Here is a 57,671-nt window from a genome sequence, read left to right on the forward strand (position 1 = left end):
ATCCCAGTATTCATTGTTCTTTTCAAGTGTGATAGAACCGCCGTGTTTCCATTTAGAAAGAACGAATGGTCCATTAGATACGTAGTTTTCACCAGCATTTGTGTACCAGTTTTTATTCTTTTCAGCCACTTTTTTGTTGACTGGCATATACGTATAGAATGCAGTTAGTTCAGTAAAGAACGGTGTTGGGTTCTCTAGCTCAACTACAAGCGTTTTGTCGTCTTTTGCTTTAATGCCAACATCAGAAACTTTTGCTTCCCCTTTGTTAGCAGCTTCAGCACCTTTAATATAATAAAGCTGGTAAGCATATTGAGATTCATTTTTAGGATCTAATGCCCATTTCCAAGCATATTCGAAGTCTTGTGCTGTGACAGGGTCACCATTAGACCATTTTGCATCACGAAGTGTGAATGTGTAAGTTTTACCATCATCACTTGTTTTGATATCAGAAGCCATTGCGTTTTCTGGCTTACCTTCAGCGTTAATTCTTGTTAATCCCTCAAAAGTCTGACGGATGACACTTCCTGAAGTTGAATCATTTGCCAATCCCGGATGTAGAGAAAAAGGCTCAGTGGAGATATTCACATTTAATGTTGTTTTAGCCTCTCCAGAACTGCTCGTGCTGTCGCCTGATTTGTTTCCGCTGAAACCACAAGCGCTTAATACAAGTGTGAAAATAAGCATTAAAGTAACAACAGACCAACGCTTTTTCAACTGTATTCCCCCTTATAATATGTTTTTAGTTCAAAGGTCTCGATAGAAGATGAGATTCAGATTTAAGAAATAGCGTAAAAAAGTCCCTGAATAGCTTACTTTCTATTTCTTTTGTTTTTTCTGAATTTTCACTATGTAAAGAGCCTAGCACAAACGTGTGAACAAATTCATTATAATGAATAGAATAATTTATTGCAATATCAATTTCACATATTTTTAAAAAACGTAAATGGGGATAAAGATTGATTTTTATAAACTAAAGTCTCAATCACTTCAACAAATTAAAGCGTAAATTGATTAAAATAATTTGACAAATTCAGCAGGAATAATGTTTTATACATATAATTAATCATCCTTTTTTAAAAAATTCTGACAGATAGTTACTATTTTATCTAAAATTTTAAGTGTCAAACGACATGATGAGAAGGTCACAAATAGGCTTCGTGACTTTTTCATGGTCATCCTTTATAATAGATAGACATACTGTTGCGATGAAAAAGAAGAGTACATATATTCACCATTTACAGAGAGTCTGCGGTCGGTGCAAGCAGATAATGGCATGTATGGAATGGGCTTTGGAGCAGCTAACCGAACACTTGACAGAGTCAGTAGGCTTAGACGGAGCAGTCTCCGATATCAACGTCTTGAGTGATTTCGTATTGAAATAACAAGGGTGGTACCACGGTTCATTCGTCCCTTTTCTGTTGAAAAGTGATGGGTGGGCCTTTTTATATTGAAGAAAAGAGGTTTTAGTATGACAAAAAAGACGATTTTCTCAGGCATTCAGCCTAGCGGTTCTGTGACATTGGGGAACTACATTGGAGCGATGAAGCAATTTGTCGATCTTCAGCATGATTACAACGGCTACTTTTGTGTGGTTGATCAGCATGCCATTACGGTGAGTCAGGATCGTTTAGCCCTTCGACAAAATATTAGAAGCTTAGCCGCTCTTTATTTGGCAGTGGGACTTGATCCTGAGAAGGCAACATTGTTTATCCAATCAGAGGTACCTGCCCACGCCCAGGCAGGATGGATGCTGCAATGTGTCGCTTATATTGGAGAATTAGAAAGAATGACTCAATTTAAGGACAAATCTGCTGGTAAGGAAGCAGTCGTTTCAGGACTATTAACGTATCCGCCATTAATGGCTGGCGATATTTTGTTATACGGTACGGACTTAGTTCCTGTAGGAGAAGATCAAAAGCAGCATCTTGAATTAACGAGAACGCTTGCTGAACGCTTTAACCGAAAGTATAACGACATCTTTACTGTACCTGAAGTCAAAATTCCAAAAGAAGGCGCTCGGATTATGTCTTTAACAGACCCAACGAAAAAGATGAGCAAATCTGATCCGAACCAAAAATCTTTCATTACCTTATTAGATGAGCCAAAACAGCTTGAAAAGAAAATCAAAAGTGCTGTGACTGATTCAGAAGGCATCGTCAAATATGACAAAGAAAACAAACCTGGAATAGCCAACTTGCTGACGATTTATTCTGTATTAGGGAACGTATCGATTGCAGAGCTTGAACAAAAATACGAAGGCAAAGGTTATGGTGAATTTAAGGGAGATCTTGCGAACGTGGTCGTGGATGCGTTAAAACCGATTCAAGATCGCTATTATGAACTCATTGAGTCAGATGAGCTTGATCGCATTTTAGATGAGGGTGCTGAAAAGGCAAACCGTGCGGCAAACAAAATGCTGAAAAAAATGGAGAATGCAATGGGTCTTGGTCGGAAACGCAAATAAAACAAGCTTGCAGCATATTCAGCTGCAAGCTTTTTCTAATTCACTTTTGATTCGTTTTCCATTTCCCAAAGTTTTTCAAAAAATGGCTGTCCTTTAATCATTTTTTCACAAAAGGCTAAATGGTTTTCTGACCATCCATCAATGGTTTCGTTATAAAGCATGTTCCAAATTTCCTCGAAAGACATTCGTTTGATCTGGTTGTACATGCGCGGATTCCATTCTGTATACCAATAGGCAATTTCTGCTCGGTTTTGAAGCCCCTTTAGTTGATCTAGCGCCATAAACATCAGCTGCTTCAGCTGTCTTTCTTTTCTCGTTAATCCGCTGATATGCTGCGGTGGTAATGATAGGATGTGATATTCTTTCGTCGATTCAAGGCTGTCCGGCGTGAATTCATACTCCTCTGCCTTCACATCTTTCACCATTTCATAGACCAATTGCTCCTGTCTTGGAATCAATCGGCTCTTTCTCACAGGAATGGAATAACCAATCGTATCCACAGCGATGATTCTTATCCCGTCCGTGACCACAAAGCAATACTCTAATTTACGGCGTTCATGATTTTTTCGAATATATGATTTCTCAAATACAGACTCTAGCAGCGTCTTTGGCAGCTCTGATAGATCATTCTCTATGTAATCAAACAAAGGACTCTGCACCTTGAGTAAAGGTACTTGATCTAACAGCTCCACGCTGTCCTCCTTGCGCCACTCATGAAAATGGCACACATTATAGCCATTCTCTTCCCCTTCAAACCAATTCACCCATACGTCATGAAGAAATAACATAACCAATCCCTCACTTTTTAAAAACTGTTGTCCACAGTATGGGCAAGGGATAGAGAAATTATTCCAACTTTATTAAAACTTCGCCCTGACGGAAGGACGGCTATATTTCCTGGGAAAAGGAGAACGTCTCGCAGAGTCCTTTCACGATCTTCTATAAGCAGAACCTTATTTTAGCTTTTTAGGATCAAGGGCATCTCTCAGTCCATCACCTAAGAAGTTAAAGCATAAAACGGTAAGTAAAATCAGTAAACCTGGGAACAGTGGATACCACCATGCTTGCACCATGATGGAGAAATTTTGTGCATCTTGAAGCATGTTTCCCCAGCTCGCCGTTGGAGGCTGGATGCCGAACCCTAGATAGCTAAGTGTCGACTCAGCTAAAATCACAGAACCGACTTTCAATGTAGCAGACACAATGATAGGGCCGATACAGTTCGGTAAAATATGCGAAAAGATGATGACATGGTTTTTCGTTCCGATCGTTCTTGCTGCGAGTACGAATTCTCTTGTGCGAAGTGACAAGAATTCACTGCGGATCAGCCTGGCGGTTGTTGTCCAGCCAGTCAGCGCAAAGATTAAAATCAATTTATCAATACCCGGTTTAAAAATTGTCACTAGCGTGATCAAGAGAAAAATATCTGGAATAGACAATACGACATCCACCATTCTCATGAGCACAGAATCAACAAAGCCTTTAAAGTATCCCGCTACCGCCCCAATGACGGTACCAATGGTGATGGCTCCGACTACTGAGACAAAGCCAACTAATAGAGACACCCTCGCTCCGTATAGCACCCTTGAAAAAATATCTCGACCAAACTTGTCGGTTCCCATAAAATGCTCTGCACTTGGAGGCTGTAGCCGTTTCAATAAGTCTTGCTGTTCCGGTGCGTAAGGTGCGATCACCGGGGCGAAAATAGCGGAAAAGATAATGATCAATAATATAGCGGAGCCGGCAACCGCCAATTTATTTTTGAAAAATTTCTCGCAAAATAAACGAAGCATCGTCTCTGGTTTTGGCGGAAGGCCTTCTTTTAATTTGAGATCAACTGGAGGTGTTCCCATATTAGGTTGTGCCAATTGTGCTTCAGCTCCCTTCTAATATTCAATACGCGGATCAACGATCGCATAGAGAATATCCGCTATTAAGTTTCCAACGACCACGAGCACAGCAGAGATAACAGTCATCGCCATAATGACGGGATAATCTCTTGAAAAAGCAGAATCGATAAACAGTTTCCCAAGCCCCGGCCATGTGAAGATTTGTTCCACCACGACTGCGCCGCCAATAAAGGATGGAATCATGAGTCCAAAGATCGTAATAACAGGCATCAGACCGTTTCTCAATCCATGTTTGAAGATGACTTTGTTCTCTCTAAAACCTTTCGCTCGCGCCGTGCGAATGTAATCCTGCCGCATCACATCGAGCATACTTGACCTTGTATAACGTGTAAGGCCGGCCATATCAGCCGTTGCTAAAACAAAGGCCGGTAAAATAATATGATGAAGCCGGTCAAATAGATTAAAATCTGCATTTAAGGTAGAGACACCCCCGGTTGGAAACCATCCTAAATTCACTGATAACACCATAATCAGGATCAAACCAAACCAGAAATTCGGAATAGCCAGTCCGATAAATGATGTAACCGTAATACCATAGTCAAGTTTTGTATACGGACGTTTTGCTGAAAGAACACCAAATGGGATGGCAATGATCAGGGCAACTAATGTAGAAAAGATCATGAGGATGAGGGTATTTGGCAGCCGGGCAAAAATCAAATCCGACACGGGCGTTCCTTTTTTTACAATGGATGTGCCAAAGTCACCTTGAAGCATATTGCCGAGCCATTTCATATATTGCACATATTCAGGATCGTTCAAGCCGTACTTATCAATAAAGGCTTCCCTGTCTGCGGCACTAATGGTCGGGTCCATCATGAGTGACATCGGATCGCCTGGTGCTGCTTTCATAATCGCAAAGGACAAAATCGTAATACCAAACAAAATTGGGATGGAAAGAAGTGTCCTTCTAATGATATATGTAACCATGTGCACAACTCCTTTTTCATCGGATGGCCATACTATGATGAAAAAAGGGGAGACCCCTCCCCTTCTTCACTAGCAGACTACTGTTCAATCCACCATTTTTCGATTTTGTAATATTCATCTTTCGGGTGGTAAGAGTAGCCTTGTAGATTAGATGGCATCGCGCGATGTGAGTTGGCATAATAAAGGAACGTATACGGCTGGTCTTCTGCAATCAGCTCATAAATTTTTTCATACGCCTTTGAATACTCTTTACGATCACTCAAGTTTTTGGCATCAACTAGCAGTTTATCGACTTCTTCATTTTTATACCAAATGTTATTTAAGCCTTTTTCAGACTGACTTGAATGGAAAATGCTGTATTGATCAGGGAATGTCGCTAAGCTCCAGCCGAGTAATAACGCATCATAATCCCATTTTGGCGGGGTTGTTTGTTCGATTAATGCACTAAATTCTACAATTTGCGGTTTTGCTTCAATGCCAATTTCTTTGAGCTGCTGCTGGACAACGACAGCAATATCTTCACGGACTTTGTTTCCTTGGTTCGTCTTCAAGACGAAGGAGAACTTCTTACCGTCCTTATCAAGATAACCATCTCCATCTGTATCCTCCCAGCCTTCTTCTTTCAGCATCTTTTTCGCTTTTTCTTGATCAAATTCAAATACTGGGACATTTTCATTTTTAGGGTAGTTCCATGACAGCGGGCTTTCTGGGATGTTGGCTACTTTCCCGTCTCCATTTAACACTTGATCGACAATCGTTTGACGATCAATGGCATGGGTAAGAGCTTGACGGACTTTTTTACTTTTGAACAGTTCGTTTTTCTGATTCCAGCCAATATATGAATAATTTAGCCCTAGATCAGATTCGATTTTGATGTTACTAACTTTTTCGGCTGTTTGCAGTTCTGCTCCAGGCACTGCAAAGAAATCAATATCACCTGCGGATAGCTGAGCCATGGCTGCATTTTGATCAGGAATCGTTTTAATGGTGACTGTATCAAGGTATGGCCGTCCATCCCAATAGTCATCAAATGCTTCAAGTTTGACATAGTCTCCTTCTTTCCACTCGGCAAATTTAAATGGGCCAGAGCCGATTGGATTTTTTCGGTTAAATTCATTTTCTCCAAGATCCTTTATAGGGACATCACCTAAAATATGCTTTGGTAAAATGCCATAGCTTCCTAGCGTGACATTATAAAAATATGGATCTTTTTTATTCAGCTTAAATTCGACCGAATAGTCCCCTGTTTTTTTGACAGACTCTAATACTTCAAAGCCTGATCCACGCTCACCATTGTAATCCTTATTGATCGGAATGCTGTATGTAAACACAACATCATCAGCAGTCAGTTCTTCTCCATCATGAAACTTCACGCCTTTTCTAATGGTCACATCAAACTGTTTGCCGTCATCGGATTCTTTAATATCTTCTGCCAACGCCAGCTGTGGGTTAAGCTTTCCATCTGTTTGCAGTAAAAAGCTATAGATTCTCTCTTCAATATCAGAACTTGCAACGTCTGTTGAGTAAAGTGAGTTAAATAATGTAGGCTCCGCAATCGAACCAATGACAAGATCGCCACCTTGTACAGGTTTACCTGTGGATTTCTTTTCACTGTCTCCAGACGTTTTATTTCCACCAGAACAAGCAGCAAGGATCAATGTAAAGATCAGCAGCAAACTGACCAAAATGGACTTTCTCTTTCTATCTTTCATAGACAATTCCCCCTATCTTTTTTAAAAAATGATGACAGAAGCCCGTTTCATCCCCCCTCTCAAAGATGAGATCATACAAGCGTGATCAAGCGTCGTAGAGGTGGCAGGCCACAAAGTGGTTCGTTTTTAATTCTTGAAATTCTGGTACTTTTTCTTTACAGACTTCTTTCGCATGCGGGCATCTTGTATGAAACACACAGCCTTTTGGCGGATTTGCAGGGCTTGGTAAATCCCCTTGCAGCATAATCCGTTCCCTTTTCACCTGACCTTTTTTACGGGTGACTGGAACGGAAGATAAAAGCGCCTGTGTATACGGATGAAGCGGATCATCGTACAGGCTGTGCTTATCCGCAAGTTCCATCATTTTGCCAAGATACATGACGCCCACTCGATCACTAATGTGGCGGACCACACTGAGATCGTGAGAGATAAAGAGATAGGTGAGGTCAAACTCTTCTTGAAGCTCTTCCATCAAATTGATGACCTGCGCCTGAATGGAGACGTCAAGCGCTGAAACAGGCTCATCTGCTATGATCATTTCAGGATTCATGGCAAGTGCACGAGCGATACCGATCCGCTGCCTTTGTCCGCCGGAGAATTCGTGCGGGTATCGATTCGCAAAACTTGGGTGAAGGCCGACTTTGGATAAAAGCTGTTCTACTTTTTCATTTCTTTCTTTTAAGGAATATAAGTGATGTGTTTTGTAGGGTTCTTTGATGATACTTCGAAGTGTTTTTCTAGGGTTGAGTGATGCAAAGGGATCTTGAAAAACCATTTGGATGTTTTTCCTTGTTGATTGTCTTAGTTTTGATTCAGATACATGAGAAATATCTTGCCCTTTAAATAGAATTTGTCCTTCTGTTGGTTCATATAAACGAATCATCGTCCGTCCTAATGTGGATTTACCGCATCCAGACTCTCCAACGATGCCTAACGTTTCGCCTTTATAAATGTTTAAGTCGATGCCGTCAACCGCTTTGACTGCTCCTACTTTCTTTTGCAGCACGCCAGCTTTAATCGGAAAGTGTTTTCGTATATTTTTTAATTCCAGGATGGTTTCTTTCTCAGATCGATCTGTCATGTATGGTTGATTTTCAACAAGTGTCATGTTTGGCTTGCCTCCTCATATAAGAAACACCTGACGCTTCTACCATTTTCAAAGGTTGTCAGTTTGGGCAATTCACCTATGCATCGTTCCATGGCTTTCGGGCATCTAGGCGCAAAACGGCATCCTGCGGGAAGCTGATCTGGCGCAGGGACATTTCCTTTTATCGCCGTTAATGGCTGAATGTCTCCGTCAATGATCGGAATGGATTCAAGCAGTCCTTCTGTGTATGGGTGAAGCGGCTGATCAAACAACTCTTCAACGGTTCCATTTTCAACAACCTGTCCGCAGTACATGACAATGACACGGTCTGCTACTTCCGACACAACACCTAAATCGTGCGTAATGAGAAGTATAGATGTACCAAAGGTCGAACATAAATCTTTCATTAAGGTCAGCACCTGGGCTTGTATGGTCACATCGAGAGCAGTAGTCGGCTCATCCGCAATGAGGAGCTTCGGATCACAGCTTAGCGCAATGGCGATCATGACTCGTTGACGCATACCGCCGGATAAACGGTGCGGGTAATCTTTGATGATTTGTTCTGGCCTGGAAAAGCCTACAAGCTTTAGCAAATCAATCGCTTTTTTGGTCGCTTCTTTTTTTGAAAGTTTTTTGTGGTAAATGAGGATTTCTGTTATTTGTTCCCCGATGGTTAAGACGGGATTAAGTGAGGTCATGGGTTCCTGAAAGATCATGGATACATCATTACCGCGAATATTGCATAATTCCTTTTCACTATATGTAACAAGGTCTTTTCCATCAAGCTTAATGGAACCATCCATAATCTTCCCACCAGTCCCATTAATCAGACCCATGATGGATAAAGACGTAATACTTTTACCAGACCCAGACTCACCGACTAATGCGACTGTTTCCCCTTTTTTGATACTAAAATCAACGCCATCAACAGCAGGTATTGGTTCCTTTTTTCGAAAAAAATAGGTTTTTAAGTTTTGCACTTCAAGCAGTGTGCTCATGCATTCGCCCCTTTCTCCATAGATTAAATGAACCGAATAGAAAAATTCTGTCTTTTTAGAATAAAAAGAATTATCAAAATTTATATTTGTATATTATTACATCAGCATGACGAAATCAAGAAGTATTTAGTAAAATTGTAATATGTCACTTTTTTTGTGAATGTTTGTCTTTATGATTCTATCGCCTTTAAAAACGTTTCCGCTGGCTCCGCAATCATAGACTCCTCGCTGATTCGGTGCTCATCGAAATACTTTTTCACGATATAAAATCCAGTGGCATAGCCAAGCATTTTGGGGTAGTTCCCTTTTCCATAAAGGAGATTCTGTATCAGCCTTTCGTCGTCCTGCACTTTCTGATAAAGGTGACTGGATACCCATTTCTTGTACATGCGCTGCAGCTGCGATTCGTCATATAAAGTCGTCCACTTTGCTGTATAGCTTTCTCCATATCTATGATACACAGCATATTCAGCGAGCCCCTCCATCATGATTGTATCAAGGAATGTAAAATCTTTTTCTTCTTTCGTGAGAAAATGCAACCTACATACATGGTGATATTCATGCGTCAGCAACGTACCGATTCGCTCCTTTGGTGTATGCGGGGATAAAAAAAGAAAGATTTTGTCATCAAATGCCATGCCGGATTGAAAGTAAAATTGTTCTCTGATCTCTTTGCTGCTCTCATTAACAGGCAAAATAAAGACGGGGACATCAGGACCTCCCCACTTTTTTTGCAGCGCTTTGTATTCTTTCATCACAAGCTTGAAATACCCTTTTTCTTTGAGCTTGTCGATCATTTCCTGGCAGGCGTTCCATGATCGCACCATTCCGTGATGTTGTAAATGGGCGAGAATAGATGATCCTTCTTTTTTCTCCGCTCCTTTAAAATAAGGGACAAAACGTGCCGCCAGCTCCTGAAATGATGATGATTGTTGGATGAGATATTGTGTATTGATCAGACCCATACCGCTGAACACCTCCATTTTCATCATATGCAAAAAGGCGGCGATCTGTTTATAGATCGCCGCCTTCTTAAGACATATTACGCTTCGTATTTTTTGAAGATAATTGTCGCATTGTGCCCGCCAAAACCAAGTGAGTTGCTCAACGCAACTTGTACTTCTTTTGAACGTGCTTCATTTGCTACATAATCAAGATCACATTCTTCATCTGGTGTTTCAAGGTTAATCGTTGGCGGAATGACACTGTCTTTAATCGCCAGAACAGAGAAAATCGCTTCTACTCCGCCTGCTGCGCCAAGTAAATGACCTGTCATTGATTTTGTCGAACTGATCGCAAGCTGATTCGCATGCTCTCCGAACACTTCTTTAATCGCCATTGTTTCAAACTTATCATTATACGGTGTGCTTGTTCCGTGGGCATTGATATAATCAATTTCTTCCACTGTTAAACCTGCATCACGAATGGCTTCTTTCATTGCACGTACGCCGCCTTCTCCGTTTGGAGCAGGTGCTGTGATATGGTATGCATCTCCAGTTGAGCCGTAGCCAACGATTTCTGCATAAATGGTCGCACCACGTTTTAACGCATGCTCTAATTCTTCAAGAACAACAATTCCCGCTCCCTCACCCATGACAAATCCGTCACGGTTTTTATCAAATGGACGACTTGCTGTATCTGGATCAGGATTTGTCGAAAGGGCTTTGTTTGCACAGAAGCCAGCAAACGACATTTTCGTTAACGGTGCTTCTGTTCCACCTGTAATCATCGCATCTGCATCTCCGCGCTGAATGACTTTAAAGGCATCACCAATGGAGTTTGTTCCTGTTGCACATGCTGTTACTGTACAAGAGTTAACCCCTTTTGCGCCAAGAGCAATTGAAATTTGGCCTGTTGCCATATCTGGAATCATCATTGGAACAAAGAACGGGCTTACGCGTCTTGCTCCTTTATTCGAATACACTTCGAATTGCTCTTCGAATGTTTCAAGTCCGCCAATACCAGATCCAACCCATACCCCAACACGAGGTGCGTTTTCATCTGTAATTTCAAGGCGTGAATCATCTAAAGCCTTTTGAGCAGCAACGACTGCATATTGTGTGAAGCGTGCCATCTTTCTCGCTTCTTTTTTCTCCATGTAATCTTCGATGTTAAAATCTTTTAGTTCTGCTGCTACTTTTGCTGTATATTCACTTGAATCAACACGTGTGATCGGGCCAACACCTGATACACCTGCTACAGCATTTTTCCATGTTGTCTCTACATCGTTGCCAAGAGGTGTCAAAGCACCTAATCCTGTAACAACTACTCGTTTCTTATCCATTAATTTGTGCACCCCACTCTTTTATCGGCCCCATCGCATAGCGATTGCGCCCCACGTTAATCCGCCACCAAAACCAACCATTACAATCACATCGCCGTCATGAATTTTTCCGGCTTCGATTTCTTCACATAGTGAAATTGGAATGGATGCTGCTGATGTGTTTCCATATTTATGGACTGTTTTCGACATTTTTTCAACTGGCAGCTCTAAGCGTTCGCGTGCTGCTTCCATAATGCGAATGTTTGCTTGATGCGGAATCAAGAAGTCTACGTCTTCTTTTGATAGTCCAGCTTTTTCTATCACGTTTACGCTTGACTCGCCCATTTGTCTCACAGCAAATTTAAATACTTCTCTTCCATTCATGATTGTATGATCTTTTTCATCTAAGTACAAGTGCTTCCCGCCTCTTCCATCGGCTCCAAGCTCAAATGATAGAATTCCCTTGCCTTCGCTGACTGTTCCTAGTACAGCAGCACCTGCTCCATCTCCAAACAAAACAGCTGTGTTGCGGTCATCCCAGTCGGTAATGCGAGAAAGCTTTTCTACACCAACGACAAGCACATGTTTGTAAGTGCCAGATTCGATAAATTGTTTTCCAGTAACAAGCCCATACATAAAGCCAGCGCAGGCAGCGCTAATATCCATTGCACATGCTTTATGTGCACCGAGCTGCTCTTGAATCATACAAGCGACTGTCGGAAATGCTTGATCTGGCGTAACTGTCGCTACAAGAATCATATCAATATCTTCTGCAGCCACATCTGCGTCAGCTAATGCTTTTTTTGCAGCAGCAAGCGCCATATGAGATGTATTGACATCATCAGATGCAATTCTTCTTTCTTCTATACCTGTTCTAGTACGAATCCACTCGTCAGAAGTTTCAACCATTTTTTCTAAATCACGATTTGTTAATACTTTTTCAGGTATATAGCGGCCAAGGCCAATAATTCCAGCATTCATTGAATAAGACTCCTTTTACTCATACGAGCATGTGATATTGTGATCTTATATTAGTATCTGGTACTAATTTTACCTTATTTTTTTCTCCTTGGCAATACAAACGTCTAACCTTTCCTCTCACTTTTTTCATAGATTAATGATATACCAATAGTAGAAAGGAACATGTGATATGGCGCAAAAGGATATTTTCTCAGCAATGATGTTTGGTCAGCCGCTTGAAAAGGAGAAAAGCAAGACAGAAAAAAAGGAGGAGCGTGCAGAGACTTCTTCAAGTGATGACTCCATTGACTACATGCATGTCATGAATCAAATTGGAAACATTATGAACTCCATCGATGAGCTGAAGCCTGTGTTTAAAGATGTCGGCCCTATGATCAGTGCCTTTAAGAAAAAATTATCATAAAAAAAAGCCACTATTCTGTGGCTTTTTCTGATGCTGCATCTGCTTTTCCAAGCTCATATGCCTCTTGCATGACAGATGTAAACAAAGAGAGAAGCGGCTGAAGTGCTTGTGGATCAAGCTGAATCCCTGCTTTATCTAATTCTTCTTTTGCTTGTGGAAAATACTTCATCGCAATTTGTAAAAACTCCATCGATTTTTCGTGCTGCATGTTCAACGTCCTCACTTTTCATTTGGCAGTTTGCCTGTTTTTTTGTAATTCGCAATATCCTTCTCAATGTCTTTCACAAAAGCGCGGTCTATGGTTGAGCTAAATTTCCCCATTTCGATCACTCCTTCTTTAAAGTCAAAGGAGTACTCACCTTGTTCGTTTAGCTTGCCTTCATTAAACTTCTTCGCAATGATACTGTACGCTTTATCGACATGCTGTACTGTGCTAGTTAGCACCGTATGGCTTCCAAGGTTGGATTGATCAGTGACATATCCGATCGCAGATAAATTGTCGTTTTTGATTTGTTCAATGACAGGGATATTATAACCATCACCTGCTGGATACACAACATCTACACCTTGTTTTTTCAATTTTTGATAGAGGTTCACCGCTTTGTCAGCATCATCCCAGTTTTCGACAAATTCCGCTAGGACTTGCACATGTTCGTCCTGATATTTTGCACCTTTGATAAAACCGTCTACTTCACTTTGCCAATCATATGTAGCCAGAATACCAATCTTTTTTGTTTTGGACATATGTGCTGCTGTCATGCCTCCGAAAAAGCCCATTGCTTCTCCTTTAAACGTGACGTTTGTGACATTATCAGCTTGAGGCTTGCCTCCATTGACCGTGATAAATTGTGTTTTCGGATAATCTTCACTGATCAAGTTGAAAATTTCGCTGTATTCATTGCCATGGCCAATAATCAAATTGACTCCTTTTTTATGAAATTCTTCAATGGCATCAACGATTTTCTCCTTGTCGACCATCCCTTCCTTATAATAAACATCTACACCAAATGTTGATTGGATATTTAATAAGCCTTTATAACCTTTCGTTCCCCAAACTTGATCATTAATCGTATCGGGGACGAGTAAACCCACCTTCTCAATATGTCCTTTTAACGGCGCCTGCGAGCAGGCAGATAGCATAAGAAGAAGGAACGAAAAGATCATGACAAGCCGCTGGTACTTCATGCCATGTTCAACTCCCTTTGCAACACGCAGGCATGAACCTGTATGTTAAATATAGGTTTATTTTATACTGAAAAAAGATAAGATGGAAGATCATTCTTGCTTTTTGTCGAAAAATGTTGAGTTTTGTCTTTTCCATTCTGCTATGATTTCTTCTGCTTGTTTGTCATCTGTTTGTCTTTCTACCTTTAATTGATGGATCATTTCCTGCCTTTGATCGGTGCGTGCCCACTTTAAAAGCTCCTTTGCGACATCTTCTACAAAAAATGTGTGATCATCCTTTATTCGTCTCTCTTCATGGAGTGTCCACGGACCAAACATGCGTGGAAGGATAACAACCGGAACGCTTTGTTCATGCGAATGGCTTTCGGGTTCTTCGTAAAACAAGTGGTATATGCCATGCTTCGCTTCGAAGTCTGTCTCTCTGTTCATTGAATCATCTGATTGAAAAAAGATCAGGTCATATGCCTCTTTCCTATCTTGACCATCAATAACGCGGACAAGATCATTGCGGCCGAGCCACATCATCCGCTCTTCTAATAACATTTTTTGCTCCTCTGACTGCTCCTTAGGATATGTGATATCCACTTGTATGCCCTCTTTCATCATATATTCACAAAGTGTCAGGCCAAAAAATTCATCTGCACCTATGATCAGTCCTGTTTCCATGTTCATGTCCCCTTTTTTAGCATATCGAATAAAAAGAAGAGCCCTTTCCATGAAGGGCTGTTATCATCCTATTCATTACAATTCTCTTTCATGCGATTTATAAAACTTGTGAATGGACTGAAAGATTCTTCTTGGATGATCAAACATATGCAAGGTAAGGTCCATCTGACAATGGTCTGGATTCATCATATGTTGATCAATAAAAGGCTTTGCATGTAGTTCATAGGCATACGGTGCGCCGTTTAGTCTCTGCCATATATGAATCGGTACATGAGCTGAATGAACGGGGCAAGAAGGAAGTGGATACGTTTCTGCTTCCTTTGCAGAGCACCCATAGCTCTGTGCGAGTTCTTTCATGAACTGTTTGTAGAAGAATTTGTGTTCCTTTTCTCTTTCTCTTTGTGCTTGCAGGTGTAAACATGGATTCATCATGGCTATAGACCTTAGCACTTCTGGCATTTCTTCGGCAAGACTCATGGCGACAAGTGCGCCCATTCCCTCTGCCAGCACATGAATTTGCCGGTTTAATATTTCTTGTTTTAATGTGTGATGAACAAGCTGTTTCGCACTAAAAACAGCATCTTCACATCCCCAGTGATTCCCATGAAGATGACTATTAAACAATGTATATCCTTCATCCTTTAAAGCAGTTAATAGCTGGTTTCTTCCGTAATGCTGAAGCCAGAATGATGTATTTTCCTGCACAAAGTGATTTTGGTCACCGAGGATTAGAATGCCAAAGCCATTTGGTTTTTGAGGAAGGTGAATGACGTTCCACTGGGAACCAAGCTGGAAAAAACGTTCGCTTACACCCATATGGCCAGCCTCCTTTCAGTGATTCTGCTTTCTATGATATGAACAACAACTCTTGTAGGAATAAGGAAATCCCCTAAAGACAGAAGAATTCTTTTTATTTTTATAGTAGAAGGTCTCAAAATGGTCACATAAAGGCGGAAAACAGTCTTTTCTCTGAACTCGTATCTATGGTATGATAGTCAATAGATTGTTACATAAAGGACGGTGGAATAATGCATTACATTATCACCCTCATTTGGACTTTTCTGCTGACACATATGGCTGGTTACATCGTTTCATCTATGAATGGAGCTGCTTATGATTTTACGTTAACTTCCATTCTTGCCATAGTGTTTACGGTTATTTTATTCATCTTTGCTGAAGTAAGTCCAATGAAAGAAACAGAAAGTTCAACAGAACATTCTTAATATTGCTGGAAAAGAGCTAATGATTTGAGATTAGCTCTTTTTCTTTTTTTCAGAATGATGACTAGAAGTTGAGAGCGCACGCTAAAACCCCCTGCCGTCAATTACAGGGGGTTTTTGAGTTACACCTCAACCGTTTCGGACTTCTGTTTGTCTGCTGACAAATGGCTTTTCGCAAGCCCTGTGAACAGGAAGATCGCGATGCCCGATAAAATTTCAAGCACACCACCCCCCGCAATGACAGGTCCTGCTCCAAAGCGTTCTGCCAGGACGCCCGATATGACGGCTGCAAGCGGGAGAAAGACATTTGATGACGCATTGATCACGGCATATACTTGCGGCTGATCTTCTTGGTCAACAGACGTTTGAATAATGACCATCTCTGGGACATTGATCGCACTGACGGCTGCACCAAAAATAAAGGAAGCTAGAAGAACGACTGGAAGCCATGTACTCATTCCAGTGATAAAGAATGCAGCACCTTCAATCATGCCTGCGACAATAAAGAACAAGCCGAATCTTTTGATTTTCACCTTCGCCAGTGCAAAGCCCATCATAAACGCACCGACTGCAGCGACACCTCTTAAAATGGAATACACCATTGAATCACTTTGCAGTGCTTCTGCTACATATACAGCGGATAATGCCTGCCACGGAGCTGCGGCGACATTCATTAAAATACAATAAAGGGTTAGTGCAAATAAAATATGATGATTTTTAACGACTAGAAAGCCTCTTTTTAAGTTATACAGATATGTATTCTTTGCTTGCTTAATGTCTGCTGCTTTTTCTGCATCTGACTTTTGGAGTTTAACGCCAATAATGAACAAGCCCGATATGATAAATAAAGCAGTGGTGATCAGGAGCGTATCTGCAGGGCCAATTAATTTGACCAAAAGACCAGCGACCATCACCGCAGCAAGTGCGACAATTTCAAAAGATGATTGCAGGATCGCATTTGCTTTTTGAATGAGATGCTTTGGAACAATCTGCGGCAGGATGGCCACAGAAGCCGGGTTATATGCTGCACCTGTTGCCGATTGAATAACCATTAATGAGATCAATAACCATAGAGGCAATATGTGCGAAAAATGCAGTAGTGGAATAATGAGTACAATGGTTGCTCGAATGACATCTGAAGCAAACATCCATTTAGATAAATGATGTCTTTTCATAAGAGGTCCTAGTATTGGGGCCAACAATGATGAAGGAAGAACTGTCACTGCTAGAAGAAGTCCGGTACCGAGCGCTCCATCCCCTCTTAAAATCAATAACCAAAGAACGGATGTAAAAGCAAAACTTTCTCCTGTATTTTTTATGAGTCTTGATATGAACAATGAGGTGAAGCGTTTATTCCAAACACTTTCACTGAGATTCATCTTTTCCATCACACAAATCCTTTCAACCTTATACTATTTTTACATATTTTACCTTAATCTTTCTTTTTTTCATACTATTTATTTGAAAATTGGAACTTAATTGTTTTTTATTATAAAGAAAAAAGAGGCATGACACATGCCTCTAAAGACTTATTCATATGGACTCTTAGTCAATTGCTTACGGCTTTCTTTGGTACGTCCAAACGCGATTATGGTTCGAGTTATCCGGAAAGACGTCTCCTGCTTTAAGCTTTATCTTTAAAGGATCTTTCACCATACTACCGGTCTCACCGATTTCGATATATACACCATTATTAGGTGCCTTATTACCAGATTTAAACTGATGCTGTTGACCCATTTCCATCCTCCTTTCTCGATTGATGTTATTATGTCCCGTCCATTGCCTCTCCAATCCAATATGTAAAAAGTCCCTGCTCAGTCGAGACAGGGACACTTGTGATTTATTTAGGTTGTTGATACATGAGCTCTTTGATTAACGCTTTTTGCACATGCAGGCGATTTTCTGCTTGCTGGAATACTTTAGAGTGTGGTCCATCAATGATATCAGCCGTCACTTCTTCTCCGCGGTGTGCCGGCAGACAATGAAGGAAGATATAATCTGCTGCTGCATGTTGCATGAGTTCCTCATTGACTTGATATTCTTTAAATTCAGCTAGACGTTTCTCTGTTTCAGCTTCCTGTCCCATGCTTGTAAATACGTCTGAATAAATGACATCTGCATCCTGAACAGCAGCTACTGGATCTGTTGTGACGATGACTTCTGCGCCTGATTGTTTTGCAAAAGCCCGAGCAGTGTCTGTCACCTCTTGAAGAGGTTCATAGCCTTTTGGTGATGCAACGGCAATGTCACAGCCTAACTGCGCGCAGCCGACCATTAAGGAATGAGCCACATTATTCCCATCACCGATGTACGCCACTTTCACACCTTTTAGTGTGCCTTTTGCTTCTTTAATCGTCAGTAAATCAGCCAGTGCCTGACATGGATGAGAGTAGTCCGTTAGTCCGTTGATCACTGGAATAGAGGCGTATTTTGCAAGTTCTTCTACCTTCTCATGTTCAAAGGTTCGAATCATAATGCCATCTACATACCCAGACAGCACCTGCGCTGTATCACCAATCGTTTCTCCTCTGCCAATTTGCAGATCATTTGAGCTGAGGAAGAGCGCATGTCCGCCTAGCTGCGTCATGCCCGCTTCAAACGAGACACGGGTTCTAGTTGAAGATTTTTCAAAGATCATCGCTAATGTTTTTCCTTTGAATAAATCTTGATATGGATGTTGTTTCATTTCTTCTGCTTTTTCAATTAAGTACGCAATGTCATTGATCGAAAAGTCTTTTAACGATAAAAAGTCTTTTCCGTATAATGCCGGTTGCACGTCGACTTGGCTCATGCCGTCACTTCCTTTTTATATAATTCGTGGAGAGATACTGGTGATACATCTCCATCTTTTCCTTGCAGGAATGCTTGCGCCGTTTCATATTCGGTTAGAACTTGAACACCATGTGTGAGTGCTTTTACACGCTGTTCTTTTGCCTCTTCATCATCACCTAAATGAATGTGAAGCGATTTATCGTCTTGTTGCAGCCACGATTCAAAGCTGCCAGTCCAGACGTCAAAGCCTGCTCGTTTTGCTTCATCTACGAATAATTCACTGCCTTGTATAAAGAGGCTTCCTTTCTGTTTCCAGATCGGTGCAAACACTTTTTTCAACGCGCTTTCGACGTTCTTTCCTACACACATACCTTCACCCGTCGCCTTCATTTCAGGTGTGAGCTTTAAATCAATATCTTGAATGGCATGTGAAGAGAAGACTGGGAATTTAACAGCTGTGCCCCCCTTATTCTTCGTTACAGGTTTCAATTCTTCAAGCGTTGCACCAGCTAACAGCTGAGTCGCCATTGGGATCATGTCAACACCCATGACTTTACTTACAACTGGAACAGTCCGGCTTGCCCGAGGATTCACCTCTAGTACGAGCACCTGGTTCCCTTTAATCACAAATTGAATATTCATAATGCCTTTAAAAGCTAATTTCTTTGCGATTTGTTCAGAAGCGTTATACACCTGTTGTTTGATGTCTTCACTAATAGAGACACTTGGTAAGATGGCAAAGCTGTCACCTGAGTGTACGCCCGCTTTTTCAATATGCTCAACAATTGTTGGAATGAATGTCGTTTGTCCGTCTGAAATGAGATCCACTTCCACTTCTTTTCCAGTGACATACTCATCAATTAAGATCGGATAAGGTAAATGATCTGGCTGATCAAGTAGTTCTGCCAATTGAGCTTCTGTATGAACAACGATCATGCCCATTCCACCAATGACATATGATGGACGAATAAGAACAGGGTACCCGATGCTTGCAGCATGCTCCAGTGCTTCTTCTTTTGAATGTGCTGTATCTCCTTTTGCATGAGGAAGGTTCAGTTCATCAAGAAGCTGATAGAATAAATCGCGATCTTCTAATGCATCTAGTGTGTCAAAGGACGTGCCTAACAAGGTAACGCCGGCTTTTTCTAATCCTTCCGCCACATTGATTGCTGTCTGCCCGCCAAATTGAACGATGACAAAATCAATTTGCTCCGCTTCAACTACGTTTAAAATATGTTCTAACGTGATCGGCTCAAAGTATAAACGATCTGCAATCTCATAATCGGTACTAACCGTTTCTGGATTATTGTTCATCATGATGGTTTCAAATCCAAGCTTTTGTAAAGTAAGAACGCCGTGAACGGCACTATAATCAAACTCGACCCCTTGCCCAATTCGAATCGGACCAGAGCCAATGATGAGTGCACGCTTCTTTGTTTTCTCTTGATGCTCTCCATCACTTTTGCCAAAGTACGTAGAATAGAAGTAATTCGTTTTTGCATCGAATTCAGCCGCACATGTATCGACAATTTTAAATGAAGCGGCAATGCCATACTCTTGGCGAAGCTGTCTGATATCTTGTTCACTGCGATCGGTCAGAGAAGCGATTGTTTCATCAAGGAAACCTTTTTCTTTCACCTTTCTTAAGGTGTCTTTGGATAGCGTCCCCTGATGATTCTTCAATTCTTGTTCGAGTGTGATCATATTCTTGAAGACATGTAAGAAAAACAGATCAATCTTCGTCGTTTCATGAATCGTTTCAACGGTTTCTTGTCTGGAAAGCAGCTCCATGACAGCGAAGAAACGGCGATCGTCCGGTGTTTTGATTAATTCAAACAACTGTTCAGTCGAATGTTCTTTCAGTTCAGGTAAGTGGAAGCCCTTTGTTTTGATTTCAAGTGATGCGACGGCTTTTTGAATGGCAGATTCTAAATTACGGTCAATCGCCATGACTTCACCAGTCGCCTTCATTTTTGTGCCTAATTTCCGGTCTGCCTGTTTAAATTTATCGAACGGCCAGCGCGGGAATTTCACCACGACATAATCGAGTGCCGGCTCAAAGCTAGCATACGTTGTTCCTGTAAGCGGATTTTTCAATTCATCTAGTGTATAACCGACCGCAAGTTTTGCCGCCATTTTGGCAATCGGATAGCCTGTTGCTTTCGATGCGAGAGCAGAAGACCGGCTGACCCGAGGATTGACCTCAATAACAAAATATTCTTTGCTAAGTGGATCGAGAGCGAACTGGATATTGCAGCCGCCAACGACATCAAGCGCTGAAATAATTTTTAAGCTTGCTGAGCGGAGCATTTGATAATCCTGATCCGTTAATGTCTGTGACGGTGCAACGACAATCGAGTCACCTGTATGCACACCAACTGGATCGATATTTTCCATGTTACATACAGTGATACACGTATTTTGACGATCTCTCATGACCTCATACTCGACTTCTTTAAAGCCAGCAATGCTTTTTTCAACTAAGCACTGATGAATCGGACTCGCTAGAAGAGCACCTTCAATCAGCGGTTTAAAAGCCTCTTCAGTTAAAGCGATGCCTCCCCCTTTACCACCAAGTGTGTAGGCTGGTCGAAGAATGACAGGAAAGCCCACTTCTTTTGCAAATTGAAGGGCGTCTTTCGCATTATCTACAATTTCACTTTCTGGTACAGGTTCATTCAAATGCTTCATGAGAGCACGGAATTTCTCACGATCTTCACCGTTTTCAATTGTTTCAACTGACGTTCCGAGCAGTTTTACCCCATGCTTTTTCAGCACACCGGCTTTTTCCAGCTCGACAGCAAGGTTTAAAGCCGTCTGTCCGCCAAGATTGGCTAAAAGACCATCTGGTTTCTCTTTTTCAATGATTCTTGTCACTGAATCAACTGAAAGCGGTTCAAAATAAATTTCATCAGCAAATGACTCGTCTGTCATAATGGTTGCTGGGTTGTTATTCACTAAGATGACGTTGTAGCCTTCTTCTTTTAAGGCCATACAACCTTGGGTTCCTGAGTAATCAAATTCTGCTGCCTGACCAATGATGATTGGACCAGACCCGATGACTAGAATGGTTTGTATGCTTTGATCTTTAGGCATGTGCGACTTCTCTCCTTGCTTGTTTCACTTTCTCAATAAAATCATCGAATACCCATTCACTTTCTGCAGGGCCTGGATGTGCTTCTGGATGAAATTGAACGGACATAATCAGCTTCTCTTTATGAATGAATCCTTCAACAGATCCGTCATTCACGTGGAGGAATTTGACGTCCACTTCTTTGTCATTCATGCTTTTTTCATTGACCACATAGCTATGATTTTGGCTTGTCATAAAGACACGTTTTGATTCTGTATCTTGTACAGGATGATTCGCCCCGCGGTGGCCAAAAGGAAGCTTATACGTATCCCCGCCAAGCGCAAGAGCAATTAATTGATGACCTAAGCAAATGCCTAGTGTCGGGAAGGTCATCATGATGTCATGAATGGTTTTTAAATATGGCTTCATTGTTTTTGGATCTCCAGGTCCATTTGACAAAAGGATCGCATCTGGCTTGATATCAAATACCTTTTCCATTTGTTTGTACGGAATCACTGTGACTTTACAGCCGCGCGCTTCGAGTGAGTCCGCAATTGATTTTTTAAAGCCAAAATCAATGAGCGCTACATGATCCTCGCCGCTGCCTTGTGTGTATACTTCATCTTCTGTGACCTGCTCAATCACATTGTCTTGCTTCATTGCAGGTGGCGTTTCATTTTCGTCTAAACTAAGCACTGCATTCATCGTTCCATTGGCTCGAATGTTCTGCACGACTGCGCGAGTATCTGTATGTGTAAGAAGCGGAATGTTCCACTTCTGTAAATAATCTTTTAAGCTTACGGCTGCAAGGTGATGAGAAAAATGGTCAGCTGCCTCATAGACAACGACCGCTTTTACTTGTGGTTTTTTGCTCTCAAAGTCTTCATGATTGATGCCGTAATTTCCGATGAGCGGATATGTGAAGACAATGATTTGTCCTTTATAAGAAGGATCTGTGAGCACCTCTTGATAACCTGTCATCCCTGTAAAAAAGACCACTTCACCTGTCATGCCAGCTTCTCCTGTCAGATCTCCTTCAAAAGAGGCTCCATCTTCTAAATTTAAATAACCTTTCATGCTTGTGTCACCCCACATTGAATAATTAATAATATAAATGCATGTTTATGCGTTCTGGTGTAAAAAAATTTAGACCGTTACTGCTTCATTTGCTAACACTTGAATGATTGCTTCAATGGCTTGATCCAATTCAACTTTTTTGACATTCAGCGGAGGTAATAAACGAATGACATTCGGACCAGCTGGGAGCACCAGCAAACCTTGCTCTCGAAGGGCTGTGATGTAATCACCTACTGGCTGATGACACTCAATTCCTGCCATTAATCCTTTGCCACGTACTTCTTTCACGATGTTCAGCTGCTTGACTTCTTGCAGTCTCTTTAAAAGGTACGCACCCTTTTCTTTCACTTCTGAAAGAAAGTCTTCTTTGAATATTACATCAAGAGTTGCGTTCACAGCTGACATAGCGAGCATATTCCCACCAAATGTTGTGCCATGAGAGCCTGGAGAAAATGCATCCCCTAAAGTTTTTTTCCCTATCACTGCACCGACTGGAAATCCATTTCCTAAACCTTTTGCGGCTGAAATAATATCAGGATCAAGTCCCGATTGCTCATAGGCAAATGCTGTCCCTGTTCGCCCAATACCCGTTTGGATTTCATCTACAATCAGCAGTGCTTGATGTTTTTTGCAAAACGTTTGAACGGCTTCTAGAAATTCAGCTGTAGCTGGATTCACTCCACCTTCACCTTGCACCACTTCCAGCATGACCGCTGCGACATCATCGATTTCACACGCTGTGATCGCTTCAGGGTCATTAAACGGTACATAATGAAAGCCTTCCAGCATCGGTCCAAAACCAGTTTTGATTTTATCTTGACCTGTGGCAGCCATACCAGCATACGTGCGCCCATGGAAAGAGTGCAAAAACGTCACAATATTTGTTTTACCTGTTGCTTTTCGGGCCAATTTGATAGCCCCTTCATTCGCTTCAGCCCCGCTGTTGCAGAAAAATACGAGATCTCCTGAACTGTTGGCTGCCAGCTTTTCCGCTGCTTTTTCTTGCAGTCCATTTTCAAATAAATTTGATACGTGCCAGACCTCGTCAAGCTGCTTCTTGATGGCTTGATTGACCTTTGGATGATTGTGACCTAAATTCGTGACCGCAATGCCTTGTATAAAGTCTAAATATTTTTTCCCAGTTGTATCAACTGCCCAAGAACCTACTGCCTCTTTAATTTCAACATTCCACCGTCCGTACGTTTGAAAGAGATGACTCACAGGACCGCCTCCTTTTGTTTTACAATTCGAGTTCCTTTAAAGGTATCTCCTGTAAAAATACTGCCTTTTCCATTCACAATCATGACTTCATCCACATCTCCTGATAAAGCACTTAGCGCAGATTGCACTTTTGGAATCATTCCCCCGGAAATAATACCTTCATCGATGAGCTTGAGAGCTTCTTGTTTGGTGACAACGTCTAACAGCTCACCATTTTTTAAAATTCCTTCCACATCTGTGACAAACATGAGCTTATCAGCTTTCATAGCTCCTGCGACTGCTGATGCTGCAAGATCAGCATTTACATTTAACGTTTGGCATTCTTCGGTCATAGATAGCGGCGCAATGACGGGAATGAATTGTTTCTCCATTAGTGCTTCTGCCATCTCTGGATTGACTTCTTTGATTTTGCCAACGTACCCATATACATCTTGATCGAGAAAATCGGCGACAAGCATCTGTCCATCTTTACCAGATACACCGACAGATGATATATCATGCTTTGCCAACTCTGAAACAAAGTATTTATTCACCGTTCCTGAAAGAACCATTTCGGCTACCTCTAACACCGGCTTTGTTGTTTTGCGCTGTCCATCTACAAATTCCGTTTTCACTTCTAATTTTTGCAGCATGCTCGTGATTTCAGGACCCCCGCCATGTACGATAGCCAGTTTAAATCCAGCAGCTTGAAGTGAGCGGACATTTTCATAAAAGGTATCGGAAAGTTCTCGAATGACACTGCCTCCACACTTGAACACGATCGTTTTATCCATGTCTATCTCCTTCATTATGTGCGATAGCTCGCGTTAATTTTCACATAATCATAGGTAAGGTCACAGCCCCATGCTGCCGCTTCACCATTTCCTTCATTCATTTGAATGAAAATCGTAATCTCATCCTGCTCTAGATACGCTTTTGCTTCCTCTTCTGAGAAAGACTGAGGTTCATTATGTTTAAACAGACATTGCCCGCCTAAGTAAACTTCAACCTCTTCTGGCGTGACAGAAGCTGCGCTATGACCGATTGCTCCGATAATCCGTCCCCAGTTGGCGTCCGTACCGTATACGGCTGTTTTCACAAGACTTGAACCTACGATTTTTTTTGCAATAATACCCGCTTCTAAGTTGTTTTTTGCACCAACAACTTTCGCTTCGATTAATTTGGTTGCGCCTTCTCCGTCTCTTGCAATCTCTTTTGCTAGATCTTCACAGGCTAGTTTTAATCCTTCTTTAAACAATGGCCATTCTGGATGTTCTTCATTCAGTGCCTGGTTTTCTGCCATTCCATTTGCCATCACAAGCACCATATCGTTAGTTGATGTTTCTCCATCGACGGTAATTTGATTAAACGTCACATCTGTAATGTCACGAAGAGCATTTTGCAAAGCTTCTTGTTCGACATTTGCATCGGTTGTGACAAACCCGAGCATTGTTGCCATGTTCGGATGAATCATACCAGAGCCTTTTGCTGCACCTGAAATGAGAATCTCTTTCCCGTCTATCGTCAAGGAGTATGTCGTATTTTTAATGACTGTATCTGTTGTTAAAATCGCTTCTTCAAAGTGGCCATTTCCTGCTTTTGCTTCTTTTAGCTGAGCGATGCCTGTTTTGATTTTATCCATATCCAGACACTCTCCAATGACACCAGTAGAAGAAACAGCAATGTAATCAGGCTCTGTCCCTAACATGTCTGCACAGGCTGCCTGCATGTCGTATGCATCTTTTAATCCCTGCTCACCTGTACATGCGTTGGCGATCGCACTATTGACAATGACACCTTTTAGTTTGCCCGTCTTTTTCAAGCTTTTTTGTGTGACTTGAAGAGGCGCAGCTTGAAAGTGACTTTGAGTGTATACCGCTGCACTCGCTGCTGGTACTTCACTGATGATCAAGCCAAGGTCTTTTTTTGAATAGCGTAATCCTATATGAATCCCCTTTGCTTCAAAACCTTTTGGTGATGATACGTCCCCGTCTATTTTGACAATACTTTTTTCATTCAATTCGATCATGTTTGTTGTCTCCCCTGTTCTTATGGATAGAGAGGTGTCATTGTGAGGCCCGCCTCTTCATGTAAGCCTTTGATGATGTTGAAGTTTTGAACCGCTTGGCCGGCTGCACCTTTCATGAGATTATCTATGACAGATACAATCGTCAGTCTCCCTGTTCGCTCATCTAAATGAAAACCAATGTCACAGAAGTTACTGCCGTATACTTCTTTTGTTTGCGGATATATCCCATGATCTCTCACTCTTACAAAATAGGAATCTTCATAAAAGTCCTTCATCCGTTTCATTAATTCTTCTTTTGTGACATCTGATTTCAATTGTGTATACATCGTCGCCATAATCCCTCTTGTCATCGGGACAAGGTGTGTTGAAAATGTGATGTTCGCCGTTTGTGGGTTCCATTCTCTAAGTACTTGTTCTATTTCAGGTGTGTGCTGATGTTCATTCACCTTATAAATTTTAAAGTTATCGTTCAGCTCTGAAAAATGTGTGCCAAGTGAGGCTGATCGTCCTGCACCGGACACCCCGGTTTTTGCATCTATTATGATCATAGATTCATCGATTAAATTCTGTTTCATCAGCGGTGCTAATCCTAGAAGAACTGCAGTAGGAAAGCAGCCTGGGTTTGCAATGACTTCCGCTTGCTTAATGGTTTCACGATTCAATTCAGATAATCCGTATACAGCTTGTTGAACCGATGCTTCATCCGCTGCCCTTCGTTTATACCACGCTTCATAAACAGTTCCATCTTGAATGCGCAAGTCACCTGATAAATCAATAATTGGCACCCCTTGATTCATGAGCTTCGGTGTGAGTTCACTTGAAACGCCTGCTGGTGTCGCTAAAAACACAGCATCTGTTTCTTGCACAATGGCCGCCGGATCAATGGCTTTTAATGTTTGGTCAGTAATCGTTGTCAGATGCGGATAAGATTGACTGTATAATTGCCCATCACCACTTGATGAATACAATATACATTCCTCCACATGTGGATGCTGCTTAAAGATACGAACTAATTCCGCACCACCGTACCCTGTAGCACCTATAATACCTATTTTCAACGTCAATACACCCTCTTGATCTTTGTGAAATTATTTAACATTATAACATGTATAAAAATTAATTCAATTGTATATTTAATATTTGTTTTCATTTTTTTTCATAAAAAAATCCACATATCTTCGTGAGACATGCGGATTTTATCTATTGTTCTTCATATTGAGGACCAGAAGCGCACTGCATAAATATAATAGGGAACTTGCATAAAAAATCAAATGAATGGTGAAGAAATCAGCAAACAGGCCGCCAAGCATAATGGCGATGGATGAAAAAAGCGCTGTCCAAAAATGATAGTGCCCAACTTCTTTCATTCGCTTTTTCTCATTTGTGAGTTCGGTGACGAGCAGTTTCTCTCCGTGTTTCTGAACACCCCCAAGCGCACCAAGCGCAAGCTGAATCATATAGACTTGCTCTACTTCTGTGATATGTGGAAAAAGGAGAAGAAGAAAGGCCATACCAAACGAATGAATGATTAAAAAGAGGCGTCTGTCCGTCGTTTCAGGAAGTTTTCCTAATAATAAATGAATGAACGCACCGCTCAAACCAAACAGACCATAGGCAAGACCAAATTGAGAATAGCTCGACCCAACATTTTTAATAAAAAGAATATAAAAAGGGAAAATGAGACTACTGGCGAAAAACAGTAGACTTTGTGAATAGACGAACCATTTCATTGCTTTAGCATTCATTGTGTATTGTACCTTTCATAAAAGTAGTTGATAAATCTGCCATCTGGATCTGCTTGCTTTTTCTTTTGAAAGAATAGATCGGTTTTTGGATACGCTTGTTTCATTTGTGCTTTCGTTTGATAAGGCATGTATGGTAAGTAATAGCTTCCATGGTGCCGCAAGGTGATATCTGTCATTTGCCGGATGACCCGCTCCGCTTCTGCCTTCTCTTCTTTCTCAAAACCATAATTCACTAACAAAACAAGTGCAAACATATCTTCTTTCGCATATGAGAGATCCGCTTTTTCATTTTTTTGTACGTAGCGGATCGTGATGTTCATTAAATTCAATTCTTCCTGTTGTAAAAAGCCTCTCATGTCATCGATATAAGCACGAAAACGATCAACTGGGACAAAGTATTCTTGAAGCACATCGGTGTCTGACTCATTTTCATATTCTAAAAAAGCAGAATCGGACCGCATCACGTTATTTCTTGTGATCGACTGGTCATTTTGACTTTGAAAATACTTCTTTTGCAAGTTCCATAGCAAATCTTTCCCCATATCAAATCTTCTCGAAAGGCCGAGCATAAATTTTAAAGGGATGACGAGCTGGTCTTCTTTGAGCTCGCGGTATGGATCGATCTGTTGATCAGAAGTAAGCGAATAATTCGTCACATACATCTCTTTCAAAAAATTTGTTTTCGCTGTAGAGATTCTTGCGAGATGCATGCGCACTTCTTTATTGTTCTTTACATGCTTTTGAAAATAATCAGTGTATTCATCGAAATGTAGAGAGGTTGTCTCCATTTTATATAATTCATCCTTTGTTAAGGAAAGCTCAACATCTAAAATGACACCGAATAAGCCGTATCCTCCAATCACGGCAGTAAATAAATCATCGCTAGGCTTTACTGTGATGATTTCTCCATCTGCTTTTAACAGTGTGAAAGAGCGCACAGTGTCAATGAGTGAGCCGTAGCGAATGTCCCGTCCATGTGCATTTGCACTTAACGAGCCACCAATTGTAAAGATGTTTTGAGATTGCATCACCTTTACTGCAAGACCATATGGGTTCACATATTTTTGAATATCATCCCATGTGGCGCCGCTTTGGACCCGAATGGTCTTCTTTTTTTCATTAAATGATACGATTCGACGAAATTTTGTCATGTCTAGTACAATGCCATTTTCATAATACGTGTGGCCGCCCATACTATGCTGCTTTCCGGCGATTGAAATGGGCAGATTTTTCTCTTTTGCTTCTTCTAATACTTTTTTTAAAGATTCTATTTCTTTTCCTTGCACGACTTTTTTTATTTTGACCGGCATGAGGTGACTCACATCTGTAAACGCATCAAGTCCTTGTCTTTTGTGTGCTTGACCTTCACGTATAGAGACTGATGCAAAAAAGGCAGCGCCATATCCCATCAAAAGAACGATCCATATCCACTTTCGTTTCATTATAGGTACTCCGTTCTATAAAATTACATCCATTATATCAAGCCATACTCCTCCTCTACCTTAATTTTTCATAAAAAAACCTGGTACGAGTTCAACTCATACCAGGCATTTTCCGTATTTACTTATTGAATACCAAGCGCAATTTTAGCGTATCTTGACATTTTGTCACGTGTCCAAGGTGGATTCCATACGATGTGAACTTCTGTTTCTTTCACTTCAGGCAAGTCACTTAATGCTTTTTTCACTTCATCCACGATAACTGGTGCTAGGGGACACCCCATTGATGTTAAAGTCATCGTGATATCCGCTTTTCCATTCTCATCAAGATCGACATCATAGACAAGTCCAAGGTTGACGATGTCTACGTTTAACTCAGGGTCAATCACCTGTTCTAGGGCGCCTAAAATATTTTCTTTCAATGCTTCATCCATGATATCCACTCCTTTTTCAACTAGTATAACGTACTTTTCCTTTTGGCTAAACGTTTGTGCTTTTCAGGTGTGTCACAAACCAGTCAATGGTTTCAAACATCGCTTGTCTTGAGACCTTATGGCCAGCCTGTCCATCTGTGATAAAACGAATCAGGTGAGGATCTTCTTTATATTGGGTTTCTGCTAACTCGTCATAAAGAGCTTTTGCATGTCTGTAAGGGACAACCGGATCGTTTTCTGCATGCCAGAATAACAATGGCCTTTTGTTTAATCGATCTGTTTGCAGCGTTAGATCATAAGGACGCAGCGCGTCTAATTGCTGATGAACCTCTTCATCTGTAATCTCTTTCATCAACCCTTTGTGCCGCATGTCCATAATTTGTGCTTGTAGGAATGTCGTATATTTCGGACTGCCCATCAAGCTGACTGCCGCTTTAATCCAATCATGTTTTGCAAGTGCTCCGAAGGTCGTGATGCCTCCCATGGAAGTACCTGCAACACCTATTAGATCGGCTTCAATCAATTGTTTTTCTTGAAAATATGTTTTTAAGATATCGATTTCACGTATTTCGTTCAGGACGATTTCCCAAAACTTTGATGCCAGTTCCTCTAAGCTGAGGTTTTCTGATCTTACACCATGATAAGCACAGTCAGGCAAAATGACTCTCATGCCTTTTTCCGCCAAATGAAAGGCGAAGTGTAAGTTGTGCTCGCGTGCACTTGTAAATCCATGAATAAAAAATACAAGCGGCATCGGTTTATCTTTATTTTCAGCTTTTACGATATGTAAAAATGGAATATCGTGCGTCTTTTGCTCATCAATGGTGATCACAGCCTATGAATCCTCCTTTATCATTCCCGTCTTTGTTTATTTTAACATGTAGACAACGAAGATGTGATAAAGATACACTATAGGTGGAGGCACCCGCACCAGCTGCCTCCTATTACTTACAGATCAAAGGAGATTTTATGGAGACTAAACCTTATCTAATCGCACTTGACCTGGATGGCACGTTATTAAAAGACGATAAAACGATTTCTGCACACACACTTGATGTCATTCAAAAAGTGAAAGACAGCGGGCATCATGTCTGTATTTCAACTGGCCGGCCATTTCGTTCCAGCTCTCCTTATTATCAGCAATTGCAGCTCGATTCACCGATTGTGAACTTTAATGGAGCGTTTGTCCATCATCCTCTTGATGAAAAATGGGGCAGATTTCACACATCACTTGATCTTCAAGTCGTGAAACAGCTTGTGGATATTAGTGAGGAATATAAAGTACACAATGTGTTAGCTGAAGTGCTAGACGATTTGTATTTCCATTATCATGATGAAAAGCTCATTGATATATTTAATATGAATGCAAACAAAGTGACCGTTGGAGACCTTCGGAACAATCTTGGAGAGAATGTCACAAGCGTCTTAATTCACGCAAAAGAAGAAGACGTCGGAGCGATTCGGAGCTATTTGACAGATGTTCATGCAGAAGTGATTGACCACAGACGCTGGGCTGCTCCGTGGCACGTCATTGAAATCATTAAAACAGGTATGAACAAAGCCGTTGGACTGCAAAAGATCAGTGATTATTACGGTGTGCCTCAGGAGCGGATTGTGGCATTCGGAGATGAAGACAATGATTTAGAGATGCTTGAATTTGCTGGATGCGGGGTTGCAATGGGCAACGGGATTGATGCAGTGAAACGCGTCTCTAATGAAGTGACAGATACGAATGAACAAGATGGGATTGCAAAATTCCTAACGAATTACTTCTCGCTTTAATTTTTCCATTCATACATAGCAGGTCGAAGCGGGCATACTACCGTTAGACAGGTTGTCCTGTCAGCTTGTGTAAAGGGGCGGATTCCGAATGGGTAAAAGAAGCAAATCGAAACGCTTTATACAACAAGGTAAAGATTCAGTCAGTCTACATGACGCACGTTTTCCGTATCGTTCCACACTTGAAGAAGCTGCGGAGGACAGGGGAAATATGAAGACTGATGCTTCTGGAGGTTCATTGTGAGAAACGAACTTTTTGATCAAGCCAAATCATTTACTGAAGAAGCCCTTACTTCTTCATTTCCATCTGGTTTAGAGCGTCAACAAGCAGTTCAGCGAGCTAAAAACGCCGTATCATCTGCATTTGCTAATTCGACAGATGCAGAAAGAAACCAGCTGCATACGTTCCAAGACCTGCTTGATGATCTTTAACGAAAAAAGCTGTCCGCTTTGCGGACAGCTTTTCTTATGCTTATTTCACTTGGAACGTTTTTTTCTCAGTGATTTGCTTTAGCCCTTCTGCTTTTCCTTTAAATGTGACGACCGCTTCATACGTTCCCGGCTCCACACCGTTTGACCACGTATCTTGGAAGTCATATGTTTCATCTGCTTTTAGCACAAAGGATTGGATGGCTTGTGTGAACATACGGTCTTTCGAGTAACGGTATTTTTCATTTCCATCTTCATCGTAAACACTCAATTCGAATTTCTGGCTTGTGTTAAACGTGAATTCAATATCTCGATCTGATTCATTTTTTAGTGACATATTAAATTGAACCGAAGAACCTTTTTGGACGGGGTCTACTGTGAGTACAACGGTTTTTTCTCCCATTTGACCGGATACCTCCTTGTCTGGTTCATCCTTTTTTTGTTGCCCACAAGCTGTTAAAACCAATAGAACGAGAAAAAGCACTAACCCTTTTTTCATCTTCTACCCACCTTTTAATCTCGTCTGAAAAATCCAAGAATATTGGTTGTTTGAACAATATTTGTAAAGGCTTTTGGATCGACTTCCTTTATAATTTGTTCAAGTTCATACAGCTCATACCTTGTAATGACAATGACCATCATTTCTTTTTGTTCATTGGTAAATGCCCCTTTGGCCGGAACAGTCGTAATCCCTCTGACCATTTTTCCATAAATGGCTTCTTTGATTTCATCTGCTTTCTTTGTCACAATCATGGCGGTCAGCTTTTCATGTCTCGTATGGATGGCATCAATTACCCTAGTCGTCACATATAATGTGACAAGGGTATATAAAGCTTTCTCCCAACCTTGTAACAATCCTGCTGTAAAAATGATAATTCCGTTTAAAATGAAGAAATACGTGCCAACTGGTTTGTCTTTCCATTTCGCTAAAATCATCGCAATAATGTCAAGGCCGCCTGTAGATGCCCCATATTTCAGTGTAATCCCAATGCCAAGTGCAGAAATGACTCCGCCAAATACAGCATTTAATAAAATATCTTCAGAAACACTTGTCTCTGGTAAAATGCCGAGGAAAATCGTTGTCAGTGCCACACTAATAATGCTATACAAAGTAAAGGAACGACCAACCTTCATCCAGCCTAAAATGCCGACCGGAATGTTTAAAATAAATAATAGGATCCCTGTTGATAAATAAAACGGTGCATATTGATCGATTAAACTAGATAACAGCTGGGCAACCCCTGTAAAACCACTTGCATATACGTCAGCAGGGATTAAAAATAAATTCAGTCCAATCGCATTGAGTAAGGCACCAATGACGACGACGATGAATTTTTTTGCTTCTCCAATGAACATGTTGTCATTCCTCCACTTACCATTCTCTCTATGGTTTTCCCTAAAATTTAGAATTTGAACACGAAAAGATGATTTTCTATGATATAGTTAGGCTAAAAAGATGTAAAATATGGTTGATTTTTTTAGAAAGAAGGGATTTTGATGACCGTTCATATCATAGCAGACAGTGCTGCTGATCTGCCTCTTTCTTATTATGATGAACAAAACATGACACTCATTCCGCTGCGTGTGTTACTCGGCGAGCAGGAATTTGAGGATTTGATTACCATTGAACCAAAACAAGTATTTGATGCGATGAGACAAGGTGCAAGTCCAAAAACATCACAAGCTTCACCGAACCGGATAAAGGAAGCCTTTGTTTCTGCAGCACAAACCCATACATCGGCTATTTATGTTGCCTTTTCATCAGAGCTTTCAGGTACATACCAAACCGCTGTGATGATGGCAAACGAAGTGAAGGAAGAATACCCTGATTTCGATTTACGAATCATTGATTCTAAATGTGCTTCACTTGGTTATGGACTAGCTGTCAAACACGCTCAATCACTTGCCATTGACGGAAATACAATACAAGAAATTGAAACGTCTGTAAAGCATTTTTGTGAATCTTTACAACATATTTTTACTGTAGATGATTTATCGTATTTAGCAAGAGGCGGAAGAATCAGTAAAGCGTCCGCATTTGTTGGCGGATTGTTAAGTATTAAACCCATTTTACACGTTGAGGATGGAAAACTGATACCCCTTGAAAAAATTCGTGGCCGTAAAAAATTGTTGAAACGCATTATCGAGCTAATGAAAGAACGCGGATCTGACTGGTCCAGCCAAACTGTTGGCATTAGTCATGGAGATGACCCTGCACTTGCAGAAGAAATGAGACAATTAATTGAAGCCGAATTTCATCCAAAAGAAATCGACATCCAGGTCATCGGCGCTGCTGTCGGGTCCCACTCAGGCCCTAGCACACTTGCCATCTTCTTTACAGGCAGCCCATCATAAAAAGCACCCTTCCCTGAAACATCACGGGAAGGGTGCTTTTCTTATGATAGCTTAAATCGGTGAACGGTTTCGTTTAACCTTGCTGTCATACTCATCAGTTCTTCTACTTGTTTGTTCATTTGATGGAAAGATTGCAGCTGTTCGTTTGCCGAGGCAGAAATTTCTTCGCTGCCCGCTGCCGTTTCTTCTACAACGGCACTAATATTTTCAATCGAGTGCAGCACTTGTCCGCCAAGCTCTGTTGATTGAATAATTTGGTCATTTAAGACCGCCATTTCTTGCTTAATATGTTGTGCTTTTGTTTCTATATCTTCAAAGGAGTGTGAGGTTTTGTCCATTGCATCTTGTTGCTGAAGTGATAGCTTGACCCCTTCTTGTACAGTTTGGCTAATGGATTGAATGCCTTTTTCAATATGACTCACCATGTCAAAAATTTGTCTTGTTGCACGAGACGATTCATCTGCCAGCTTACGAATTTCATCCGCTACGACGGCAAACCCTTTGCCAGCTTCTCCTGCTCTTGCCGCTTCAATCGCCGCATTGAGTGAGAGGAGGTTTGTCTGGTCCGCAATATCAGAAACCGTTTTGGCCATTGCGGAGATTCCGCTTGCGTACTGAGTGAATTCTCCTGCTGACTCTTCAATTTGTCTCGTCGCACGTGTATTTTTTTCAATGGCTGCTTTTGTTTCTGTTAACGTGTGCTTTCCGCTTTCCACCGCTCCAATGGCATCCTCTGTACTACGGATGACTGTATGTGATCTTTCGGAATTCTTACGGCCATGTGAATCCATTTTCTCAATCAAACTAACGCCATGCTGAAGGTCTTCTGAAATCGCTTGTGAACCATTCGCCATTTCGTCTGTCGATACAGACACTTGATTGGCCGATTCCATAAGCTTTTTGTTTTCATCATCTAACTGAACTGAGAATGATTCTACTTGGCTTGAGACATGGCTGATTTCTTGAATCAAGCTAATTAGCTGATCCGTCATTTGATTGAACGACTCATTTAAGCCACCGATTTCATCTTTCCGCTTGATGTTCATCCGCTCCACAGCGAGGTTTCCTTCGGCAATCTGTTTTGCCCGGTAAGAAAGGGATTTGATTGGTGTCACAATGGATCTCGTTAAACCAATATTTAAAAAGACGGCGATGACAATCAGCGTGAGGGCTGCGACAGATGCGCTTGTGATGATCCTTTGCACATTGTCTGCCGCCTCCTCTAAATGGTATTCATACGCTTCTTGTGCTCTTTTATTCATCGTATGCACGTCGTTTAAAACACCGTCAATTCTGGCAGCTACTCGTCTGGCATCAGAGGCATTTTTTTCACCAATGGCATTGTTTGCTTCTTGCGTCCATGTGTCAAACTTTGAATTTAACCGTGTTAGAGCTTCTTTGTTCATATTTCCTGCGTTTTTGTTTAACGTTTGCAGCTGTTTTTTCGCTGTCGATATATCGCTTTGAACGACCTCTAGCTGTTCATCTGAAAGGGTCATGGAATAATTGGTCATGGCTTGTTCGACACTTTCAAAGCTGGCCTTCGTTTTTTGTACGTTCAGTAATGTTTGAACTTCTGTTTCGCTTGATGACTGAATCTTTGTCATGCTCACAATAATAAAGGCAATTACGCCAACCGCTAAAAGAAGTGAAATGAGTGAGTTGAGCAAAATTTTGATGCGTAAGCTCATGATGCTGCCCCCTCTTCTTTCAGAAGTGTCTGCTTCAGTCCATTTAATTTTTTGGTCAATTTCTCAGCATCTTTGAGCACCCGGATTCTTGCCATATCGATTCCGTCATTACTTAAGTCATAAACGATATGCCCGCTTTTGATTTTGCTGCTTTTGACGAGCTGTTCGCTGAATTGATAAACGACTTCATCTACTTTTTTGACCATAGACGAAATAACGGCTTTTTCAGCTGTATAATACTGATCGCTGTCCACGCCGATTGCGTATTTGCCTTGCGTTTGCGCTTCTTTTAATACACCAACACCCGTATAACCGGCTGCGGCATATAAAACATCTGCTTTCTTTTTGATCATGTCTTTCGCTATTTTACTGCCTTTGCCTGCATCACTAAATGTGCCAGCATACGTGGATACGACCTTGATTTTCGGATTCACAGATTTTGCGCCTTTTTGATAGCCTTGTTCAAATCGGTGGATCACCTCTGCATCGACTCCGCCAACAAAACCAATAACATCACTTTTTGTTGTCATGGCAGCAAGTGCTCCCGCTAGATAGCTGCCCTGCTCTTCTTTAAAAGTCACTGATGTGACATTTTTCAATTCAGACACAGCATCAATGAGTAAAAATTGCTTTTTCGGATATTTTTTCGCTACCTTTTCTAAGTCTTCTTGCATACTGAAACCTACACCGATGATCAGGTCATTTCCATCTTTCACAAGCTCGGTCAGCCCTTTTTCATATGTATCGGTTTCTGCAATTTCTCTATAATCGAATTCAATGCCAAGCTCATCACGTGCTTTTTCTAATCCTTTAAATGATGAATCGTTAAATGATTGATCACCAAGACCATCATCCGTCAGCATGACACCAATATGCTTCGCATTTGATACCGGGGGTCCTCCCTGCTGATTGCTGCATGAGGCGAGTACCATGATCATCGCTGCCATCAGAAGTAATGAAATCTTCACTTTCATCCAAAAACACACTCCTTTTATCATCCTTACCCCTTATTTATCGGATTTGAGAGGCATTGTTTCAATGATAAAGTGAAGGATTTTCAGCTTTTTTCATGACTTTTTTCACTGAAAAAAACCATTATTTATGATAAAAATAAAAAAAGTGAGCAAATGCTCACTTTTTCTCGTATGTCCATCCTTCTTTTTGGTAAACAAGATCATTTTTCATCAGATGACCTAATGCTCGTTTGAAGGCTGCTTTGCTCATTTGAAATCTTTCCCGGATATCTTCTGGATCACTTTTATCCCCGTAAGGCATTGCACCGTTTCTCGTTCTCATGTAAGTTAAAATTTCTTCTGCATCGACAGATAATGCATCCTGTTTTCTAGGCAGCAGAGAAACGTTCACGGTTCCGTCCTCTTTCACTGCAATGACGCGTCCTGTCACGGTCGATCCTAATCTAGGCTCTTCCTTTCGTTCCGTGCGGTGGATAAACCCACGCACGCCTGTATCTGTCAGCATAAAAGAACCTGTCGCAATTAAGCGATAAATCGTTCCCGTAATTTCTTTGTTCATTAACGTTTCTGGCGCCTCAGTAAATAATTCACTGATCACATCTTCAGTGGCTGGTTTTGCGAACATTCTCCCGTAACTTGTCACTTTGAGCATACAGTATAGTTTGTCGCCTTTTTTCGGCCACGCTTCCTCAAAAGGCGGGAGGTGTTCAGTTGCAACAAGTGCATCCTTTGACAAACCTATATCGACAAAAGCACCCATATCTTCTACAACGTCTACGACTTCTACCCAATCGTATGTATGTGCATTGATTTTAGGAATTTTCATCGTCGCTGCCAGTCTTTCCTCATGATCTACATATAAGTAGACCTCTACTTCATCACGATCTCCAATATCCTCTGTCATCTCACTGCGATGTAGGAGAACAGAATCTTCGCCATCTGTTAAAAAGTAGCCGTATTCCATCTCGTTATCTATTTGCAAGGTCAGTTGCTCACCTGGTCTCATGTTCTCTTCCTTCCTATCTGCCCTTAAAAGAGCGTTCGTTCATCTTTTGATTCACTTTATTCTACTATACTTCTGTCATCATGAACATCTCTAGTTCTGTTAGCTAAAGTGGACAAACTGTACTTGAATTATACCGCATGCATCTGAACTCGCTTCGATAAAGTTTCTTCTTCCCCTATGGGCATGATAAAATAGACGCAATATCTATAGTTGGAGGTCATATGTGATGGCAAAAGAAAGTTCATTTGATATTGTATCGAAGGTGGAGCTGCCAGAGGTGCAAAACGCCATTCAAGCAGCACTGAAAGAAATTAAAAACCGTTATGATTTTAAAGGAAGTAAAAGTGATATTTCACTAGAAAAAGAAGAACTCGTTCTCATTTCTGATGATGACTTCAAGCTGGAGCAGCTAAAGGATGTCCTTGTGACAAAACTGATTAAACGAAACGTACCGACTAAAAACATTGACTACGGAAAAACAGAACATGCCCTAGGTGGAACCGTTCGCAAGCGTGCAAAGCTGATTAGCGGGATTGATAAGGACAATGCCAAAAAGATCAATGCCTTGATCAAACAATCTGGTATAAAAGTAAAGTCGCAATTTCAAGATGACCAAGTGCGTGTGACAGGAAAAAATAAAGATGATTTACAAGAAGTGATGGCGCTTATGCGCAAGGCAGATTTACCGATTGACGTCCAATTTATAAATTTTCGATAAATTTCAAATTTTCCATTGATTATTTCCGATTTTTTCGATACAGTTGATGGAAGTTCAATTCATTGACATGTTCATATCGCTTTCTTATCAAGAGAGGCAGAGGGACTGGCCCTGTGAAGCCTCAGCAACCGGTGTAGTAGAAATCTATTTTCTATGACCAAGGTGCTAAATCCAGCAAGCAACTGCTTGGAAGATAAGAAGAAGAATTTCCATACAGCCAAAAAGTCTTCTTCTTATCAGAAGGCTTTTTTTGTTACATAGAAATAAGGAGGAAACCAATGGGCCTATTACAAGACTTACAAAATCGCGTACTGATTGCTGATGGAGCAATGGGAACACTTTTATACTCTTATGGCATTGACCGCTGCTTTGAAGAATTAAATTTATCAAAAGAAGATGAAGTCAAAAGAGTGCACGAGGCATATGTGCAAGCTGGAGCGGACATTATTCAAACGAACACATACGGTGCGAATTATATTAAACTATCCCGCTACGGCTTAGAGGAAGAAACAAAACGCATTAACACAAAAGCTGTACAAATTGCCAAAGCAGCCGCTGGCTCAGCTTATGTCCTCGGAACGATCGGCGGCATTCGAACATTTAACAAAAATGCCTACTCTTTAGACGAGATTAAACGGAGCTTTAGAGAACAGCTCTATATCCTTTTAAATGAAGAGCCTGATGGATTACTGCTTGAAACATACTACGATATTGAAGAAGCAAAAGCCGTTCTTGAGATTGCTCGCAAAGAAACAGCGCTTCCGATTGTCATGAACGTCTCCATGCATGAGCAAGGTGTATTACAGGACGGTACACCGCTAAAAGACGGTTTATCTGAATTATCCTCACTTGGCGCTGATGTCGTCGGCATTAACTGCCGATTAGGCCCTTATCATATGATTCAGGCACTTGAAGGTGTTCCACTTTTGGAAAATTCTCATTTATCTGTCTATCCAAATAGCAGTCTCCCCTCCCTTGAAGAAGGCAGACTCGTCTATGATACAGATAATGATTATTTCCGAAAAAGTGCACTTGAGTTTAGAAATCAGGGCGCACGAATCATTGGAGGCTGCTGCGGAACAACCCCTCAGCATATTAGTGCTATGGCTGAGGCGGTCAAAGATTTAGCACCTATTACCGAAAAAGAAGTGAAAGTATTAAAAGAAGAAATCATTTCCATCCAAGATCAACGGACAGAACCAGGTCTTGACGAGCTGGCTGTGAAAAAACGTTCGATTATCGTCGAGCTGGATCCGCCGAAGAAGCTGAACTTTGAAAAATTCCTCGTCGCAGCGAACGAATTAAAAAGTGCAGGCATTGATGCCCTCACACTGGCCGATAACTCTCTAGCTACCCCGCGTATTAGCAATGTGGCATGCGGCGCTTTATTAAAACAGCAGCTTGATATGCGTTCACTTGTCCATATCACATGTCGTGATCGCAATTTAATTGGACTCCAATCCCACTTAATGGGGCTGGACACACTTGGACTAACCGATATTTTAGCCATCACAGGCGATCCGTCTAAAATTGGAGACTTCCCAGGTGCGACATCTGTGTATGATTTAACCTCCTTTGATTTGATCCGTCTGATCAAACAATTTAACGAGGGGCTATCTTTCTCTGGGAAACCGCTCGGGAAAAAGACTAATTTTTCAGTGGCTGGCGCGTTTAATCCAAATGTCCGTCATATTGATAAAGCGGTCAAACGCCTCGAGAAGAAAATCGAATACGGTGCCGATTATTTTATTTCACAACCTGTTTACTCTGAGGAACAGCTTGTGAAGATTCATGAAGAAAGCCGACATTTGGATAAACCGATTTACATCGGCATTATGCCGCTAACAAGCAGCCGAAATGCTGAGTTTATTCATCATGAAATTCCCGGCATTAAATTGTCTGACTCGATTCGTGAGATTATGGCCAAGGCAGGCGAAGATAAAGAAAAGCAGCGGACAGAAGGGTTAGCGATTGCCCGCTCTTTATTAGATACAGCCTGTGAATTGTTTAATGGCATCTATTTAATTACCCCTTTCCTTCGATCAGATTTAACAGCAGAACTGACAACATACATCCATCAGAAAGAAAAGGAGCCAAACACCCATGTCAACTATCACTGAACAGCTCAAAAAGCGCATCCTCGTCCTTGACGGTGCAATGGGCACAATGATTCAAAACGCCGATCTCACAGCAGAGGATTTCGGCGGAGAAGAGTATGAGGGCTGTAACGAATATTTGAACGTCACAGCCCCTCATATTATCTCCACGATTCACCGGCAATATCTTGAAGCAAGTGCAGATTTAATCGAAACAAATACATTCGGCGCGACGAAGCTCGTTCTCGATGAATATGGACTTGGCCATCTCGCCTATGAATTGAACGTAAAAGCAGCTCAGCTGGCAAAGCGTGAAGCAGACCATTTATCGACACCAGACTGGCCCCGCTTTGTTGTAGGCGCAATGGGACCCACTACAAAAACATTATCCGTGACAGGCGGCACAACATTTGAAGAGCTCGTTGCAAATTATGAAGAACAAGCCCGCGCCCTGATTGATGGGAAATGTGATGCTCTTCTTTTAGAAACGAGTCAAGACATGCTGAATGTCAAAGCTGGATTTAAAGGCATTCAAGAAGCTTTTCATGCAACCGGTATTGAGCTGCCACTGATGGTGTCAGGGACGATTGAACCAATGGGCACCACCCTTGCCGGTCAAGATATTGAAGCCTTTTATATCTCACTTGAGCATATGAAACCAATCAGCGTCGGACTAAACTGTGCAACTGGTCCAGAATTTATGACAGACCATATCCGTACACTCTCCTCCATCTCAAAGTCGGCTGTCAGCTGCTATCCAAACGCTGGTCTCCCTGATGAAGAAGGGCAATATCACGAATCCCCTGCTTCGCTTGCTAAAAAAATTGCCGCTTTTGCAAAAGAAGGCTGGTTAAATATCGTCGGCGGCTGCTGCGGTACAACGCCTGCACATATTCAGGCATTGTCAGATGAAGTACGTTCGCTTCAGCCCCGCAGCATGTCGCATGAGTCATCACCGCATACCGTATCAGGCATCGAGCCCCTCATTTATGAAGAAGCGATGCGCCCCCTCTTTGTTGGTGAGCGCACAAATGTCATTGGTTCACGCAAATTCAAACGGCTCATCGCAGAACAAAAGTTTGAAGAGGCCGCAGAAATTGCCCGTGCTCAAGTGAAAAATGGCGCTCACGTCATTGATGTGTGTCTAGCAGACCCTGATCGTGATGAGATAGCAGACATGGAAGGCTTTTTAAAAGAAGCCATGAAAAAAGTGAAAGCTCCTTTTGTCATTGATTCAACCGATAAACATGTCATCGAAAAAGCACTCATGTATTCTCAAGGAAAAGCCATTATCAATTCTATTAATTTAGAGGATGGAGAAGAGCGCTTTGAAGAGATTCTTCCGCTTGTCAAGCTATATGGCGGCGCACTTGTTGTTGGAACAATCGATGAAACAGGGATGGCCGTCACAGCAGATCGAAAACTTGAGATTGCCGTAAGATCCCATGACCTGCTCACGAAAAAATATGGAATCCCTGCGAGTGATATCATTTTTGACCCGCTTGTCTTTCCAGTAGGTACTGGAGACGAACAGTATATTGGGGCTGCTGAAGAGACGATTAAAGGCATTGAGCGAATCAAAGCAGCACTGCCTGAATGTCTCACCATTTTAGGCATTAGTAACGTGTCTTTCGGACTCCCGCCAGTTGGCAGAGAAATATTGAATGCCGTTTATTTGTATCACTGCGTAAAAGCAGGGCTTGATTATGCAATCGTGAATACTGAAAAGCTTGAACGCTTCGCTTCAATTCCAAAGGAAGAAATCAAGCTGGCTGAAACTTTACTTTATGAAACAAATGATCAAACCCTTGCTGAGTTTACCCAATTTTATCGCGGGAAAAAGAAAACAGAGAAAAAACCAAAGATCTCCTTATCGCTTGATGAAAGACTGGCACTCTATGTCGTCGAAGGGACGAAAGAAGGACTGATTGATGACCTTGCCCTTGCTTTGGAAAAATTTGAATCACCTCTTCATATCATCAATGGACCATTAATGCAGGGAATGTCAGAGGTTGGTCGGCTTTTTAATCAAAACGAATTGATCGTAGCTGAAGTGCTTCAATCCGCTGAGGTCATGAAAGCATCTGTTTCATACCTTGAGCAATTTATGGAGAAAAAGGACGCAAGCGGCAAAGGGAAGATTCTCCTCGCCACCGTCAAAGGAGATGTCCATGATATAGGGAAAAACCTGGTCGACATCATTTTGAGCAATAATGGCTTTCACGTCGTCGATCTCGGAATTAAAGTAACCCCACAAACATTGATTGAAGCGGTGCAAAAAGAAAAGCCAGATATGATTGGACTATCAGGTTTACTTGTCAAATCAGCACAGCAAATGGTCTTGACCGCTCAAGATTTACAAAAAGCAAACATCTCTGTTCCCATTTTGGTGGGCGGCGCGGCGCTTTCACGGAAGTTTACGAAGATGAAAATTTCGCCTCAATATGATGGCCCCGTCCTTTACGCCAAAGATGCAATGGACGGTCTGTCTTTAGCGAATGAATTAAGAACGAACCCTCTTCAATTTCAAACAAAACCCTTAGAGGATCAAGAAACGCTCCATAAGGAAAAAGAAACAACGCAGCCAAAAGCTGTGATTGAATTACTAGAAAAACGCGCGACACTTCCGGAGGCAGCGATATTCACGCCAGAAAATACGAAACGCCATTATGTACGGGATATTGATTTGCACCACATAATGCCCTATGTCAATGAGCAAATGCTGATCGGCCATCACCTCGGTTTAAAAGGAAAGGTCAAAAAGCTCTTGGCTGAACAGCATCCAAAAGCATTGGAGTTAAAACAGCTGATCACAGATCTTCTTCAAGAAGGCAGAGAGAAAAACTGGTTTGCACCTGCATTCGTCTATCAATTCTTCCCTGCCAATTCAAATGGGAATGACCTGCATATCTATGATCCAGAAGCGCCTGACCGCGTCATTGAGACATTCCAATTTCCAAGACAGGAAAAACTTCCGTACCGGTCTATTTCTGATTATGTGCGGAAAACCGGAGAGAACGAGAAAGATTATATCGCCTTATTTGCAGTGACGGCTGGTGCCCGCATACGAGAAGTTGCGCAGCAATTTAAACAAGAGGGTGACTATTTGAAAATGCATGCTGTCCAAGCTTTAGCACTTGAGCTTGCAGAAGGATTGGCTGAACGAACGCACCAAGTAATTCGTGATAAATGGGGATTCCCAGACCCAGTCGATTTCACGATGGAGAAACGATTCCAAGCCAAATATCAAGGTCAGCGCTATTCCTTTGGTTATCCAGCGTGCCCTAATCTAGAAGACCAAGAAAAACTATTCCACCTGCTGCAGCCAGAAAAAATCGGGATTCATCTCACAGAAGGGTTTATGATGGAGCCTGAAGCATCCGTTTCAGCCATTGTCGTTTCTCATCCTGAAGCTCGATATTTTAACGTTCACTAAAAAAACCTCCTGAATTGGAGGTTCTTTTTATAAATAAAAATGGAATAAATATGAAAAATTAAGTTTATTTACCGATATTATAAATGAAAGTCATTTACTTAAAAGGAGATGTTTGTCATGTTCAAAAAGAAGATCGGGGTTTTATTGCTTACAGGCCTCTTTATCGCTAGCCCTCTTTTCCAATCACCTGCTCAAGCAAGTGAAACGTCTACTAAACAAACCAAATATTATACAGAAGAATTGGAGCATCTGTATCCAGACAGTGATTATGCAAACAATGATACGATGGACAAAGCTCAATTCTTACAGCACTCTCTTCATCTAAACAAGACCTATTTATATCACGAAGGCAGTATCTCTTCTATGAATGACATTGATTTTTACCGGTTCACCAGCTCTAAATTTGATGGAGCAGATGGCCGCTTTTCTATCAAACTCGTCAATGTGAAAGCTGGAAATGATTTCGATCTTTATCTTTACAATCAGAGCGGGTCACTCGTGTCTTCCTCTGTGCGAACAAACAACCAAAATGAAATCATCCATATGCCGAAAATTGCCGCCAGTACTGACTACTATTTAGCCGTCAAACCAAAGCAATTATTAAATGAAGAGGACAACATGTATCGTATTGTCTTTGATAAAAGTATTGAAAAAGGCACAACCAAACGATATGGATCACCTGCCACATTGAATAGTTTCAATGAAGCCGGATCTCCCAATTCTTCTTTTGATTTAAGCAGCTTGCCGCAGGATGCCGTTGTCACTGGCCTGTCATTAGAAGCTGAAAAAGGTAGTACAAATGCATATAATTATGTATTCACCGTCTCTTCCTTAAAAGGCGGAACAGTGAACGTACCTTGGAACGGTCAAAAAGTTGACATCTCTTCTTATAAAACAAGTCAAGTGCCAGCAAAAGACCGCTTTTTTGTTTCTTTTAATGCAACCGAGGTTCCTCAATTGATCGGTGGACGGTTAATCAAAGTAGGCGTTGTCTCAATTAAGAACTTACAGCTCACCTTTGAATATGAATACAACCGTGACCTCAATTATTAAACTAGACAAAAGGAAAAGGTATCCCCTTTTCCTTTTTCTTATGCGTTCTTATGGTACGATACATAGAGAGAAATCAGCTAAGAAGGAGTTGCGTGTATTGCCAAACGTTATTCAACGATCTTTAACCCTTGATGACATACCAGACCTTGTCGCATTGTCAAAAGAGGTCGATTGGCCTGATTACAATGCGGAAGAGCTCACATCTCTTTTAACAAATGGACATTTTACCGGTTTTACAACAACTGAAGGACAAGTCATTTCATGCGCTGGACTTTTTCAGTATGACAGTGTGGCATCAATTGGAGCGGTCATTGTATCTGAGACACATCGAGGCCTCGGTCTTGCCCGTCAAATGATTGACACACTGCTTCGTCATAGTGATCCAAGTGTCCCTGTCGTTTTAACGGCTACTGTACAAGGACAGCCAGTCTATGAAAAAATCGGCTTTCAGACAGCCGGTTATATTCATACATACAAAGCACAAAAAACAAACCCTAGTGCGCTTCATCCGTCACATCAGATTCATCTTTTTCCCGCTGATGAAACGCACCTCCCGTCTATTGAAAGACTGGATGAAAAAGGCGCAGGAACCAATCGATCAAACTTCTTAATAAAACGAATGGAGCGAGCAGCATTTAAACTGATCGCAAAGGATGAACACCACGAAATCACCGGCTTCGCGTTTGGTGTGGAAACACCAGCTAATCTGATGATTGGCCCGCTTGCAGCAAACGATGAACAAACGGCGCTATTACTCATTCAATCACTTCTCACGTCTTATTCTGGCGCCTTTCGTTTAGATATGCAGGAAGAAACAGCTGAACGCCTGCATGCATCACTTGTAGAAGCAGGATTTACGAAAACAAACGTCGCACATTTTATGATGATTCGCGGGAACGAAAAGCAGAACGATCCTGCGCTTCTCTATTTCCTGGCCTCACAAGCATTTTCTTAAAAAATCAAAAAGCTGTAGACAGATGTTGTCTACAGCTTTTCTTATTTATTTTTCGCCTACGGATGAGAGAACTTGAGCGAGTGCATTTGTGACCTTGCCATGCTCTGATGCATGCGGCCGGTCATCTCCATCTCCATAGCCATAATCAATCATGCGATTACGGTTTAAGCAAAGCTTTGTCAGCTGAGGCTGGAATAGATCAAATAAAGCAAAACGATCTTTTAGTTGTGGAAATTGCTTTTGATACTGCTGAATTTCTTCTGCAAGCAAGCGCCAAAGCGTCGTTTCATCTAACAGATTGTGATTGTCTAACACGTTTGACACGTAACGAAGATTGCAAATAAACAGGCCCGTAAAAATAAATTGTACAAGACCCTCAGGCGGCTCACTACGCAGCACTTCCTTTAGATCTTCTTCTAATGAAGCCAATTCAGGCAGCGGTTGATCACTAATGTTCACATCATCAACAAAATCTTTGATCGCCAAACGATGCGGCTTATGATCTTTTAATACAAGAATTGTATTTTGTCCGTGCGGTGAAAACACCGTGCCATATTGATACATAAAGTGCAGAAGCGGCGGCATGACAACATGGAAGAATGACGCCATCCATTCTTTTGCTGACAGACCCGATTTTTCAATGAGCTGCTTCAGATAAGGCTCGCCTTCATGATCTTCATACGTCAGTGCCGCCAGCGTAACAGGGCTCTCCCCTTCATCTAAATACGTATAAATGCTTTCTCTAAAAATGACTCCAAGCATTTCAAGGTATTGATATGGCGCACCAGGTAGCTTGCTGTAATAAGGATGATCAACATTGATACTCGCATTCTCACCTGGTAAAATGACGCGGCATACATCGGACAAAAAGACGTCTTGATCGGCGATGCCTTTAATATGCGCTGTAATACGAGGAGCAATCACCGTACGTTCTGATGGGAGCCCCCGGTACACTAGCGTATTTAAAATACTCATTGGCAATTTAATATGATGCTTGCCTTTATTTGAGATGTTCGTAAAGGTTCTGATCGATTGCTGTGGAATATATTGATCCAGCCCTTCTCCTAAATACACAATACGGCGCATCGCTAAATCTTCGGGGAAATGTTGGATGATCATATGTGTCCACTGCCATTTATGAACAGGCATCATATAATAATCAGCCGCATTCAGCCCTTCATCCTTTAACACACGTTGGAATTGACGAATCGTGACTTCGTCTAATTCCTTGGCAATGATGTGCTCATAGTTCTCATGATCGACCGCATGGAAAGTCGCAAGCTCTCGGTGAACAGCAATCCAAGACAGCTGCACACATTCCTGCCTTTCAGGTGCATAGGCTAAGTAATCTTCGTAGCTGAACCCAATACGCCCTTTGTTATAGACGATCCACGGATGACCAGTCATCTCGCCTTCAATCCATGCGTAATCTGTATCCGTCAGCTCATCTGCACGAAGTGCTTTTTTCGACAGCAAATGAACATCAGCTAACAAGGTATGGTGAAGCTCTTTGATCAGATGGCCAGTTGTTTCAGAAGACATTGGGATGATCGGCTGAATGTCTAGTAAAAACACAATGGCACTAACATCCTTTGTCCACGTTCCGTCTTGACAGCACTCGATCGATTCAGCAATCGTATCAAAACTATCAAACAAACGAGGTTTTGCGAGATAACGATATTTCTTCTGTTCGTGAATGATTAATTCATATTGGGCGATGCCATCCTGATGATTTAGCTGAACGGGATGAAGCATATCCTCATACATATATTCGGACAGCATTTTTGCCACCATTCGCTGGTTTGCTTTTTTCCAAGCAGCAGGATTGACCGCTTTTTTCATTTCATCTTGTATACTCATCGGTTCATCCTCCTTACCCTTTGATTTCTTCAAATGTATTTGCGTGTTTATGTGTACCGAATGTCTGGAAAACATGCTTTTGATAAAGTGGATACACAGGTCGACGAGCCAGTTCATTGATAATGACACTGTTTCGGTACGCCCCTAGCCCTAAATCTGGTGCGCCTACTCCATGTGTATGAAGCTCTGCATTTTGTACAAAAATATCATTTTCACCTAATGTATTTGTTTTCAATCGATATTCACGTTCAACCTGGAAGCGTCCTTGATGATCCCACTGAATATGATGGGAAATCGGATCAATAAATGGCGGTAATACAGATTGATAGCCCGTTGCCAAGACGACAATGTCTGTCTCATGCGTAAAGGATTCCTCTTTGACCCATTGATTGCATGAAAGCGATAAGCCGTCCCTCGTTTCCTCAATCAAATTGACCTCCGTCATCGCCTGCAGCACGGTGTTCAGCTGCTCTCCGCAAGCAGAACGTTCATAAAGCAAGTGATAAATATCTCGGATCATCGCTGAGCTGATGCCTTTATACAGCAAATCTTGCTGCTTTAATAGCGCATCTTTTTTAGGTTGCGGAAGCTCATAAAAGAAATCAATATAGTCTGGAGAGAAATACTCAAGACCCAAATTTGAATATTCCATTGGGAAAAACCCTTTAGAGCGTGTAAACCAATGAATATCCTTCGCCTCATCGTCTGATAAAATGTCATAGAATACTTCTGCCGCACTTTGACCAGAACCGATGACCGTCACGGATTTTCCTTTAAAACAGCCTTCTTTCTTTCGTTTCAAGTAATCAGCAGAATGAAACACCCGATCCCCTAAAGCTGGCTGAAGAGGTGCTGGTACCGCAGGCTGTGTGCCGATACCTAAAACAAGATGCTTACTTTCAAACACCTCTACCGTTTGATCTTTCACATGACGGACATGCACTTCATATCGTTTTTCTCCAGCTTTTTCAACGATGGAGACAGATTCGACATTCATGCCAAATCGGCAAGAATCTAATTGATCCGCGACCCAGCGGCAATAATGACTATATTCCTTGCGCGGGATATGGAAGTCTTCTAGAAAGTAAAATGAATACAAACGGTTTTGTTCCTGCAAATAGTTGAGAAAGCTATATTTGCTTTTCACATCCGCCATACTGACAAGATCCGCTAAAAAGGGGACTTGAAGTGTAGTCCCTTCAATGAGCATACCTGGATGCCAGTGGAACGCTTCACTTCTTTCAAAAAACAAAGCGTCAATTTCGTCTACTTCTTCAGATAATGCAGCAAGCCCTAGGTTAAATGGCCCAATGCCAATCCCAATGACATCCACTACATTATTTTGCTTGTTGAACCACGTCATGGTTATACTTCCTTTCAAATCGATCTCGATGACAAAACATCAAAAGACCTGTTTTATCTGGTAAAGTGACTGGTTTCACACGTTCGAATCCACACTTTTCAAAGACATGAATCATTTTTTCGTTCCGAATATCTGGCTCAGCCACGATTTTTTCTGTTCGTTTGTTCTGCTCAAACTGAAATGCTGTCATGGCTTGAAGCAGCGGAGCCGCAAATCCTTTCCCTACATAATCTGGCTCTCCAATTAACAGGTGAATGCCTTGATCATGCGGAGAAGGCTCATAGTACGATTCAATGATATCCCCTTTCACATTGTATGCTTCAAAATAACTCATCGGCGTGCCATCAATGGTTCCTAAATAAAGGGTTTGATGCGGATCATGAATGGCCTGATAAAAGTGCTTTTCAAAAGCAGGAAATGGAATATTCAAATGCCAAAATGGGTGGACATACTCTTCTTGCATCCACTTGTGGACAAGCTGGACGTCCCGTTCATATTCAGCGCGAATGAACCCAATTCGATGCCTCATCCAATCAGCGCCTCCTCATGTAAAAAGAGCGGATTCAACACAGACGTGTACCTGGATTGCGTTTCTAAAGAACCCGTCAGCTCATCCTTATCTTCAAACCGCGTGAGTAAGTTCGCTTTTGAAGGCAGCTCCTGTGACCGGAGAAGACTGTTCGTCAGCTCAGATGCACCATATGTCTCTTCATGCGCAAGCAGTGTGTCTCTAATCAGGGCTAATAAATCTTCTTCTTGTGCAAGCCCCTCTGTACCAAAACCATTCACAAGACCAAACAAATGATTAAAGAAGAAATAGTAACGCAGTCTCTCAACCGCTACATCGTCTGCACAAATGGTTTCACTTCTGACGCTTAAGTTTTGAACAAGCTTCGCAAGCTGATCCTTTTTCGATTCGCTATAATAGTAGCCTTGGTTGTCACGATAATAGAATGTGTGCGGATATCCATTCTTTAGCTGTACGACAGCATTTTGCTGATGGGCTTCAAGGGCAAGACCATACGTTTCAAACAACCAAAGCATCGGCTCTAACGAAATCGATAAATATTGTGTGAACCAATCACGGCTGACATCTTCTGTTGATCTGCCTTCAGCGTCTGCTAATTCATGAATAATGCCTGAAAGGCGTGATTTTTCTCCGTATGCATGATCCTGACATAGCCCTGCAATTAAGCTTGCCCCTTTTTCATGATGCAAAAATGGATTTTGACGAATGACGACTTCAAAGCCAGATTCCGCCTCATCCCCTTGAATAGATAGATACGCAGGATCTTCAATCACACGGAATCCAGAGAATTTGTCATATAAAGAAACGCCTAATTCTGTTTTTAAGATACGAGACATCTCAACTCCACGATCAAGTTCCTTTTGTTTGTTAACGCGTAAAGAGTTTGTGATCTTTACAGGGACAGAGAATTTAAGCATGTACGCAGAGTCTTTTTGATAGACCGTTCTAAAGGAAGATGTCGCTGTGTATTCAGATCCTAGCGGCCCTAAATACGTCAGCATCCCGTCCTCTATATAACGCTTGACGAACGCTTTCTCCATGACCACTTGGACTTGTAGCGGATGAATCGGAATCAGGACATATTCACCGCCTTCTGTTAACGTCGTCAGTCTCTCTTTTTCTTCCGGCATCTGGCGCATGAGCTCCTCAAACATGAGACTTGCCGCAGATTCTGAAAGAGAAGAATCCTGAAGCACAATTGACGGATGTGCTTTAAAGTAATGAAGCTGGAAAGAGCCTTTCAGCTCTGGAGAATAAATAGCTTCCTCCTCTTCTGTCATTCCTTGTCTGCTTTTTGGTGTAGGATGCGTTAAATGTCCAAGAAGAAGTGACTGCTCCGCTTCAATATATTCAAAATCAGCTGAAGAAAGAGCCGCTCGATCACTTTCCCTCTCTCTAATGAATCGTTCAATATTCCGGCAGCTTAAAATGATGCGAAGCATGAACTCATCCTCTGCATCTGTGCGGCCGTATTCAATGAGAAGTTCCTTTGAACATAAAGCAACAAGTGTGGTGTAATCGATAATCGTTCCCTGTTGCTCACTGCCTTGCGGGCGAAAGCGAACGGGAAAATCAAAGAGATGACGGCCTACAGGCGAAAAATATCGAATCGGAATGACAAGCTCAAGATCTTGCTTTGCTAATGCTGCTACAAATACAAGTGAGCCTTCTGCTTTTGTCTCTTTCTTTGCAGATCGATCAATTCCTGTTTCACGTAAAAAACAGTTTAAAAAGCTTTGCATAGTTGCATTTTCAGCCATTTGTTTATATTGACTCAACGTAGTACCCTCCCGGATTGAATATGAGCGATCCCGATATCAACAATGTCAGAAAGGATTTCCTCAATATGTGTAATAGTCGTTCTCGGATTTAACAAAGTGAATTTTAAGCATGTTTGACCATCGGCTACTGTTTTTGCTACGACAGCCGTTCCTGTTTGGAAAAGTGTGCGATGAATGATTTTATTGATGTCATCTGCTTGATGATCATCCATAAAACGGAACACGACTGCATTGATTTCTGGATCAGGATTGATCACCTCAAGATGCTCATTTTTCTCAATCAACGTAGCCACATCTTTCGCAAAATGGATGGTATGGTCAATGATACTTGCAAACCCTTCTTCTCCAATCATACGCAGAGAGAGAAGGAGTTTTAGCGCATCAAACCGGCGCGTCGTCTGAACAGATTTATTCACGAGATGCAGAATGCCTTCCAGTTCATCTTCCTTTGGATTGAGGTAATCTGCGTGGTAATCAATCAAACCAAAATGTCTTTTATCCTTTAGTAAAAATGCCCCGCAGGAGATCGGCTGATAAAATTGCTTATGAAAGTCAATCGTGATCGAATCAGCCAGCTCGATGCCATCTAATTTTCCTTGGAAGGTTTTGCTTAATACAAGCGCTCCTCCATAGGCAGCATCTGCATGAATCCACAAACCGAAAGGCTTCACCATGTCATAAATGTCACGTACAGGATCAATACTGCCAAAATCAGTGGTCCCGCAAGTCGCCACGACTGCAAATGGAAGCAAATCCTGCGCTTTAAGCTCCATAAGCTTCTTCTGCAAATCATGCAGGTCCATTCGGTGATGTTCGTCCGTCTCAACTAACACAACAGCCTGTTCACCTAAACCTAGCTGAGATGCTGATTTTTTCACAGTGAAGTGGGCATTCTTGGAGCAAAGAATCCGCATACGGTTTGCCTCGCTCGGCAACCCTTTCTGCTGTACATTCCATTGCCAAGTGTTTTCGCAAAATGCATCTCTTGCTAAAAGCAGTCCCATGTAGTTAGATTGGGTTCCACCGCTCGTAAAGGTCCCATCTGCTCGTTCTCCATAAGAAAACTTTTCACATAACCACTTGAGGATTTCCTCCTCAACCAAAGATGCAATGCCGCTTTGATCAAAGGAATCCATTGATTGATTAAAGGAACTTACGATCACCTCTGCTGCCAGAGCAGGGATAAGAGGTGGGCAATGCAAATGTGCCAGGCATTTAGGATGTGACACATCAACTAAATGCGGTAAAAGGTGATTTTTTATATCTTGAAAAACAGACTCAATGGATTCACCAGCCGGTTGAATCTGGAATAACGATTCGACATGAGCCGCTAATTTCCCAGGCAATATTCCGCTATACGGTCCTCTGCTTGTTTGCCACTCTGCCAGTAAGCTGTCGATGGATGTGTAGAGAGCCGCTTGGAAGGACTCCCTCCCAAGCTGGCTTTGTTGAATGAATAATGAATCGACAGATGGTTTAGTTGACTGCATCGTAAACTGCCTCTTTAAAAATCGTGATGACTTTTTCAAGCTGTTCTTCTGTCATGATCAAAGGCGGTAAGAATCGAATCACACTTCCAAAACGGCCTCCTGTCTCCACAATTAAGCCTTTATCAAAACAATTCTTTTGAATGAGACTGGCTAGCTCTGGATTTGCTGGATAACTGCCGTCCACATCCTGTTTCTCATCTGGATTCACAACTTCAACACCAATCATTAATCCTCTTCCTCGCACATCACCGAGAGCAGGCACTTGTTTTTGAATGTCTTTTAGATTGGCCTGCATACGCTGACCAAGCGCTTCTACATGATCAAGCAGATTGGTTTCTTTTATATATTTAAGCGTAGCAGTTCCAGCTGCCATCGCCATTTGATTTCCTCTAAACGTGCCAATGTGTGCACCTGGATTCCATTGATCTAAGTCTTTGTCATAAATAACAACGGATAGCGGAAGGCTTCCCCCAATTGCTTTTGATAACACAATGACATCTGGCACAATACCAGCATGTTCAAAGGCAAACATCTTACCAGTTCGGCCGATGCCTGATTGAACCTCATCAATAATAAGTGGAATTCCTTTTTCTTTTGTGATTCGTCTCATTTCTTGTATCCATTCAATTGATGCCGGGATGGAGCCGCCCTCCCCTTGCACCGCTTCAAAGATCATGCCTGCTGGCGGGAGAATTCCACTCTCAGGGTCATTTAATACACGCTCAATATAAGAGCTGGAAATGCGATGTGAGTCTTTACCGCCAATTCCAAATGGGCAGCGGTATTCATATGGATAAGGCAGGAAGTGAACATCTGGCATTAATCCTTGTACTTTTTCTTTTGGCGATAAGTTGCCGCTTAATGACATCGTGCCATGTGTAGCACCATGATATGCTCCGTGGAATGATAGAATGGAACGATTTCCCGTCGCTGTCTTGACTAATTTAATTGCTGCTTCTATAGCATCACCACCAGTTGGTCCACAAAATTGAATTTTTGCTCTTTTTGCAAACTCTTCTGGCAAGTGAGAAAAAATCTCATTCACAAATTCTTCTTTAATCTCTGAAGTGATGTCCAGCGTATGCAACGGTCTTTTTTCATGAAGCATACGTTCAATAGCATCTATAACAACCGGGTGATTGTGACCAAGGGCAAGTGTTCCTGCACCTGCTAGGCAGTCATAAAATTCTCTACCATCTGCATCTGTCACGATCATACCTTCGGCTTTTTGCATGGCTAATGGGAACCGTCTCGGGTAAGACCTTGCATTAGATTCTCTTTGACTTTGTTGCTCTAAAAATTGCTGATTTTTAGAAACGGTTTTGATGGACATAATAAAACACTCCTCCAATTGATAAAGATTATCATTTTCATTTACTAGCCTAGAGGATGTAAGATACGAAAGTCAATTGTATTCAAAAAGATGATTCTAAAAGCATATGAATGCTATATTCTCTTTTTAACGAGTAATTTCGTGTATTTTTTACAAACATCTACAGCCATAAGGCGATGTAACGTTTGAGTATGAAAAATATTGAAAAAAATTACAAAACAATTCTCCTGGTTCTTTTGCTCTATGCGTTGTAGCTCCCTTGTTTGATACGGGACGGCCGAATGAAATGAATGCAGTAAAACAAAAAATGAACGTTATTTTACCTTGATATAAATGGTTATGATGGTATAATTTCTCTGAAACGAAAGGGAATCGAGGGAGATCTGATGATTTTAACGAAGCATGACCTTCACCACTACTTGGCACAAGATCAGAAAGCACTTGCCATCAATCGAAAAAGACCAAAGTGGCTTGGGGATGATATTTGGAAATATCAAAGATATTTACGAAAATATGAGTACTATACGAATAGCGGTGCTACGTTACGCAAATGGTTTTATCGTTACTTACATAAAAAGAAAGGCATGCAGCTTGGCTTTGATATCCCAATTGGTGTATTTGGACCTGGGCTCAGAATCAACCATACTGGGCTGTTGATTGTGAACAAGCATGCCAAAATCGGCGCGTTTTGTGATATTCATCAAGGCGTAAATATCGGTCAAAACCATCATGAAAAAGATGTGCCCGTCATCGGAGATCATGTATGGATCGGCCCTGGCGCTAAACTGTTTGGAAACATTTATATTGCGAATCATATTTCCATCGGAGCAAATGCAGTAGTGAATCGCTCCTTTCATGAAGAGCGGATTGTCATTGCAGGTGTCCCTGCTCAAAAAATAAAAGAAAAAAGCCCTTCTTTATGAAGGACTTACTTGACCAAAGCAGTGAGCCACATGAGATAAAATAAGATGGATAAACATGAGGATCATCCTGCCCGAGCCCCATCACCATTTATCCTAAGATGCTTTGGCGCAATCAAACCATCAATCGGTAGCAACTTGAAGTGAAACAAATCACCACAGCCGTACTCTCTAATTTGCGTTGGAGTACCCGAAGACCAGCATGAGAAAGTACAAGACAAAGACGAGAATGGCAATCGCATAGATGAAAATGGACACAATCAGTACTGTCCAGCCCAACCCTTTTCTTCCTGTTTGAATGAGATATATTCCAAGTGTGAAGAGCCCGAGTAAAAGACCTAAGATGGCCCATAACCATTTATTTTTCCCGTGTTTTGGTGCATCAACGAATAGGTAGATTGCGACTAAGATGGATACAAACCAACCTGTAATCCATTTCACATTCATCCGCCACCCTTCTTTTTCAATTTATTTAATCTTACTATACTTTTTTCCTAATCTTAAAAACAACTATTCAAATGAATGATTCGGAAGGCTTTGCCATTCTTCTCTCAGCATCCCATACCGCATCGAATCATAATATTCCCCTTGATAGTAACGAACCTTACGCAGTCTTCCCTCAAGGATAAACCCGCATTTCTCTGCGCAACGCATCATGCGTTCATTTCCAGACCAGGTGGTCAGACCGATGCGTGGAATATCAATGTGTGAAAAGAGTTCATCGATCCATAGACGCAATGCCTTTGTTCCAACGCCCCCATTCCAAAAACGTGAGTCATAAATAAGAATCCCACACTCCAGCCAACGTGTGCGCTCATTCTCCCAATAATAAGAAACTGTGCCCTTTAATTCACCTCCGACATCAATGCCAAATAGTTTTGGCAGGACAGAATCATCCTGTAAATAGCGTTTTTTAAATGCAGTAAGCGATATGTCATGTTCAATAAAATACGGTGCATTCCACTTTCGATAGGCCTGGTCTGGTGCTTTAAACCTTAAATGCCATACCACTTCTAAATCGGTTTCGTCTAATGGACGTATGCTCACAATCTCTTCTTTTTTTCCTTTCATCTGTTCACGTTCCTTTACTTTGTCGTTCTTTTAGCAAGATGACGATACTCGATAGGCGTCATGCCTTCATTTTGCCGAAACAGCTTTGAAAAATAAGTAGGGTCATCAATGCCTACATGTTCTGCAATGAGAGCTATTTTTTCATTCGTTGAAGCAAGCAGGCTTTTGGCTTTTTCAATTTTGAGTCGATTGATGTACTGGCTCGGCGTCAGTCCGTACACGGTCTGCATGCACCTTGTCATGTAATCAGGATGATAATGAAGAATCTCTGCCAGCTTCTCCATCTGTAATTTTTGCGTAAAATGACGTTCAAGATAGTGAACCACTTCTGAAGCGACAGTCTCCTTTGCACTTGGAATATGAAATGCTTCTTTTTGTAAATGAATGAGCATTTCCTCAAATTGAAGCTGCTTTTTGAGCTGAAGTTCAGACGCATCATCATTTAAAGCGCGCATCGCTGAAAGATGCTTCTGTAGCACGCTTCCCCCTTTCACTTTTCCTTTTCGGGGCAGACGAAATTCATAGCTTGCTGCTTTTTCAAAAGTGGCTTGATTTTGCTTCATGTCAAACCAGTGTTCTCTCGGCCGATCTGTAAACTCAAATGAATCGATTGAAAAATGCAGCCACTCATAAAGTGTTTCTTCTTTGCATGGCAGATGTCCACCATGGGCAAGTCCCGGTGATAAGATGATATATTCTCCCTCTTTTACATGATGAGGCACCTCGTCTTCTGTGATCCACAGTTCACCTTTTGTGACATAAAGAAGATCAAATACGGTGAAAATTCTGGAGATATGTCGTTCTCCTCGATGGAAAACACCTTTGCCTGAAGCAATATAGACTGGAAATGGTGGTACAGTAAATGTAATAAACGGACCCATATTCATCCCCTTATGAAGTCGGATTTCTCCAATAAGTTTCGGTTTCATCTCTTCTTATTATAGTCGATGCAAGGTACACTATAAATCGGATTTATACGAAAGAAGGCGATGTGATGAAACCACAAGCACTGACAATACAAAAGGTTCAAGCCAAAAGTGAAAAATCCCACCCTTCATTATTTGCATTAACTTGGCCTATTTTTATCGAAATCTCTTTATATATGCTGATGGGGAGCGCAGATACACTGATGCTCAGCCAGTATTCTGACAATAGTGTTGCCGCAGTAGGGGTAAGCAATCAGCTATTAAATCTATTGATTGTGATGTTCAGCTTCATTACGACTGGGACGACGATTGTCATTGCGC

General features: G+C 41.6%; 55 protein-coding genes, 1 riboswitch and 1 other annotated feature (2 of these 57 running past the window's edge). Of the genes, 14 read left to right on the plus strand and 41 right to left on the minus strand.

The features are described from left to right. Window positions 1–714: the start of a peptide ABC transporter substrate-binding protein gene (locus ACTJJQ_RS01695; protein ID WP_007499024.1), read on the minus strand. It extends 924 nt beyond the left edge of the window; 714 of the gene's 1,638 nt are visible here — the first part of the coding sequence; it begins with the start codon at window positions 712–714; the stop codon falls past the left edge of the window. Between the two features lie 482 nt (window positions 715–1,196). Next, window positions 1,197–1,415, plus strand: a binding site (T-box leader). Window positions 1,416–1,468: 53 nt separating this feature from the next. Between ACTJJQ_RS01695 and trpS the strand changes: the two genes are divergently transcribed. Further along, window positions 1,469–2,464, plus strand: a complete 996-nt coding sequence (gene trpS, locus ACTJJQ_RS01700) for a tryptophan--tRNA ligase (protein WP_008348488.1) — start codon at window positions 1,469–1,471, stop codon at window positions 2,462–2,464. Between the two features lie 35 nt (window positions 2,465–2,499). Here trpS and ACTJJQ_RS01705 read toward each other — a convergent pair whose 3' ends face one another. From ACTJJQ_RS01705 to ACTJJQ_RS01745, 9 genes are all read right to left on the minus strand, one after another. Then, the gene (locus tag ACTJJQ_RS01705) at window positions 2,500–3,252 is read right to left on the minus strand and encodes a YjbA family protein (RefSeq protein WP_144684661.1); all 753 of its coding nucleotides are present in this window, start codon (window positions 3,250–3,252) and stop codon (window positions 2,500–2,502) included. A gap of 165 nt (window positions 3,253–3,417) precedes the next feature. Continuing rightward, complete coding sequence (opp4C, locus tag ACTJJQ_RS01710; protein ID WP_017360169.1) at window positions 3,418–4,317, minus strand: oligopeptide ABC transporter permease; 900 nt, start codon at window positions 4,315–4,317, stop codon at window positions 3,418–3,420. 33 nt (window positions 4,318–4,350) lie between these two features. Further along, window positions 4,351–5,301, minus strand: a complete 951-nt coding sequence (locus ACTJJQ_RS01715; protein WP_008348492.1) for an ABC transporter permease — start codon at window positions 5,299–5,301, stop codon at window positions 4,351–4,353. 77 nt (window positions 5,302–5,378) lie between these two features. Further along, a complete protein-coding gene (locus tag ACTJJQ_RS01720; protein WP_025207149.1) occupies window positions 5,379–7,013 on the minus strand; it encodes a peptide-binding protein in 1,635 nt (544 codons plus the stop codon). Window positions 7,014–7,098: 85 nt separating this feature from the next. Continuing rightward, window positions 7,099–8,094: an ABC transporter ATP-binding protein gene (locus ACTJJQ_RS01725; RefSeq protein ID WP_025207148.1), complete on the minus strand. Its 996-nt coding sequence runs from the start codon at window positions 8,092–8,094 to the stop codon at window positions 7,099–7,101. A gap of 23 nt (window positions 8,095–8,117) precedes the next feature. Next, window positions 8,118–9,098: an ABC transporter ATP-binding protein gene (locus ACTJJQ_RS01730; protein WP_440599893.1), complete on the minus strand. Its 981-nt coding sequence runs from the start codon at window positions 9,096–9,098 to the stop codon at window positions 8,118–8,120. Window positions 9,099–9,268: 170 nt separating this feature from the next. After that, a complete protein-coding gene (locus ACTJJQ_RS01735) occupies window positions 9,269–10,063 on the minus strand; it encodes a DUF2268 domain-containing protein (RefSeq protein ID WP_056407963.1) in 795 nt (264 codons plus the stop codon). Window positions 10,064–10,140: 77 nt separating this feature from the next. Continuing rightward, window positions 10,141–11,382, minus strand: coding sequence for a beta-ketoacyl-ACP synthase II (gene fabF, locus ACTJJQ_RS01740; protein ID WP_007499040.1), 1,242 nt, complete (start codon window positions 11,380–11,382; stop codon window positions 10,141–10,143). 21 nt (window positions 11,383–11,403) lie between these two features. Then, window positions 11,404–12,342 (minus strand): beta-ketoacyl-ACP synthase III, encoded by a 939-nt coding sequence (locus ACTJJQ_RS01745; RefSeq protein ID WP_024720058.1) that lies wholly within the window; start codon window positions 12,340–12,342, stop codon window positions 11,404–11,406. A 169-nt stretch (window positions 12,343–12,511) separates the two neighbouring features. On the opposite strand from ACTJJQ_RS01745, the gene ACTJJQ_RS01750 reads away from it, so the two are divergent. Next, entirely contained in the window at window positions 12,512–12,745 is a 234-nt protein-coding gene (locus ACTJJQ_RS01750) for a hypothetical protein (RefSeq protein WP_008348506.1), read from the plus strand. Between the two features lie 10 nt (window positions 12,746–12,755). Here ACTJJQ_RS01750 and ACTJJQ_RS01755 read toward each other — a convergent pair whose 3' ends face one another. From ACTJJQ_RS01755 to ACTJJQ_RS01770, 4 genes are all read right to left on the minus strand, one after another. Continuing rightward, window positions 12,756–12,953, minus strand: coding sequence for a ComZ family protein (locus tag ACTJJQ_RS01755; RefSeq protein WP_008348507.1), 198 nt, complete (start codon window positions 12,951–12,953; stop codon window positions 12,756–12,758). A gap of 11 nt (window positions 12,954–12,964) precedes the next feature. Continuing rightward, a complete protein-coding gene (locus ACTJJQ_RS01760) occupies window positions 12,965–13,930 on the minus strand; it encodes a BMP family ABC transporter substrate-binding protein (protein WP_008348509.1) in 966 nt (321 codons plus the stop codon). 90 nt (window positions 13,931–14,020) lie between these two features. After that, window positions 14,021–14,596, minus strand: a complete 576-nt coding sequence (locus ACTJJQ_RS01765; protein WP_061418679.1) for a hypothetical protein — start codon at window positions 14,594–14,596, stop codon at window positions 14,021–14,023. 75 nt (window positions 14,597–14,671) lie between these two features. Continuing rightward, window positions 14,672–15,412, minus strand: a complete 741-nt coding sequence (locus tag ACTJJQ_RS01770; RefSeq protein WP_440599894.1) for a hypothetical protein — start codon at window positions 15,410–15,412, stop codon at window positions 14,672–14,674. A 212-nt stretch (window positions 15,413–15,624) separates the two neighbouring features. On the opposite strand from ACTJJQ_RS01770, the gene ACTJJQ_RS01775 reads away from it, so the two are divergent. Further along, on the plus strand, window positions 15,625–15,819 hold the full coding sequence (locus ACTJJQ_RS01775) for a YjzD family protein (RefSeq protein WP_024720055.1): 195 nt from the start codon (window positions 15,625–15,627) through the stop codon (window positions 15,817–15,819). Window positions 15,820–15,938: 119 nt separating this feature from the next. Here ACTJJQ_RS01775 and ACTJJQ_RS01780 read toward each other — a convergent pair whose 3' ends face one another. The 13 genes from ACTJJQ_RS01780 to ACTJJQ_RS01840 all read right to left on the minus strand — a co-directional run bounded on the left by ACTJJQ_RS01780 (window position 15,939) and on the right by ACTJJQ_RS01840 (window position 30,417). Then, entirely contained in the window at window positions 15,939–17,204 is a 1,266-nt protein-coding gene (locus tag ACTJJQ_RS01780; RefSeq protein WP_007499050.1) for an MFS transporter, read from the minus strand. 169 nt (window positions 17,205–17,373) lie between these two features. After that, a complete protein-coding gene (locus ACTJJQ_RS01785) occupies window positions 17,374–17,553 on the minus strand; it encodes a YjzC family protein (protein WP_008348517.1) in 180 nt (59 codons plus the stop codon). A 103-nt stretch (window positions 17,554–17,656) separates the two neighbouring features. After that, on the minus strand, window positions 17,657–18,607 hold the full coding sequence (gene argF / locus ACTJJQ_RS01790) for an ornithine carbamoyltransferase (RefSeq protein WP_024720054.1): 951 nt from the start codon (window positions 18,605–18,607) through the stop codon (window positions 17,657–17,659). Beyond that, window positions 18,604–21,684 carry a carbamoyl phosphate synthase large subunit gene (locus tag ACTJJQ_RS01795; RefSeq protein WP_440599895.1) on the minus strand — a complete coding sequence of 1,027 codons (3,081 nt, stop codon included), beginning with the start codon at window positions 21,682–21,684 and terminating at the stop codon, window positions 18,604–18,606. Before ACTJJQ_RS01795 ends, argF begins: the two co-directional genes overlap by 4 nt. Continuing rightward, window positions 21,677–22,738, minus strand: a complete 1,062-nt coding sequence (locus ACTJJQ_RS01800) for a carbamoyl phosphate synthase small subunit (RefSeq protein ID WP_374998402.1) — start codon at window positions 22,736–22,738, stop codon at window positions 21,677–21,679. The genes ACTJJQ_RS01795 and ACTJJQ_RS01800 overlap by 8 nt, the downstream gene beginning before the upstream one ends. A 69-nt stretch (window positions 22,739–22,807) precedes the next feature. After that, window positions 22,808–23,959, minus strand: a complete 1,152-nt coding sequence (locus tag ACTJJQ_RS01805; protein WP_440599896.1) for an acetylornithine transaminase — start codon at window positions 23,957–23,959, stop codon at window positions 22,808–22,810. Then, window positions 23,956–24,732, minus strand: a complete 777-nt coding sequence (gene argB, locus ACTJJQ_RS01810; RefSeq protein WP_440599897.1) for an acetylglutamate kinase — start codon at window positions 24,730–24,732, stop codon at window positions 23,956–23,958. Before argB ends, ACTJJQ_RS01805 begins: the two co-directional genes overlap by 4 nt. A 14-nt stretch (window positions 24,733–24,746) precedes the next feature. Then, window positions 24,747–25,967: a bifunctional ornithine acetyltransferase/N-acetylglutamate synthase gene (gene argJ / locus ACTJJQ_RS01815; protein WP_039167371.1), complete on the minus strand. Its 1,221-nt coding sequence runs from the start codon at window positions 25,965–25,967 to the stop codon at window positions 24,747–24,749. A 20-nt stretch (window positions 25,968–25,987) separates the two neighbouring features. Further along, entirely contained in the window at window positions 25,988–27,025 is a 1,038-nt protein-coding gene (gene argC / locus ACTJJQ_RS01820; RefSeq protein WP_026050072.1) for an N-acetyl-gamma-glutamyl-phosphate reductase, read from the minus strand. Between the two features lie 138 nt (window positions 27,026–27,163). Next, window positions 27,164–27,712, minus strand: a complete 549-nt coding sequence (locus tag ACTJJQ_RS01825) for an MFS transporter (protein WP_224559532.1) — start codon at window positions 27,710–27,712, stop codon at window positions 27,164–27,166. Continuing rightward, window positions 27,709–29,154, minus strand: a complete 1,446-nt coding sequence (locus ACTJJQ_RS01830) for an FAD-binding oxidoreductase (protein ID WP_242731865.1) — start codon at window positions 29,152–29,154, stop codon at window positions 27,709–27,711. The genes ACTJJQ_RS01825 and ACTJJQ_RS01830 overlap by 4 nt, the downstream gene beginning before the upstream one ends. A gap of 122 nt (window positions 29,155–29,276) precedes the next feature. After that, complete coding sequence (locus tag ACTJJQ_RS01835) at window positions 29,277–29,585, minus strand: metal-sulfur cluster assembly factor (RefSeq protein WP_003211530.1); 309 nt, start codon at window positions 29,583–29,585, stop codon at window positions 29,277–29,279. A 46-nt stretch (window positions 29,586–29,631) separates the two neighbouring features. Next, window positions 29,632–30,417 (minus strand): alpha/beta fold hydrolase, encoded by a 786-nt coding sequence (locus ACTJJQ_RS01840; protein ID WP_024720048.1) that lies wholly within the window; start codon window positions 30,415–30,417, stop codon window positions 29,632–29,634. A gap of 137 nt (window positions 30,418–30,554) precedes the next feature. On the opposite strand from ACTJJQ_RS01840, the gene ACTJJQ_RS01845 reads away from it, so the two are divergent. The 3 genes from ACTJJQ_RS01845 to ACTJJQ_RS01855 all read left to right on the plus strand — a co-directional run bounded on the left by ACTJJQ_RS01845 (window position 30,555) and on the right by ACTJJQ_RS01855 (window position 31,796). Further along, window positions 30,555–31,367: a Cof-type HAD-IIB family hydrolase gene (locus ACTJJQ_RS01845; RefSeq protein ID WP_008348537.1), complete on the plus strand. Its 813-nt coding sequence runs from the start codon at window positions 30,555–30,557 to the stop codon at window positions 31,365–31,367. 88 nt (window positions 31,368–31,455) lie between these two features. Next, window positions 31,456–31,608: a hypothetical protein gene (locus ACTJJQ_RS01850; protein WP_008348539.1), complete on the plus strand. Its 153-nt coding sequence runs from the start codon at window positions 31,456–31,458 to the stop codon at window positions 31,606–31,608. Then, window positions 31,605–31,796, plus strand: coding sequence for a DUF3813 domain-containing protein (locus ACTJJQ_RS01855; protein ID WP_008348541.1), 192 nt, complete (start codon window positions 31,605–31,607; stop codon window positions 31,794–31,796). Before ACTJJQ_RS01850 ends, ACTJJQ_RS01855 begins: the two co-directional genes overlap by 4 nt. Window positions 31,797–31,836: 40 nt before the next feature. Here the strand turns inward: ACTJJQ_RS01855 and ACTJJQ_RS01860 are convergent, their stop codons facing one another. Then, a complete protein-coding gene (locus ACTJJQ_RS01860; RefSeq protein ID WP_076821895.1) occupies window positions 31,837–32,292 on the minus strand; it encodes a BsuPI-related putative proteinase inhibitor in 456 nt (151 codons plus the stop codon). 14 nt (window positions 32,293–32,306) lie between these two features. Further along, window positions 32,307–33,149: a YitT family protein gene (locus ACTJJQ_RS01865; RefSeq protein ID WP_007499067.1), complete on the minus strand. Its 843-nt coding sequence runs from the start codon at window positions 33,147–33,149 to the stop codon at window positions 32,307–32,309. 141 nt (window positions 33,150–33,290) lie between these two features. On the opposite strand from ACTJJQ_RS01865, the gene ACTJJQ_RS01870 reads away from it, so the two are divergent. Then, window positions 33,291–34,148 carry a DegV family protein gene (locus ACTJJQ_RS01870; RefSeq protein ID WP_008348544.1) on the plus strand — a complete coding sequence of 286 codons (858 nt, stop codon included), beginning with the start codon at window positions 33,291–33,293 and terminating at the stop codon, window positions 34,146–34,148. 41 nt (window positions 34,149–34,189) lie between these two features. Here the strand turns inward: ACTJJQ_RS01870 and ACTJJQ_RS01875 are convergent, their stop codons facing one another. The 3 genes from ACTJJQ_RS01875 to ACTJJQ_RS01885 all read right to left on the minus strand — a co-directional run bounded on the left by ACTJJQ_RS01875 (window position 34,190) and on the right by ACTJJQ_RS01885 (window position 37,819). Further along, entirely contained in the window at window positions 34,190–35,839 is a 1,650-nt protein-coding gene (locus ACTJJQ_RS01875; protein WP_440599898.1) for a methyl-accepting chemotaxis protein, read from the minus strand. Continuing rightward, window positions 35,836–36,813 (minus strand): BMP family lipoprotein, encoded by a 978-nt coding sequence (locus ACTJJQ_RS01880; protein WP_039167385.1) that lies wholly within the window; start codon window positions 36,811–36,813, stop codon window positions 35,836–35,838. Before ACTJJQ_RS01880 ends, ACTJJQ_RS01875 begins: the two co-directional genes overlap by 4 nt. Before the next feature lie 157 nt (window positions 36,814–36,970). Continuing rightward, on the minus strand, window positions 36,971–37,819 hold the full coding sequence (locus tag ACTJJQ_RS01885; RefSeq protein WP_017360190.1) for a CvfB family protein: 849 nt from the start codon (window positions 37,817–37,819) through the stop codon (window positions 36,971–36,973). A 226-nt stretch (window positions 37,820–38,045) separates the two neighbouring features. Between ACTJJQ_RS01885 and ACTJJQ_RS01890 the strand changes: the two genes are divergently transcribed. The 5 genes from ACTJJQ_RS01890 to ACTJJQ_RS01910 all read left to right on the plus strand — a co-directional run bounded on the left by ACTJJQ_RS01890 (window position 38,046) and on the right by ACTJJQ_RS01910 (window position 46,077). Further along, the gene (locus ACTJJQ_RS01890; protein ID WP_073415101.1) at window positions 38,046–38,537 is read left to right on the plus strand and encodes a YajQ family cyclic di-GMP-binding protein; all 492 of its coding nucleotides are present in this window, start codon (window positions 38,046–38,048) and stop codon (window positions 38,535–38,537) included. 81 nt (window positions 38,538–38,618) lie between these two features. Next, a riboswitch (SAM riboswitch) is annotated at window positions 38,619–38,737 on the plus strand. A gap of 78 nt (window positions 38,738–38,815) precedes the next feature. Then, window positions 38,816–40,657, plus strand: coding sequence for a bifunctional homocysteine S-methyltransferase/methylenetetrahydrofolate reductase (locus ACTJJQ_RS01895; protein ID WP_268449138.1), 1,842 nt, complete (start codon window positions 38,816–38,818; stop codon window positions 40,655–40,657). Beyond that, window positions 40,641–44,069 carry a methionine synthase gene (metH, locus tag ACTJJQ_RS01900; protein ID WP_440599899.1) on the plus strand — a complete coding sequence of 1,143 codons (3,429 nt, stop codon included), beginning with the start codon at window positions 40,641–40,643 and terminating at the stop codon, window positions 44,067–44,069. The genes ACTJJQ_RS01895 and metH overlap by 17 nt, the downstream gene beginning before the upstream one ends. Before the next feature lie 117 nt (window positions 44,070–44,186). Further along, window positions 44,187–45,122 (plus strand): hypothetical protein, encoded by a 936-nt coding sequence (locus ACTJJQ_RS01905; RefSeq protein ID WP_008348558.1) that lies wholly within the window; start codon window positions 44,187–44,189, stop codon window positions 45,120–45,122. 97 nt (window positions 45,123–45,219) lie between these two features. After that, on the plus strand, window positions 45,220–46,077 hold the full coding sequence (locus tag ACTJJQ_RS01910; RefSeq protein WP_035392462.1) for a GNAT family N-acetyltransferase: 858 nt from the start codon (window positions 45,220–45,222) through the stop codon (window positions 46,075–46,077). Window positions 46,078–46,122: 45 nt separating this feature from the next. Here the strand turns inward: ACTJJQ_RS01910 and ACTJJQ_RS01915 are convergent, their stop codons facing one another. From ACTJJQ_RS01915 to ACTJJQ_RS01940, 6 genes are read right to left on the minus strand one after another with little or no spacing between them, the layout of a single operon-like run. Next, window positions 46,123–47,937 carry an IucA/IucC family protein gene (locus tag ACTJJQ_RS01915; protein WP_017366993.1) on the minus strand — a complete coding sequence of 605 codons (1,815 nt, stop codon included), beginning with the start codon at window positions 47,935–47,937 and terminating at the stop codon, window positions 46,123–46,125. A 13-nt stretch (window positions 47,938–47,950) separates the two neighbouring features. Further along, a complete protein-coding gene (locus ACTJJQ_RS01920; protein WP_345912203.1) occupies window positions 47,951–49,300 on the minus strand; it encodes a lysine N(6)-hydroxylase/L-ornithine N(5)-oxygenase family protein in 1,350 nt (449 codons plus the stop codon). Then, window positions 49,275–49,829, minus strand: a complete 555-nt coding sequence (locus tag ACTJJQ_RS01925; RefSeq protein ID WP_142154745.1) for a GNAT family N-acetyltransferase — start codon at window positions 49,827–49,829, stop codon at window positions 49,275–49,277. The genes ACTJJQ_RS01920 and ACTJJQ_RS01925 overlap by 26 nt, the downstream gene beginning before the upstream one ends. Then, entirely contained in the window at window positions 49,826–51,607 is a 1,782-nt protein-coding gene (locus ACTJJQ_RS01930) for an IucA/IucC family protein (RefSeq protein ID WP_440599900.1), read from the minus strand. The genes ACTJJQ_RS01925 and ACTJJQ_RS01930 overlap by 4 nt, the downstream gene beginning before the upstream one ends. Continuing rightward, window positions 51,604–53,100, minus strand: a complete 1,497-nt coding sequence (locus tag ACTJJQ_RS01935; RefSeq protein ID WP_440599901.1) for a pyridoxal phosphate-dependent decarboxylase family protein — start codon at window positions 53,098–53,100, stop codon at window positions 51,604–51,606. The genes ACTJJQ_RS01930 and ACTJJQ_RS01935 overlap by 4 nt, the downstream gene beginning before the upstream one ends. Then, window positions 53,087–54,433: an aspartate aminotransferase family protein gene (locus ACTJJQ_RS01940; protein ID WP_017360200.1), complete on the minus strand. Its 1,347-nt coding sequence runs from the start codon at window positions 54,431–54,433 to the stop codon at window positions 53,087–53,089. The genes ACTJJQ_RS01935 and ACTJJQ_RS01940 overlap by 14 nt, the downstream gene beginning before the upstream one ends. 386 nt (window positions 54,434–54,819) lie before the next feature. Here ACTJJQ_RS01940 and ACTJJQ_RS01945 point away from each other — a divergent pair, with 386 nt between their 5' ends. After that, entirely contained in the window at window positions 54,820–55,356 is a 537-nt protein-coding gene (locus ACTJJQ_RS01945; protein WP_017360201.1) for a serine O-acetyltransferase, read from the plus strand. 168 nt (window positions 55,357–55,524) lie between these two features. Here the strand turns inward: ACTJJQ_RS01945 and ACTJJQ_RS01950 are convergent, their stop codons facing one another. From ACTJJQ_RS01950 to ACTJJQ_RS01960, 3 genes are all read right to left on the minus strand, one after another. Beyond that, a complete protein-coding gene (locus tag ACTJJQ_RS01950) occupies window positions 55,525–55,800 on the minus strand; it encodes a hypothetical protein (RefSeq protein WP_035392471.1) in 276 nt (91 codons plus the stop codon). A 63-nt stretch (window positions 55,801–55,863) separates the two neighbouring features. Continuing rightward, window positions 55,864–56,424: a GNAT family N-acetyltransferase gene (locus tag ACTJJQ_RS01955; protein ID WP_163116403.1), complete on the minus strand. Its 561-nt coding sequence runs from the start codon at window positions 56,422–56,424 to the stop codon at window positions 55,864–55,866. Between the two features lie 14 nt (window positions 56,425–56,438). Next, on the minus strand, window positions 56,439–57,305 hold the full coding sequence (locus ACTJJQ_RS01960) for an AraC family transcriptional regulator (RefSeq protein ID WP_100324869.1): 867 nt from the start codon (window positions 57,303–57,305) through the stop codon (window positions 56,439–56,441). Window positions 57,306–57,418: 113 nt separating this feature from the next. On the opposite strand from ACTJJQ_RS01960, the gene ACTJJQ_RS01965 reads away from it, so the two are divergent. Then, window positions 57,419–57,671, plus strand: the start of a protein-coding gene (locus ACTJJQ_RS01965; protein WP_224562549.1) for an MATE family efflux transporter. The gene runs 1,124 nt beyond the window's last position; 253 of the gene's 1,377 nt are visible here — the first part of the coding sequence; it begins with the start codon at window positions 57,419–57,421; its stop codon lies beyond the right edge, outside the window.

The sequence above is a fragment of the Bacillus sp. 22483 genome, from assembly GCF_052044605.1.
GTDB classification, from domain to species: domain Bacteria; phylum Bacillota; class Bacilli; order Bacillales; family Bacillaceae; genus Bacillus; species Bacillus altitudinis.

Bases quoted from the DNA above. Each gene is read 5' to 3' on its own strand.
- trpS (WP_008348488.1), top strand. From the start codon at position 1,469: ATGACAAAAAAGACGATTTTCTCAGGCATTCAGCCTAGCGGTTCTGTG.
- ACTJJQ_RS01705 (WP_144684661.1), bottom strand. From the start codon at position 3,252: ATGTTATTTCTTCATGACGTATGGGTGAATTGGTTTGAAGGGGAAGAG.
- opp4C (WP_017360169.1), bottom strand. From the start codon at position 4,317: ATGGGAACACCTCCAGTTGATCTCAAATTAAAAGAAGGCCTTCCGCCA.
- ACTJJQ_RS01715 (WP_008348492.1), bottom strand. From the start codon at position 5,301: ATGGTTACATATATCATTAGAAGGACACTTCTTTCCATCCCAATTTTG.
- ACTJJQ_RS01720 (WP_025207149.1), bottom strand. From the start codon at position 7,013: ATGAAAGATAGAAAGAGAAAGTCCATTTTGGTCAGTTTGCTGCTGATC.
- ACTJJQ_RS01725 (WP_025207148.1), bottom strand. From the start codon at position 8,094: ATGACAGATCGATCTGAGAAAGAAACCATCCTGGAATTAAAAAATATA.
- ACTJJQ_RS01730 (WP_440599893.1), bottom strand. From the start codon at position 9,098: ATGAGCACACTGCTTGAAGTGCAAAACTTAAAAACCTATTTTTTTCGA.
- ACTJJQ_RS01735 (WP_056407963.1), bottom strand. From the start codon at position 10,063: ATGGGTCTGATCAATACACAATATCTCATCCAACAATCATCATCATTT.
- fabF (WP_007499040.1), bottom strand. From the start codon at position 11,382: ATGGATAAGAAACGAGTAGTTGTTACAGGATTAGGTGCTTTGACACCT.
- ACTJJQ_RS01745 (WP_024720058.1), bottom strand. From the start codon at position 12,342: ATGAATGCTGGAATTATTGGCCTTGGCCGCTATATACCTGAAAAAGTA.
- ACTJJQ_RS01750 (WP_008348506.1), top strand. From the start codon at position 12,512: ATGGCGCAAAAGGATATTTTCTCAGCAATGATGTTTGGTCAGCCGCTT.
- ACTJJQ_RS01755 (WP_008348507.1), bottom strand. From the start codon at position 12,953: ATGCAGCACGAAAAATCGATGGAGTTTTTACAAATTGCGATGAAGTAT.
- ACTJJQ_RS01760 (WP_008348509.1), bottom strand. From the start codon at position 13,930: ATGAAGTACCAGCGGCTTGTCATGATCTTTTCGTTCCTTCTTCTTATG.
- ACTJJQ_RS01765 (WP_061418679.1), bottom strand. From the start codon at position 14,596: ATGGAAACAGGACTGATCATAGGTGCAGATGAATTTTTTGGCCTGACA.
- ACTJJQ_RS01770 (WP_440599894.1), bottom strand. From the start codon at position 15,412: ATGGGTGTAAGCGAACGTTTTTTCCAGCTTGGTTCCCAGTGGAACGTC.
- ACTJJQ_RS01775 (WP_024720055.1), top strand. From the start codon at position 15,625: ATGCATTACATTATCACCCTCATTTGGACTTTTCTGCTGACACATATG.
- ACTJJQ_RS01780 (WP_007499050.1), bottom strand. From the start codon at position 17,204: ATGGAAAAGATGAATCTCAGTGAAAGTGTTTGGAATAAACGCTTCACC.
- ACTJJQ_RS01785 (WP_008348517.1), bottom strand. From the start codon at position 17,553: ATGGGTCAACAGCATCAGTTTAAATCTGGTAATAAGGCACCTAATAAT.
- argF (WP_024720054.1), bottom strand. From the start codon at position 18,607: ATGAGCCAAGTCGACGTGCAACCGGCATTATACGGAAAAGACTTTTTA.
- ACTJJQ_RS01795 (WP_440599895.1), bottom strand. From the start codon at position 21,684: ATGCCTAAAGATCAAAGCATACAAACCATTCTAGTCATCGGGTCTGGT.
- ACTJJQ_RS01800 (WP_374998402.1), bottom strand. From the start codon at position 22,738: ATGAAAGGTTATTTAAATTTAGAAGATGGAGCCTCTTTTGAAGGAGAT.
- argB (WP_440599897.1), bottom strand. From the start codon at position 24,732: ATGGATAAAACGATCGTGTTCAAGTGTGGAGGCAGTGTCATTCGAGAA.
- argJ (WP_039167371.1), bottom strand. From the start codon at position 25,967: ATGATCGAATTGAATGAAAAAAGTATTGTCAAAATAGACGGGGACGTA.
- ACTJJQ_RS01825 (WP_224559532.1), bottom strand. From the start codon at position 27,712: ATGAATGCTAAAGCAATGAAATGGTTCGTCTATTCACAAAGTCTACTG.
- ACTJJQ_RS01830 (WP_242731865.1), bottom strand. From the start codon at position 29,154: ATGAAACGAAAGTGGATATGGATCGTTCTTTTGATGGGATATGGCGCT.
- ACTJJQ_RS01835 (WP_003211530.1), bottom strand. From the start codon at position 29,585: ATGGATGAAGCATTGAAAGAAAATATTTTAGGCGCCCTAGAACAGGTG.
- ACTJJQ_RS01845 (WP_008348537.1), top strand. From the start codon at position 30,555: ATGGAGACTAAACCTTATCTAATCGCACTTGACCTGGATGGCACGTTA.
- ACTJJQ_RS01850 (WP_008348539.1), top strand. From the start codon at position 31,456: ATGGGTAAAAGAAGCAAATCGAAACGCTTTATACAACAAGGTAAAGAT.
- ACTJJQ_RS01860 (WP_076821895.1), bottom strand. From the start codon at position 32,292: ATGAAAAAAGGGTTAGTGCTTTTTCTCGTTCTATTGGTTTTAACAGCT.
- ACTJJQ_RS01865 (WP_007499067.1), bottom strand. From the start codon at position 33,149: ATGTTCATTGGAGAAGCAAAAAAATTCATCGTCGTCGTCATTGGTGCC.
- ACTJJQ_RS01870 (WP_008348544.1), top strand. From the start codon at position 33,291: ATGACCGTTCATATCATAGCAGACAGTGCTGCTGATCTGCCTCTTTCT.
- ACTJJQ_RS01875 (WP_440599898.1), bottom strand. From the start codon at position 35,839: ATGAGCTTACGCATCAAAATTTTGCTCAACTCACTCATTTCACTTCTT.
- ACTJJQ_RS01880 (WP_039167385.1), bottom strand. From the start codon at position 36,813: ATGAAAGTGAAGATTTCATTACTTCTGATGGCAGCGATGATCATGGTA.
- ACTJJQ_RS01885 (WP_017360190.1), bottom strand. From the start codon at position 37,819: ATGAGACCAGGTGAGCAACTGACCTTGCAAATAGATAACGAGATGGAA.
- ACTJJQ_RS01890 (WP_073415101.1), top strand. From the start codon at position 38,046: ATGGCAAAAGAAAGTTCATTTGATATTGTATCGAAGGTGGAGCTGCCA.
- ACTJJQ_RS01895 (WP_268449138.1), top strand. From the start codon at position 38,816: ATGGGCCTATTACAAGACTTACAAAATCGCGTACTGATTGCTGATGGA.
- metH (WP_440599899.1), top strand. From the start codon at position 40,641: ATGTCAACTATCACTGAACAGCTCAAAAAGCGCATCCTCGTCCTTGAC.
- ACTJJQ_RS01905 (WP_008348558.1), top strand. From the start codon at position 44,187: ATGTTCAAAAAGAAGATCGGGGTTTTATTGCTTACAGGCCTCTTTATC.
- ACTJJQ_RS01915 (WP_017366993.1), bottom strand. From the start codon at position 47,937: ATGAGTATACAAGATGAAATGAAAAAAGCGGTCAATCCTGCTGCTTGG.
- ACTJJQ_RS01920 (WP_345912203.1), bottom strand. From the start codon at position 49,300: ATGACGTGGTTCAACAAGCAAAATAATGTAGTGGATGTCATTGGGATT.
- ACTJJQ_RS01925 (WP_142154745.1), bottom strand. From the start codon at position 49,829: ATGAGGCATCGAATTGGGTTCATTCGCGCTGAATATGAACGGGACGTC.
- ACTJJQ_RS01935 (WP_440599901.1), bottom strand. From the start codon at position 53,100: ATGCAGTCAACTAAACCATCTGTCGATTCATTATTCATTCAACAAAGC.
- ACTJJQ_RS01940 (WP_017360200.1), bottom strand. From the start codon at position 54,433: ATGTCCATCAAAACCGTTTCTAAAAATCAGCAATTTTTAGAGCAACAA.
- ACTJJQ_RS01945 (WP_017360201.1), top strand. From the start codon at position 54,820: ATGATTTTAACGAAGCATGACCTTCACCACTACTTGGCACAAGATCAG.
- ACTJJQ_RS01950 (WP_035392471.1), bottom strand. From the start codon at position 55,800: ATGAATGTGAAATGGATTACAGGTTGGTTTGTATCCATCTTAGTCGCA.
- ACTJJQ_RS01955 (WP_163116403.1), bottom strand. From the start codon at position 56,424: ATGAAAGGAAAAAAAGAAGAGATTGTGAGCATACGTCCATTAGACGAA.
- ACTJJQ_RS01960 (WP_100324869.1), bottom strand. From the start codon at position 57,305: ATGGGTCCGTTTATTACATTTACTGTACCACCATTTCCAGTCTATATT.